This window comes from Corynebacterium simulans (assembly GCF_001586215.1).
GTDB classification, from domain to species: Bacteria; Actinomycetota; Actinomycetes; order Mycobacteriales; family Mycobacteriaceae; genus Corynebacterium; species Corynebacterium simulans.
On record NZ_CP014634.1, the window covers coordinates 632,011 to 689,681 of the forward strand.

Annotated in this window: 38 protein-coding genes, 1 tRNA gene, 3 rRNA genes, 1 other RNA gene and 8 pseudogenes (2 of these 51 only partly in view); 22 read left to right on the forward strand and 29 right to left on the reverse strand. The window is 56.7% G+C overall.

Annotation, left to right across the window (positions count from 1 at the left end; all coding sequences use genetic code 11):
* From rrf to WM42_RS02995, 9 genes are all read right to left on the reverse strand, one after another.
* A 5S ribosomal RNA gene (gene rrf, locus WM42_RS02955) occupies positions 1–91 on the reverse strand; it reaches 27 nt to the left of the window's first position.
* 107 nt (positions 92–198) lie between these two features.
* A 23S ribosomal RNA gene (locus WM42_RS02960) occupies positions 199–3,261 on the reverse strand.
* A 412-nt stretch (positions 3,262–3,673) separates the two neighbouring features.
* Positions 3,674–5,190 (reverse strand): 16S ribosomal RNA (locus WM42_RS02965).
* Together the 16S, 23S and 5S rRNA genes form the textbook arrangement of a ribosomal RNA operon.
* Positions 5,191–5,830: 640 nt before the next feature.
* Complete coding sequence (locus WM42_RS02970) at positions 5,831–6,586, reverse strand: iron ABC transporter ATP-binding protein (RefSeq protein WP_062035632.1); 756 nt, start codon at positions 6,584–6,586, stop codon at positions 5,831–5,833.
* Positions 6,583–7,626 (reverse strand): iron chelate uptake ABC transporter family permease subunit, encoded by a 1,044-nt coding sequence (locus WM42_RS02975; protein ID WP_062035633.1) that lies wholly within the window; start codon positions 7,624–7,626, stop codon positions 6,583–6,585. Before WM42_RS02975 ends, WM42_RS02970 begins: the two co-directional genes overlap by 4 nt.
* Positions 7,616–8,620 (reverse strand): ABC transporter permease, encoded by a 1,005-nt coding sequence (locus WM42_RS02980; RefSeq protein WP_062035634.1) that lies wholly within the window; start codon positions 8,618–8,620, stop codon positions 7,616–7,618. Before WM42_RS02980 ends, WM42_RS02975 begins: the two co-directional genes overlap by 11 nt.
* 69 nt (positions 8,621–8,689) lie before the next feature.
* Positions 8,690–9,703 (reverse strand): siderophore ABC transporter substrate-binding protein, encoded by a 1,014-nt coding sequence (locus WM42_RS02985; protein ID WP_062035635.1) that lies wholly within the window; start codon positions 9,701–9,703, stop codon positions 8,690–8,692.
* A gap of 183 nt (positions 9,704–9,886) precedes the next feature.
* Complete coding sequence (locus WM42_RS02990) at positions 9,887–11,272, reverse strand: M20 family metallopeptidase (protein WP_062035636.1); 1,386 nt, start codon at positions 11,270–11,272, stop codon at positions 9,887–9,889.
* Between the two features lies 1 nt (position 11,273).
* Entirely contained in the window at positions 11,274–12,923 is a 1,650-nt protein-coding gene (locus tag WM42_RS02995; protein ID WP_062035637.1) for an AbgT family transporter, read from the reverse strand.
* 215 nt (positions 12,924–13,138) lie between these two features.
* Between WM42_RS02995 and WM42_RS03000 the strand changes: the two genes are divergently transcribed.
* Complete coding sequence (locus tag WM42_RS03000) at positions 13,139–14,476, forward strand: M20/M25/M40 family metallo-hydrolase (protein ID WP_062035638.1); 1,338 nt, start codon at positions 13,139–13,141, stop codon at positions 14,474–14,476.
* Between the two features lie 227 nt (positions 14,477–14,703).
* Here WM42_RS03000 and ssrA read toward each other — a convergent pair.
* From ssrA to prfB, 6 genes are all read right to left on the reverse strand, one after another.
* Positions 14,704–15,082: a transfer-messenger RNA gene (gene ssrA, locus WM42_RS03005) on the reverse strand.
* 112 nt (positions 15,083–15,194) lie between these two features.
* A complete protein-coding gene (locus tag WM42_RS03010; protein ID WP_062035639.1) occupies positions 15,195–15,551 on the reverse strand; it encodes a DUF488 domain-containing protein in 357 nt (118 codons plus the stop codon).
* 28 nt (positions 15,552–15,579) lie between these two features.
* Positions 15,580–16,080, reverse strand: a complete 501-nt coding sequence (gene smpB / locus WM42_RS03015; RefSeq protein ID WP_061921111.1) for an SsrA-binding protein SmpB — start codon at positions 16,078–16,080, stop codon at positions 15,580–15,582.
* 24 nt (positions 16,081–16,104) lie between these two features.
* Positions 16,105–17,007 (reverse strand): permease-like cell division protein FtsX, encoded by a 903-nt coding sequence (gene ftsX, locus WM42_RS03020; protein ID WP_062035640.1) that lies wholly within the window; start codon positions 17,005–17,007, stop codon positions 16,105–16,107.
* A complete protein-coding gene (gene ftsE / locus WM42_RS03025; protein WP_062035641.1) occupies positions 17,008–17,697 on the reverse strand; it encodes a cell division ATP-binding protein FtsE in 690 nt (229 codons plus the stop codon).
* Between the two features lie 44 nt (positions 17,698–17,741).
* Positions 17,742–18,854, reverse strand: a complete 1,113-nt coding sequence (gene prfB, locus WM42_RS03030) for a peptide chain release factor 2 (RefSeq protein ID WP_062035642.1) — start codon at positions 18,852–18,854, stop codon at positions 17,742–17,744.
* 68 nt (positions 18,855–18,922) lie between these two features.
* Between prfB and WM42_RS03035 the strand changes: the two genes are divergently transcribed.
* Complete coding sequence (locus WM42_RS03035; RefSeq protein ID WP_062035643.1) at positions 18,923–19,750, forward strand: inositol monophosphatase family protein; 828 nt, start codon at positions 18,923–18,925, stop codon at positions 19,748–19,750.
* Positions 19,743–20,528 (forward strand): histidinol-phosphatase, encoded by a 786-nt coding sequence (gene hisN / locus WM42_RS03040; protein WP_062035644.1) that lies wholly within the window; start codon positions 19,743–19,745, stop codon positions 20,526–20,528. The genes WM42_RS03035 and hisN overlap by 8 nt, the downstream gene beginning before the upstream one ends.
* A gap of 73 nt (positions 20,529–20,601) precedes the next feature.
* Here hisN and WM42_RS03045 read toward each other — a convergent pair whose 3' ends face one another.
* Positions 20,602–21,801, reverse strand: coding sequence for a S1 family peptidase (locus WM42_RS03045; protein WP_062035645.1), 1,200 nt, complete (start codon positions 21,799–21,801; stop codon positions 20,602–20,604).
* Positions 21,802–22,273: 472 nt separating this feature from the next.
* Here WM42_RS03045 and WM42_RS12870 point away from each other — a divergent pair.
* A pseudogene (locus WM42_RS12870) lies at positions 22,274–22,510 on the forward strand (inositol monophosphatase family protein); the annotation flags it as partial.
* Positions 22,511–22,549: 39 nt separating this feature from the next.
* Here WM42_RS12870 and WM42_RS03050 read toward each other — a convergent pair.
* Positions 22,550–22,891: an ArsR/SmtB family transcription factor gene (locus WM42_RS03050; RefSeq protein ID WP_061921099.1), complete on the reverse strand. Its 342-nt coding sequence runs from the start codon at positions 22,889–22,891 to the stop codon at positions 22,550–22,552.
* A gap of 72 nt (positions 22,892–22,963) precedes the next feature.
* On the opposite strand from WM42_RS03050, the gene arsB reads away from it, so the two are divergent.
* The 4 genes and pseudogenes from arsB to WM42_RS03075 all read left to right on the forward strand — a co-directional run bounded on the left by arsB (position 22,964) and on the right by WM42_RS03075 (position 27,939).
* Complete coding sequence (gene arsB / locus WM42_RS03055; protein WP_062035646.1) at positions 22,964–24,031, forward strand: ACR3 family arsenite efflux transporter; 1,068 nt, start codon at positions 22,964–22,966, stop codon at positions 24,029–24,031.
* A gap of 552 nt (positions 24,032–24,583) precedes the next feature.
* The gene (locus WM42_RS03060; protein WP_061921094.1) at positions 24,584–25,540 is read left to right on the forward strand and encodes a DUF418 domain-containing protein; all 957 of its coding nucleotides are present in this window, start codon (positions 24,584–24,586) and stop codon (positions 25,538–25,540) included.
* Positions 25,541–25,542: 2 nt separating this feature from the next.
* Positions 25,543–26,601 carry a trypsin-like serine protease gene (locus tag WM42_RS03065; protein ID WP_061921092.1) on the forward strand — a complete coding sequence of 353 codons (1,059 nt, stop codon included), beginning with the start codon at positions 25,543–25,545 and terminating at the stop codon, positions 26,599–26,601.
* Between the two features lie 111 nt (positions 26,602–26,712).
* Positions 26,713–27,939 (forward strand): annotated as a pseudogene (locus WM42_RS03075) (IS3 family transposase).
* Between the two features lie 278 nt (positions 27,940–28,217).
* On the opposite strand, the gene WM42_RS03080 reads toward WM42_RS03075, so the two are convergent.
* Positions 28,218–29,783, reverse strand: a complete 1,566-nt coding sequence (locus WM42_RS03080) for a SulP family inorganic anion transporter (protein ID WP_061925833.1) — start codon at positions 29,781–29,783, stop codon at positions 28,218–28,220.
* Positions 29,784–29,952: 169 nt separating this feature from the next.
* Between WM42_RS03080 and WM42_RS03085 the strand changes: the two genes are divergently transcribed.
* Both WM42_RS03085 and WM42_RS03090 read left to right on the forward strand, forming a co-directional pair.
* Positions 29,953–30,357 (forward strand): MerR family transcriptional regulator, encoded by a 405-nt coding sequence (locus tag WM42_RS03085; RefSeq protein WP_061925830.1) that lies wholly within the window; start codon positions 29,953–29,955, stop codon positions 30,355–30,357.
* A gap of 399 nt (positions 30,358–30,756) precedes the next feature.
* A pseudogene (locus tag WM42_RS03090) lies at positions 30,757–31,895 on the forward strand (IS1249 family transposase); the annotation flags it as partial.
* A gap of 38 nt (positions 31,896–31,933) precedes the next feature.
* Here the strand turns inward: WM42_RS03090 and WM42_RS03095 are convergent.
* A protein-coding gene (locus WM42_RS03095; RefSeq protein WP_432416268.1) for an IS3 family transposase occupies positions 31,934–33,126 on the reverse strand; the annotation gives its coding sequence in 2 pieces (ribosomal slippage) (positions 31,934–32,844 and positions 32,844–33,126; 1,194 coding nt in all).
* A 338-nt stretch (positions 33,127–33,464) separates the two neighbouring features.
* On the opposite strand from WM42_RS03095, the gene WM42_RS03105 reads away from it, so the two are divergent.
* Complete coding sequence (locus WM42_RS03105) at positions 33,465–34,355, forward strand: cation diffusion facilitator family transporter (RefSeq protein WP_005328806.1); 891 nt, start codon at positions 33,465–33,467, stop codon at positions 34,353–34,355.
* Positions 34,356–34,385: 30 nt separating this feature from the next.
* On the opposite strand, the pseudogene WM42_RS13825 reads toward WM42_RS03105, so the two are convergent.
* A pseudogene (locus tag WM42_RS13825) lies at positions 34,386–35,112 on the reverse strand (IS1634 family transposase); the annotation flags it as partial.
* 36 nt (positions 35,113–35,148) lie between these two features.
* Complete coding sequence (locus WM42_RS03120; protein WP_062035649.1) at positions 35,149–36,492, reverse strand: IS256 family transposase; 1,344 nt, start codon at positions 36,490–36,492, stop codon at positions 35,149–35,151.
* A 72-nt stretch (positions 36,493–36,564) separates the two neighbouring features.
* On the opposite strand from WM42_RS03120, the pseudogene WM42_RS13150 reads away from it, so the two are divergent.
* The 7 genes and pseudogenes from WM42_RS13150 to WM42_RS13160 all read left to right on the forward strand — a co-directional run.
* Positions 36,565–36,732 (forward strand): annotated as a pseudogene (locus WM42_RS13150) (IS1/IS1595 family N-terminal zinc-binding domain-containing protein); the annotation flags it as partial.
* A gap of 73 nt (positions 36,733–36,805) precedes the next feature.
* A protein-coding gene (locus WM42_RS03130) for an IS3 family transposase (protein WP_432416267.1) occupies positions 36,806–37,998 on the forward strand; the annotation gives its coding sequence in 2 pieces (ribosomal slippage) (positions 36,806–37,088 and positions 37,088–37,998; 1,194 coding nt in all).
* Between the two features lie 37 nt (positions 37,999–38,035).
* Positions 38,036–38,541, forward strand: a pseudogene (locus WM42_RS03135) (transposase); the annotation flags it as partial.
* 61 nt (positions 38,542–38,602) lie between these two features.
* A protein-coding gene (locus tag WM42_RS03145; protein ID WP_115021451.1) for an IS3 family transposase occupies positions 38,603–39,819 on the forward strand; the annotation gives its coding sequence in 2 pieces (ribosomal slippage) (positions 38,603–38,864 and positions 38,864–39,819; 1,218 coding nt in all).
* Positions 39,820–39,865: 46 nt separating this feature from the next.
* A pseudogene (locus tag WM42_RS13155) lies at positions 39,866–40,204 on the forward strand (IS1249 family transposase); the annotation flags it as partial.
* Positions 40,205–40,272: 68 nt separating this feature from the next.
* A protein-coding gene (locus WM42_RS03155; RefSeq protein WP_145915032.1) for an IS3 family transposase occupies positions 40,273–41,465 on the forward strand; the annotation gives its coding sequence in 2 pieces (ribosomal slippage) (positions 40,273–40,552 and positions 40,552–41,465; 1,194 coding nt in all).
* Positions 41,466–41,504: 39 nt separating this feature from the next.
* Positions 41,505–41,693: pseudogene (locus WM42_RS13160) on the forward strand (IS1249 family transposase); the annotation flags it as partial.
* Between the two features lie 162 nt (positions 41,694–41,855).
* Here WM42_RS13160 and WM42_RS03160 read toward each other — a convergent pair.
* Positions 41,856–41,932 (reverse strand) — tRNA-Met (locus WM42_RS03160).
* A 160-nt stretch (positions 41,933–42,092) separates the two neighbouring features.
* Positions 42,093–45,059 (reverse strand): UPF0182 family protein, encoded by a 2,967-nt coding sequence (locus WM42_RS03165; RefSeq protein ID WP_061921061.1) that lies wholly within the window; start codon positions 45,057–45,059, stop codon positions 42,093–42,095.
* Between the two features lie 121 nt (positions 45,060–45,180).
* Here WM42_RS03165 and WM42_RS03170 point away from each other — a divergent pair, with 121 nt between their 5' ends.
* Both WM42_RS03170 and WM42_RS03175 read left to right on the forward strand, forming a co-directional pair.
* Positions 45,181–45,732, forward strand: a complete 552-nt coding sequence (locus WM42_RS03170) for a PPA1309 family protein (RefSeq protein WP_061921059.1) — start codon at positions 45,181–45,183, stop codon at positions 45,730–45,732.
* Between the two features lie 90 nt (positions 45,733–45,822).
* Positions 45,823–46,506, forward strand: coding sequence for a beta-N-acetylglucosaminidase (locus tag WM42_RS03175; protein WP_235591011.1), 684 nt, complete (start codon positions 45,823–45,825; stop codon positions 46,504–46,506).
* On the opposite strand, the gene WM42_RS03180 is transcribed toward WM42_RS03175, so the two are convergent.
* Positions 46,503–47,567, reverse strand: a complete 1,065-nt coding sequence (locus WM42_RS03180) for a YlbL family protein (RefSeq protein WP_061921055.1) — start codon at positions 47,565–47,567, stop codon at positions 46,503–46,505. The genes WM42_RS03175 and WM42_RS03180 overlap by 4 nt on opposite strands.
* Positions 47,568–47,660: 93 nt before the next feature.
* Between WM42_RS03180 and WM42_RS03185 the strand changes: the two genes are divergently transcribed.
* On the forward strand, positions 47,661–49,037 hold the full coding sequence (locus WM42_RS03185) for a zinc-dependent metalloprotease (RefSeq protein WP_062035653.1): 1,377 nt from the start codon (positions 47,661–47,663) through the stop codon (positions 49,035–49,037).
* 45 nt (positions 49,038–49,082) lie between these two features.
* On the opposite strand, the gene WM42_RS03190 is transcribed toward WM42_RS03185, so the two are convergent.
* Positions 49,083–49,592, reverse strand: a complete 510-nt coding sequence (locus WM42_RS03190; protein ID WP_062035654.1) for a M48 metallopeptidase family protein — start codon at positions 49,590–49,592, stop codon at positions 49,083–49,085.
* Between the two features lie 60 nt (positions 49,593–49,652).
* Here WM42_RS03190 and WM42_RS03195 point away from each other — a divergent pair, with 60 nt between their 5' ends.
* Positions 49,653–50,516, forward strand: a complete 864-nt coding sequence (locus WM42_RS03195) for a hypothetical protein (protein ID WP_062035655.1) — start codon at positions 49,653–49,655, stop codon at positions 50,514–50,516.
* Positions 50,517–50,591: 75 nt separating this feature from the next.
* On the opposite strand, the gene WM42_RS03200 is transcribed toward WM42_RS03195, so the two are convergent.
* From WM42_RS03200 to WM42_RS03215, 4 genes are all read right to left on the reverse strand, one after another.
* A complete protein-coding gene (locus WM42_RS03200) occupies positions 50,592–52,646 on the reverse strand; it encodes an ATP-dependent DNA helicase UvrD2 (RefSeq protein WP_062035656.1) in 2,055 nt (684 codons plus the stop codon).
* A complete protein-coding gene (locus WM42_RS03205; protein ID WP_061921045.1) occupies positions 52,639–53,358 on the reverse strand; it encodes an NAD(+) diphosphatase in 720 nt (239 codons plus the stop codon). Before WM42_RS03205 ends, WM42_RS03200 begins: the two co-directional genes overlap by 8 nt.
* Positions 53,358–54,419, reverse strand: a complete 1,062-nt coding sequence (locus WM42_RS03210; RefSeq protein ID WP_235591302.1) for a potassium channel family protein — start codon at positions 54,417–54,419, stop codon at positions 53,358–53,360. The genes WM42_RS03205 and WM42_RS03210 overlap by 1 nt, the downstream gene beginning before the upstream one ends.
* Positions 54,420–54,575: 156 nt before the next feature.
* A protein-coding gene (locus tag WM42_RS03215) for an ATP-dependent helicase (protein WP_062035658.1) crosses the window boundary here: on the reverse strand, positions 54,576–57,671 show its 3' portion. Its footprint extends 114 nt past the window's final position; the window shows 3,096 of its 3,210 coding nt (coding positions 115–3,210); the start codon falls outside the window, past its right edge; the stop codon is at positions 54,576–54,578.

The following is a 57,671-nucleotide window of genomic DNA, read 5'->3' on the forward strand; positions in this document are numbered from 1 at the left end:
CCTCCCGGTTGCAGTACCATCAGCGCGGGCAGGCTTAGCTTCCGGGTTCGGAATGGGTCCGGGCGTTTCCCTGCCGCTATTAACCACCGACAAACTTTCGGGGCTGTGTTGCCCTTTTAAGTGTTGTGTCAGATACTGCATAGTGGACGCGTGCATGACGTAATCATCTTTTTTGTTTGTTTGTGTGTTGCACGTTGTGTGTGTTTGTTTTGGTCTATTAGTACCAGTAGACTTCACATCTTGCGATGCTTCCATGTCTGGCCTATCAACCCCATAGTCTTTAGGGGACCTCGAATGAAACCTCATCTTAAAACAGGCTTCCCGCTTAGATGCTTTCAGCGGTTATCCCTTCCGTACGTAGCCAACCAGCGATGCCCCTGGCGGAACAACTGGCACACTAGAGGTACGTCCGTCCCGGTCCTCTCGTACTAGGGACAGCCTTCTTCAAGTTTCAACGCGCGCGGCGGATAGAGACCGAACTGTCTCACGACGTTCTGAACCCAGCTCGCGTGCCGCTTTAATGGGCGAACAGCCCAACCCTTGGGACCTACTCCAGCCCCAGGATGCGACGAGCCGACATCGAGGTGCCAAACCATCCCGTCGATATGGACTCTTGGGGAAGATCAGCCTGTTATCCCCGGGGTACCTTTTATCCGTTGAGCGACACCACATCCACAAGTAGGTGCCGGATCACTAGTCCCGACTTTCGTCCCTGTTCGAGCTGTCACTCTCACAGTCAAGCTCCCTTGTGCACTTACACTCACCACCTGATTGCCAACCAGGCTGAGGGAACCTTTGGGCGCCTCCGTTACATTTTGGGAGGCAACCGCCCCAGTTAAACTACCCACCAGGCACTGTCCCCAACCCAGATCATGGGCCAAGGTTAAGGTATCCAATCCGATCAGAGTGGTATTTCAACAACGACTCCACCACCACTGGCGTGATAGCTTCACAGTCTCCCACCTATCCTACACAAACCGAACCGAACACCAATACCAAGCTATAGTGAAGGTCCCGGGGTCTTTTCGTCCTGCCGCGCGTAACGAGCATCTTTACTCGTAGTGCAATTTCACCGGGCCTGTGGTTGAGACAGCAGGGGAGTCGTTACGCCATTCGTGCAGGTCGGAACTTACCCGACAAGGAATTTCGCTACCTTAGGATGGTTATAGTTACCACCGCCGTTTACTGGGGCTTAAATTCTCAGCTTCGCCCATCAAAGATGGGCTAACCGGTCCTCTTAACCTTCCAGCACCGGGCAGGCGTCAGTCCATATACATCAACTTAACGTCTTCGCATGGACCTGTGTTTTTGATAAACAGTCGCTCCCCTCTATTCTCTGCGACCCCACAACGCTTATCACCGCAAGAGTGTTAACGCCATGTGGTCCCCCTTCTCCCGAAGTTACGGGGGCATTTTGCCGAGTTCCTTAACCACAGTTCACCCGAACGCCTTAGTATTTTCAACCTGACTACCTGTGTCGGTTTGGGGTACGGGCCGAGTATATACATCGCTAGAGGCTTTTCTCGACAGCACGGGATCACCAACTTCACCAATTAAGGCTACGCATCACGTCTCACCTAAAAGAATGCGGATTTACCTACACCCTAAGCTACACGCTTACACCAACAATCCAGTAAGTGGCATGGCTACCCCACTGTGTCACCCCATCGCTTGAACCACACATCAGGCCCCACGACGCACACCAACCAACAACACAAAGTGTCATCAAAAGGTGCTTGTGGTGGTTAGTATCAGTGCTTTATCAGGGGCGCATATACTCGGGTACCAGAATATCAACTGGTTATCCATCGACTACGCCTGTCGGCCTCGCCTTAGGTCCCGACTCACCCTGGGAAGACGAACTTGACCCAGGAACCCTTAGTCATCCGGCGGGAAGGATTCTCACCTTCCAATTCGTTACTCATGCCTGCATTCTCACTCGCACACACTCCACGCCTCCTTACGGTAACGCTTCAACACGTGCACGACGCTCCCCTACCCAATAAAATATTATTGCCGCGGCTTCGGCGGTGTGCTTGAGCCCCACTACATTGTCGGCGCAGAACCACTCGACCAGTGAGCTATTACGCACTCTTTCAAGGATGGCTGCTTCTAAGCCAACCTCCTGGCTGTCTTCGCGATCCCACATCCTTTTCCACTTAGCACACCCTTAGGGGCCTTAACCGGCGATCTGGGCTGTTTCCCTCTCGACTATGAAGCTTATCCCCCACAGTCTCACTGCCGCACAACACATTAATGGCATTCGGAGTTTGGCTGACATTGCTAAGATTGTAGTCCCGCTCAACCAACCAGTAGCTCTACCTCCACCAAGCTAATGCGACGCTGCACCTAAATGCATTTCGGGGAGAACCAGCTATCACGGAGTTTGATTGGCCTTTCACCCCTACCCACAGCTCATCCCCGCAGTTTTCAACCTACGTGGGTTCGCGCCTCCACAGCATCTTACTGCTGCTTCACACTGGCCATGGGTAGATCACCCCGCTTCGGGTCCAGGACATGCCACTTGCCACCCCATTGGGATTCGGTTTCCCTACGGCTACCCCACACGGGTTAACCTCGCGACATGCCGCTGACTCGCAGGCTCATTCTTCAAAAGGCACGCCATCACACACAAAAGGTGCTCTGACGGATTGTAAGCACATGGTTTCAGGAACTATTTCACTCCCCTCCCGGGGTACTTTTCACCATTCCCTCACGGTACTATCCACTATCGGTCACACTGAGTATTTAGGCTTACCGGGTGGTCCCGGCAGATTCACAGCAGATTCCACGAGCCCGCTGCTACTCGGGCAACTTGACAACCCCATCATCAATGTCTTCAGCTACAGGACTATCACCCTCTACGGCAGGCGTTTCCACACCACTTCACCTAACATCAACAACAAGACGCAACGATGGTAGTCGCTGCACATCAAGGCCCACAACACCGCACACACAACCCCTACCAAGTATCACATGCACACGGTTTAGCCTCATCCACGTTCGTTCGCCACTACTAGCAGAATCATTATTATTTTCTTCTCCTACGGGTACTGAGATGTTTCACTTCCCCGCGTTGCCCCCACAACAGCTATGAATTCACTGAAGGGTAACACTCCATAACAAGTGCCAGGTTTCCCCATTCGGACATCCTCGGATCAACGCTTAATTGACAACTCCCCGAGGCTTAACGCAGCCTTTCACGTCCTTCATCGGCTCAGCATGCCAAGGCATCCACCATGCGCCCTAAATAACGAACACACAACCAACACAACAACAAGAAACAAAGCAAACAGCCCATTCCTTAACTATCGTGCTGGCGTGAACTACACAAAACACAAAAGAATAAAGAAATTACACACCCAAACAACACTGCCTTAAAAAGCACCATCATTTGGGGATGCTCGCGTCCACTATACAGTTCTCACACAACACCCCAACCACCAACAACAAACCATGATTGCGTCAGCAACTAGGCAACACCAGGACAATAATGCCCCAGACACCCAACAATGCACCACGTACCTAAAAACTATTCCCACACTGTGTAATAAACGATTAACTGCTCTTGTTTAAGGTGTGTCTCCACCCGATTAAAAAATACCGTTGGCAGCACAACACATGTGCACTCAACCAACACACCCACAACTGTGGGCAAAATAATGCTCCTTAGAAAGGAGGTGATCCAGCCGCACCTTCCGGTACGGCTACCTTGTTACGACTTCGTCCCAATCGCCGATCCCACCTTCGACAGCTCCCTAACGAGTTTGAGCCACTGGCTTCGGGTGTTACCAACTTTCATGACGTGACGGGCGGTGTGTACAAGGCCCGGGAACGTATTCACCGCAGCGTTGCTGATCTGCGATTACTAGCGACTCCGACTTCATGGGGTCGAGTTGCAGACCCCAATCCGAACTAAGGCCGGCTTTCAGCGATTCGCTCCACCTCACAGTGTCGCTGCGCGTTGTACCGACCATTGTAGCATGTGTGAAGCCCTGGACATAAGGGGCATGATGATTTGACGTCGTCCCCACCTTCCTCCGAGTTGACCCCGGCAGTCTCTCATGAGTCCCCAACCAAATGCTGGCAACATAAGACAAGGGTTGCGCTCGTTGCGGGACTTAACCCAACATCTCACGACACGAGCTGACGACAACCATGCACCACCTGTATAACGACCACAAAGGGAAACTACATCTCTGCAGCGATCCGCTATATGTCAAGCCCAGGTAAGGTTCTTCGCGTTGCATCGAATTAATCCACATGCTCCGCCGCTTGTGCGGGCCCCCGTCAATTCCTTTGAGTTTTAGCCTTGCGGCCGTACTCCCCAGGCGGGGCGCTTAATGCGTTAGCTACGGCACAGAAGACGTGGAAGCCCCCTACACCTAGCGCCCACCGTTTACGGCATGGACTACCAGGGTATCTAATCCTGTTCGCTACCCATGCTTTCGCTCCTCAGCGTCAGTTACTGCCCAGAGACCTGCCTTCGCCATCGGTGTTCCTCCTGATATCTGCGCATTTCACCGCTACACCAGGAATTCCAGTCTCCCCTACAGCACTCAAGTCAGCCCGTATCGCCTGCACGCCCGGAGTTAAGCCCCGGAATTTCACAGACGACGCGACAAACCACCTACGAGCTCTTTACGCCCAGTAATTCCGGACAACGCTCGCACCCTACGTATTACCGCGGCTGCTGGCACGTAGTTAGCCGGTGCTTCTTATACAGGTACCGTCACAAAAGCTTCGTCCCTGTCGAAAGGAGTTTACAACCCGAAGGCCTTCATCCCCCACGCGGCGTCGCTGCATCAGGCTTCCGCCCATTGTGCAATATTCCCCACTGCTGCCTCCCGTAGGAGTCTGGGCCGTATCTCAGTCCCAATGTGGCCGTCCACCCTCTCAGGCCGGCTACCCGTCGACGCCTTGGTAGGCCATTACCCCACCAACAAGCTGATAGGCCGCGAGCTCATCTTGCACCGAAAAAACTTTCCACAACTGACACTAAACAGCTGTCCTATCCGGTATTAGACCCAGTTTCCCAAGCTTATCCCGAAGTGCAAGGCAGATCACCCACGTGTTACTCACCCGTTCGCCACTCGAGTACCCCAGCAAGCTGAGGCCTTTCCGTTCGACTTGCATGTGTTAAGCACGCCGCCAGCGTTCGTCCTGAGCCAGGATCAAACTCTCCACAAAAAAATTTCAGCACAAAGCCAAAAAATCAGGCCGTGAAAAGCCCAAACCTAACAAACAGACAAACCAACCAAGAACCAACAACGTCAATTCTCAATAAGGCTGGCAAATCCAAAAAATTACTATACAAAGAAAAATCACAACCACCCCCAACCCGACGGGGCAAAAATAAAGGGGGCAGTCAAACCACAAAAATGCAGCCAACATGACTTAAAAATGCATACCAAACAAACTTAATTATTTACAATCGCGCCCACAAGGCCCGATCCGGCACACACCACACCAGCCAAACATCCAGAATGACCAGCACAATCACAATCAACCACACAATGCAGAAAAAAGTACATTGGCACACTATTGAGTTCTCAGACATCATCACGACAACGACAACCAGAAGCCTTCCATCCAGCTCCTCGCTCTCGAAGCGACTCGGAATAACTTACTCACTTCTTTGATTAGTGTCAAATCCGTGAAGAAGAATTCATCCGAACCACAACTTGTTAACCTTGCGGCCACCTCGTTGCGACTTGAAATAATTTAGCGCGCACTAGTGTTAGTACACAAATCGCCAGGTAAATCCACCATTTCGGAGACAAACCTGGCGTATTAGGCAACGTCCAGAGGGGGCGACGTCGTCAAGCAGTTAGTGATAGCACGCCAACAGACCGTCGGGGCCGTCGATAACCGTGATGGGCGTATTGAAGATTGGGGTCAGCACCTCGTCGCGCATGACCTCCTCCGGATTACCGAAGGCCACCACTTCCCCATTCTTCACCGCACAGATGTGATCGGCGTAGCGAGCAGCGAAGTTGATGTCATGCAAGACGATGATGATCGTGCGCCCAAAGTTCTGCGCGGCCTCCTTGAGGTGCTTCATCATTTCCACGGAGTGCGCGATATCAAGGTTGTTGAGAGGCTCGTCCAGCAAAACGTAATCAGTCTCCTGACACAGGACCATCGCCACATACGCGCGCTGACGCTGGCCGCCCGAGAGCTGATCCAGGTAGCGGTCCTCCAAATCGCTGAGGTGAAGGAAGTCAATGTACTTGGAGATGATCTCCTCGTCCTCAGCCGTCAGGCGGCCATGCGAGTACGGGAAGCGGCCAAACCCCACGAGCTGACGCACCGTCAGCTTCGTGATGAAGTGGTTCTCCTGCCGTAGGATGGACAAAATCTTGGCCAAGTCCTGGGACTTGGTAGAGGTGATGTCCAATCCAGCGACCTCAATGGTGCCTTCGTCGATATCGAGCAAACGCCCCACCATCGTCAGCAGCGTGGACTTGCCGGCACCGTTGGGCCCCACAAGCGCGGTGATACCGCCGGCCGGAATGTCGAGGGACACTGGGCCAATGTTCGTCTCGTGGGAATAGGTCTTCGCAACGTTATTGAGTGTGATCACAGTCTGCCCTTTCGCAAAATGACGATGAGGAATACCGAGCCGCCGACGAGCTCAATGATGATGGATACAACGCCCTGCGCGTAGAAGACGTGCTGCATCAGGAAGTACGCACCCGTGAGCACAGCAAAGGCGGTGGCGATGGCCATGGGGAACAAGTATCGGTGGTCGTAGGTTTCCGCGAACTGGTAGGCCAAGGTTGCCACCAAGAATCCGAGGAAGGTCATGGGACCTACGAGCGAGGTGGTGGTGGCCATGAGAACTGATACCAGGATCAGAGTAAAGATTGCGTTGAACTTGTGATTCACGCCGAGGTTGGTGGCTGCCTCGTGACCAAGCGAGAGCACGTTGAGGCGGCGGGAATTAAAGAAAAGCAACGCCGTCGCCGCAATCACCAGTGGAATTGCGATGGGATAATACTCAGTCTCAGCATTGTTGACCGAGCCAAACAGTCGCGCCGTCAGCACGTCAAACTCGCTGGGTGTCAGCATGCGCTGCATCAGAGTGGACAGCGATCCAAGTCCGCCACCAATGACCACGCCGACCAATAGCATCGCATGCATGTTGTTGCTGCGGTTTGTCAGCAGCCACGAGTACAGGATGAGCGAGAGCACAATCATCACTGCCATCTGGAACAGGAAGGTGCCCATGTTGCGGGCTTCCGTGAGGCCCGTGGCACCTAGGAAAAAGATGGTCGCAGCATTAATCGCCGCGTAGAGCGATTCAAAGCCCATGATGGACGGGGTCAGGATGCGGTTATTGGTGACCGTATGAAAGGCCACGGTCGCAACGGCTTGACACACAGCCACGATAGCCATGGCGGTCACGGCGTCGGCACGGCGTTGCGCGATGAGCCACCACTTACGCGTTCCGAAGTCCATGGGGTTGTCATACGCCAGCAGGCCAAACGCGAAGAGTGCGCCCGCCACGATGAGCGCCACCAAGATGAGCCAGTACTTGCGCGCTGCTTTGGCCGACTGGAAGGAGCCCACATAGCGCTGCTTGGCGACGTCGCCTGTGCGCTGCTCTGTCTTAACGCTCACGGGTGGACCTCACAATCAGGAATACGAAGACCGCCGCGCCGACCACGCCCAGGATGACGGATACGGGCAGCTCAAACGGCGAAATGACGGTTCGGCCGAGGAGGTCACACAATGTCACCGTGGCAATACCGAGCAGGCATACCCAAGGAAGGTTTGAACGCAGGTCATCGCCGCGGAACATGCTCACCACATTGGGAACGATAAGCCCCAAGAAAGGCAGGGAGCCCACGACCACGGTGACCACGCCAGTGGCCACAGCGATGAGCCCGGTGCCGATGAGGATCATTCGGTTGTAATTCAGGCCCACGTTGGTGGCGATTTCTTCGCCCAAGCCTGCGACCGTGAGTTTGTCCGCGTAGAAGAACACCGCGAGCAGCACCAACAACACGATCCACAGCACCTCGTACTGGCCCTCGTACACGGAGGTGAACGAGCCCATGAACCAGATCCCCAGCTGCTGCAGTTTGTCGGTGGTCAGAGCCACGAAAGAGGACACCGCGCTGACGACGGCACCCAGCATGATGCCGATGATCGGCACGATGAGCGAGGAGCGCAACGTGACTCGGCGCAAGAAAGCGAAAAAGACCATCGTGCCGATGAAAGAGAACACAACAGAAATGACCATGCGGCCAAGCACCGACGAGTGCGGGAGCACGATCATCGAAAAGAGAAGGCCGAGGCCTGCCCATTCCGTGGTACCCGTTGTCGTGGGTTCAACGAAGCGATTCTGGGTGAGCAGCTGCATCACCAAACCACTCATCGCCATCGCCGCGCCCGCGAGCACCAGGGCGATGGTGCGCGGAATGCGCGTGGTCATAAACATGTCGCGGCCGTCGTCGTGATCAAGGATCGAATACTCCCCCACCATGAGCGAAAGGAAGAGCAACGCCGCTACAGCCACGACGCCGAGCAACAGCTTCCAAGTAAAAAGCTTGCCGCGGGAACGGCGCGCGGGTGGTGCTTCTTGAACCGCGGTTTTCTCTGCTGAAGTCAAAATTTATCTCTTTCACACCAAAAACCGGAAAGCCTTTCGGCGTTCCGGTTTCGGTTCTATTTGTGCAGGTTAGGACTGCTTCTCAAAGGCGTCAGCCAGAGCGTTGAGGATCTCAGTGTAGGTAATGATGCTCTCGTTGACGTAGGTATCAGCCGGGGCAACGTAGACGTTGCCTTCCTTGACTGCGGTCACGTTCTTCAGCGCAGCATTCTCGTTAACGAGTTTGTCGCCTGGAACGTGTTCTTCGCCTTCCTTGCTGACGGCTGCGTCGCGGTCCATGACGAGGATCCAGTCCGGGTTGGACTCAGCGATTGCCTCGACGGAGATGTCGTCGCCCTCGTGGTCATCGGTTCCTTCCGGAACCTCAAGAGCCGGGGTCATACCGATGAGGTCGAAAACCGGGCCATAGGTGCGGCCGATCTTCGGCGCGATGTAGCCGATCTCGCCACCGGAAGTGTTTACTGCCATGACCTTCTTGGAAGGATCATAAGCTTCCTTGGCGCGCTTTGCGGCTGCGTCGAAGTCCTCGATGAGCTTGGCTGCGTCCTCTTCGTGTCCGAAGGTCTGGCCCAGTGCCTCGGTGTGGCGCTTGAGTTCTTCGAAGAAGTCCTTGTCATCGCGCGGCTCAAAGTCGAGCACTGGGACATCTTCCACCAGCTTTTCGATGTCTTCCTGGTGTTGCTCGAAGCGCTGTCCATTCCAGACCACATCCGGTTCCGCAGCGACGAGAGATTCCAGATCCGGCTCGCGGTGGGAACCGAGGTCAGCTGCGACGGTGTCCTTGTTGTAGACATCGCGCACGGTGGAAGGAACCAGCTTCAGCGGTGCGGCGGCAATCTTGACATCCCAGTCAGCAAGAATCTCGAAAGCGCGGTTGTCCGTAACGGCCGGGGCAGAAACCGGGGCAGCAATCTTCTTCTCACCGAAGTTGTCCTCGAGAGTGATCTCCGTGGTCTCGGAGGAGGACGCTGCGGAGGTGTCAGAAGAACCGGAGGTGGACTCTTCTGCAGAAGAGCAAGCGGTCAGAGCCATCGACAGGGCTGCGACGGACGCGACGAGAGAACGACGAATCTTGGCGGTCATGATGTCCTTTTCGAAAGGTTTTCAAATACTCGCCTAACCTAACTGATGTAAGCCTTACCTTTCAAGCAGCTTTTGTTAGGTAAGCCTACAAATGCAATAAAATATAGGTTGAACTGCGCAAAGAGGCGGTTACCCCCACCCCTTGCACAGTGCAAGAAAACCTACTCGGCTCCTACTCGGCGCTTAGTCCGCGGCCGATTCTGCCAAGAGATCCGCCACCGAAACAGCGCCCTGTTCGGCAAACTCCGCATTCGCTGCCGCGCGCATTTTCGTGTCCGCCAAGTAGTCAATCGCTACTTGGGCCAAGCCTGCTGCGGAGTCCACTGCGGCGTCGACAGCCGCATCCGTTGCGGCCCAGCGAGCGAAGTCCTCGGTATGCAGGGCAACGTCGGACGGAGAGACCTTGACCATCGGGTGAATGCCCGGCACAAGGTGCGAGACGTTACCGAAGTCCGTGGACGCGGCAAGGGTCTCCGGCACGGTTCCCGTGGGAAGCGCCGTCCTTCCGCGCAGCGTTTGCGTGCGTGTCCACCGCTCCACCAGCGCCTCGTTGTTGCGCACCGGCAGCGTCATCGGGTGCTCGTCCCATTCGACATCGACCTGGACGCCGGCCATTAGCGCAGCCCCCTCAACGATTTCGTTAACGCGTTGGGACAAATCCATGAGGGTCTGGTTACCCAAGGAACGCACATAGATGTGCATCGAGGCTTCACGCGGAATCACCGAAGGTCGCGCTCCCCCGCCCATGATGGCGTGGACACGATCGCTCGGAGGCATCTGCTGACGCATCAGGCCAATGCCCTGGTAGGCCAAGGATGCTGCGTCGAGGGCGTTGCGCCCCATGAAAGGTTGCGAACTCGCGTGCGCCGCCACGCCGCGAAAGTACACGTTGACGCTGCGGCGCCCGACCCACGCGTGCGAGCCAATGTCATAGCCAAAGCCGTGGATCATCATCGCTGCATCCACGGAGTCAAGGCTGCCGCCACGGATCATGTACTCCTTGCCCGAATGCCCCTCCTCGGCCGGGGTGCCCTGCAGCAGCAAGCGCCCCTCGACGCCGCCGTTCTTACACAGCGCCTCGACCGCGGACAGGAATCCGCCCACGCCCGCGGCAGCGATGACGTTGTGACCACAGCCGTGCCCGATACCGGGCAGCGCGTCATACTCGGCCATGATTGCCACGGTGGGATGAGATGACGCATCGAAGTTCGGGCTCCTCCACTCCGCCTCGAAAGCGGTTTCCACCCCGTAAACACCGCGTCGGACGGGGAAACCGCGTTGCTCCACGACGTCGGCAAGCATGCCCATCGAGCGGTGCTCCTCGAAGGCCGTCTCTGGGTGAGCATGCAAATCCTGCACGATGTGGGCGGCAAGCTCGCGGTTGGCGTCAGCGCTTTCCGACGCCGCCTTCCACAGCACGTCCTGCCCCGCATAAGCCTCAGCCAGGGATGCTTGTGCTCCCGCGTTGGCTGCTTGGGCGGCCGCCACGCGCTGCGCAATGAGCTGCTCCGTGGCCTCCAAATATGCCGTTGATGGATTGTTTCTTGCGTGATTGTCGCTATCGCACACGTTATCCCTCGATGAAAATGTTGTTGCCCGGACCCAGCGGTAGGTCTGCGTAGAACCAGATGGCCAGCAGGATTGCCCACGCGGTGAAGAACGGAACCACGTATGGCATCAGGCGCGACATCAGGGTGCCCAGGCCTGCCTTCGGCTCGTAGCGCTGCAGGAATCCTAGCATCACGATCATGTACGGGTTCAGCGGAGTGATGATTTGAGTTGCAGAGTCACCCACACGGAAAGCGCTCTGAATGAAGGCCGGCTCGTAGCCCAGCAGTGCGAACATCGGAACGAACACTGCCGCCATCAGGGTCCACATCGAAGAACCGGAGATGATGAGCAGGTTCAGGCACGAGGCCAGGACGATGAACGCGAAGACCGCGCCGAAGCCGGTGAGACCGATGGATTCCAGGAATGCCGCGCCCTTGACCGCGGTAAAAGTACCGATGCCGGTCCACGCAAACAGCGCCACGAACTGGCCCAAGATGAAGGCCAGGATGAGGAAGCTCAACATGTCTTTCAGCGAGCCAATCATCATGTCGACGACGTCCTTGATGCCGTTGACGGTGCCCACGGCCTTGCCGTAGACCACACCGAGCACGAGGAAGTACAGGAAGACGATGAAAACGATGGAGCTCATCAGCGGAGACTTCGGCAGGAAGCCGCCGGTCTCGTTACGCCACGGGGATTCTGGCAGAAGAATGGCGAACAACAGTGCCGCGGTAACGATGACGGTGGCAACTACAGACCACACCAGGCCTTTGCTTTCAGTCGGGGAAAGCTCTGCGGAGAGCTCCTCGCCGTTTTCGTCGCGGTCGCCGCGGTGTGCGGCCTCTTCCGGATCGATGTCCTCTTCGGTAGGCACTTCCTGTTTCCACATGCGCGGCTCGATGACGCGGTCAGTGATGTAACCGGCCAAGACACCGAGAACGATGGAAGATGCCACGTTGAAGAAGTAGTTGGACATTGCGTTCACGTCAGAGAACTCCATGCCCGGCAGGGTCTCCATAACCGCGGTGGTAATACCTGCGAACAGCGCATCCAAGGAGGTTGGGACCAGTGCGGTGGAGTAGCCAGCGCCAACGGCAGCGAAGCCACCGATGAGGCCTGCGACAGGGTGGCGACCGGCTGCCTTGAACACCATCGCCGCCAGTGGCGGAACGATAACGAAGGCAGCGTCAGCCATGACCGATGCGGTCACGCCAATGACGCCGACTGCGTAAGGCAAAACCCATGGCTTCGCAGAGCCGAAGAGCTTGCGAATGAGGGCGGAGAGCATTCCGGAGCGCTCGGCCACGCCGACTGCCAGCATGATGGGCAGCACCGTAACCAACGGCGGGAAGTTGATGTAATTCTCGCCCATCGTGGTGGTAAACCACGACATGCCCTCGCCGGTGAACAAGCCCTTGACGGGCTGGATTTCATCAGATCCAGGCACCTGCACCTTGATGTCCATCCACGCCATGATGGAAGAAGCAACGCCGGTAATGAGGAACAGGATCAGGAAGATAGTGAACGGCTCTGGCAGCTTGTTGCCTACGTACTCGACGCCGTTAAGAAACTTGTCGAGCCAACCGTTACTGGCTGGTTGAGTCTTCGCATCCTTTGCAGGACTTGCGCTCCCCTGCGGCTCACTCGTGGTCTCTTTTGTGATGGCCATGGTGGTTCTCCTCGTGTTTTAAGGGGATTGGTCTTTTATTTGTGGTCATCTTGCCCATTTTCCAAGGGGTTATCCCCACAACACTTTCTGGACAATGTAGCTTACATTACACATAACAGTGATGCACATCTCAAGTTTTTATTTATCGGTTAGTATATTGAAATCTTGGAACGTGGGACACTCAACGACAAAACCAGAAAGGCGGCTTCCTCAGAATGGGTTTATTCAACGACACTCTTGAACTCTTGCAGGGATTAATTCGCAATCGTTGCATCAACGACGGCACCCCCGGAAGTGGCCACGAGTACCGCAACGCGAACCTGTTGGAAGAGTTCTTCGAGGGCTCGGGAGCGCAGGTGGAGCGCTTCGAGCCAGAACCCGGCCGCGTGTCGATCGCGTTTACAGTACCCGGCAGCAACCCCACAGCGGAACCGCTGACGATGCTCGGCCACATTGACGTAGTCCCCGTTGACGAGGACAAATGGACTCACGATCCCTTCGGTGCCGAGGTGGTAGACGGCGTTTTGTACGGCCGCGGGGTATTCGACATGCTCTTCATCACGGCGTCGCAAGCCGCAGCCACGCGCGAAACAGCCCGGCGCGCGCAGGCAGGCAACCCGCCAAAGGGAACAGTGACCTTCGTGGGACTCGCCGACGAAGAATCCGGCGGGAGGTTGGGCGCGCGCTGGATTTCTGAGAACCGACCCGACGCATTCTCTTGGAAGAACTGCCTCTCCGAGACTGGCGGCTCGCATCTGCCGGTGCGTGATGGCAGCGATGCTCTGGTTATCAACGTCGGTGAGAAAGGCATTTTCCAGCGTCGCCTCCATGCCACGGGGGATACGGGGCACGGCTCCCTTCCCTATGGAAAGTCTTCATCCATCCTCACACTGGCGGAGGCCGCCCGGCGCGTGGGCGCGTTGGCAATGCCGCCCGCCTATGACCACGTGTGGTCCTGGTTCGTGGAGGCGTTCCACTTCGATCCGGATACCACCGCCGCGCTTGTCGACGGATCCGCAGGGGACGCTACTTACGAGACTTTCGGTGAGCTAGCGGCGTTCGCACACTCATTTAGTCACACCAACATCGCTTTCACGGGGATTCATGGCGGTAGCGCCATCAACGTCATTCCCTCGAAGACTTATCTCAACCTCGACGTCCGGGCGCATCCGACGGATACCGCGGATTCTGTCGACGCCGCCCTCATTGCGGCGCTGGGGGACATGGCGGATGAGATAAGGATCGAGCATCTCAACAATGAGACCCCCTCGGCATCGCCTGCAGAAGGTCCGCTCTGGGATGCGATGGCTGCGACATTTGGCGAGTTCTTCCCAGAGGCATCAGTTGTGCCCGTCTATGCCTCGGGCGGCTCAGATCTGCGATTCGCCCGCCGCATGGGTGGTGTGGGCTATGGTTTCGCCCTGCATGCTCGCGCACGGGACTTAGCTAGCGCCAACAACGAGCTACATTCACATGACGAATGCCTCCACCTGGAAGACCTAGATCTTACGGTGAAGGCATACGATGCACTGGTTCAGCGCTTTTGTGGTTAAGAAACAGTGCGCCAGCGCCTGAATTTTCGGGCGGCGACAGTCGAACCTGCGCTGAGATTGGCCACAAGGTTTACCCCGGCGATCCGGAATACAGTCCCGACCGCGATAGCAACGGTGATGACGTAGGATGCGAGTCCCAGCCGGGCTAGACGTACCTATGATCCGGGTTAAGTAGCAAATACAGAACGAAGAAAGCCCCAGCTAAACATCGTTTAGCTAGGGCTTTGCGGTGGAGCCGCCGGGAATTGAACCCGGGTCCTTCGTCACCTCGCCAGGGCTTCTCCGTGCGCAGTTTGCACAGGATCTCTACTCGGCCCTCCGGCACGGGCAAACACGTTCCGGATGATGGGCCCAGTTGCTCTAGAAGTCCCCTTCTGGCCGAACAACAAACCAGAAAGGCAAGTTCCTTAGTCGATGCCAGGAACCAGGTCAGGAACTAAACCTGGGCTGACAGACACGCGTCGCTGAAATTAGGCAGCGAGGGCGTAGTCACGCTGAGAGTTCTTCTCTGCGTTTATTGGTTGCTGCGACGCTTACGGTGGTCTCCAGCCTGCACCGGCACGCTTCCCCTGGCTCAATGTACGAAGTCGAAACCAAGTCGACCCCATTAACCTACAGAGCGGGTATGTGCAATTCTCTGCGGTTTGATCAACGCTACTCCAACACCGGCTTAAGGCTCAAGTCCCCCGGCATAAACCTTATGTGGTTCATCGCTGCCCTATTGCGCATCCAGCCATTCTTTGAGAACCGTAGCGTGGTTTACCTCGCGGTCCTTGGCGGCGAAGATAAGCGTTACTGCGCCCTTTTCCGCGAGGCGGCGCAGGTTTTCCATATCTTCGGCGTCGTTCGCGTCAAGCTCAGACTTATAGCGCTTGGAGAACTCACCGAATGAATCCGCGTCGTGGTTCCACCACTTGCGCAGCTCAGGGCTGGGAGCTACGTCTTTGAGCCAATAGTCCGGCGCCAAGTCATCCTTGCTTATCCCGCGCGGCCAGAGCCTGTCCACGAGCACCGACTTGCCGGTTACTTTTGCATCGCCCTTGACGACGTCGTGTGCCTTTGCAGTATGAATCATGGCACCCAGGCTACGTCGTGGCGGCGCTTTAAGCGTTGATTCCCTTGATGCGGCGCCCCAGTTCGCGGGTGATTTCGCGGTCTTGATCGCGGCGCTTGATGGCCTCCCGCTTGTCGTAGTCCTGCTTACCCTGGGCAAGGCCCAACTCGCACTTGGCGCGGCCATCTTTCAGATAGACCTTGAGCGGCACCAGAGTCTTGTTGCCATCGCGCACCTGCCCCATGAGCTTGTCAATCTCACGGCGGTGCAGCAGCAGCTTGCGGGTGCGCTTTGGCGAGTGGTTTGTCCAGGTTCCCTGCGAGTACTCAGGGATGTGGAGGTTGCGGATATAAACCTCGCCGTCGTCGATGGTTGCGAACGCATCGACGAGCGAGATTTTGCCCTCGCGCATTGACTTGATTTCGGTTCCCACCAGGACCATGCCGCATTCGAGGGTATCGAGAATCTTGTAATCGTGACGGGCACGGCGATTGGTGGCTAGGGTCGTGTTGTTATCGACCGCTGCTTTCTTCTTTGCCTTCTTCGCCATAATTTCTACAACTATACGCGGTGCTTACTTGCGCACATAAGCGCGCAGGGTAATCTGCGCCGTCAGTGCAGCAAAAATCAGAGCGAATACACCCACGATAGGCAGAGCAACCCAAATGTCCGAGCTCTTAATCGGTGCCAGAAGCTGCGATTCGTAGAGATTCTTCAGCGAGGGGTCAACCACCGCGGACTTGCCTGCGGAGATGCCCACGCCAGCGAGCACGACGCCGATCAGCGTTCCAAGGAGTGCTTCCAACACGAACGGAGCCTGGGTCATCCAGCGGGATGCGCCCACCATGCGCATAATCGAGGTCTCACGGGAACGGTTGAAAGCAGCAATCTGAACCATGTTCGCGATCAGGAAAATAGCTGCGATTGCCATCACGGCCGCGAGCACAAAGGTGGCATTGCGGATGGCGTCCAAGTTATGGGCGGCACCGCGGACTTCTTCTTGCTGGTCAATGATTTCGCTGACTGCCGGGTTGTCTTTGATGGCGTCGATTGGCGCGGTATCCGTGGGATCGACCAAGCGGACGTGGAAGGCCGCTGGCAGCGCGTCGGGAGAGGTCTCCTCCACCATCACAGGATCGGTCTCCTGGAAAAGCTCGACGAAGCGGTCGTAGGACGCCTGACGGTCACGATAATTCACCGATTCCACGTCATCGTCGCTTTCCAGCTGCTTCTTCAAGTCAGCGCATTCCGAGGAACTACATTCCGGATCGTTTGCTGAGATGTCCTCATTGAGCTGAACCATGACTTCCACGCGCTCCAAGTAGATCTCCTTGGTGTCGTTGGTCATGTTGGTCACCAGCACGCCGGCGACAACCAGCGCTACGGAAATGGCGGTCGTGATAACCATCGCCACCGTCATGGTCAGGTTGCGGCCGAGCCCCTTAAAAGCCTCGCGTAAAACTAGTCCTAGTTGCATTTACAGAGCCTCTCCGTACAGTGCGTGGTCTTCGTCGCGAACGAGCTTGCCGTTGTGCAGCTCGAGAACGCGCTGGCGGGCATCATTGACGGCACGCGCATTGTGCGTAGACATGATGACTGTAGTGCCGCGGCGGTTGATCTGGGATAGCAATCCCAAAATCTCCGAGGCAGTACCCGGGTCCAGGTTGCCCGTCGGCTCATCTGCAAGGACCAACTTGGGGCGGTTAACAAAGGCACGTGCCACGGCAACGCGCTGCTGCTCACCACCGGAAAGCTCATGCGGCATGCGGTGCTGTTTGGAACCCAACCCCACCATCTCCAGAACTTCCGGTACCGCTTTGTCGATCTTGGACTTCTTCTTTCCAATGACCTCGAGCGCGAAGGCCACGTTTTGGTAGACGTTCAGCTTCGGCAGCAGGCGGAAGTCTTGGAAGACGTAGCCGATGGACTGGCGCAGCTTATTGATCTGGCGGCCTTTCAGCGCATTGACGTGGAAATCGCCGAAGTGAATGTCGCCGGAGGAAACATTCGTCTCACGCACCATCAGCTGTAGGAATGTCGACTTACCAGAGCCGGAGGGCCCGATCAGGAAGACGAATTCGCCGTCATCGATCTGAAACGAGACGTCGTCAAGCGCGGGCCTTGTCGACGTCTTATAAACCTTGGACACATTTTCAAAGGTGATCACTCAAGCCACATTAGCAACATGAGTTAACAACGGAAAGTGTAAAACTAACTTTCCTGCTCTGCCTTCTGCGCCTCAGCCATACGCCAGCGGATTCCGGCCTCCAAGAATCCATCCAGGTCACCGTCGAGCACTTTCGATGGATCGCCCACCTCATAGTTGGTGCGCAAGTCCTTGACCATCTGATACGGATGCAGGACATACGAGCGCATTTGGTTTCCCCACGAGGCATTGCCGCCTGCGCCGAGCGCATCCATCTCCGCCTGTTCTTCCTGACGCTTGCGCTCCAAAAGCTTGGCCTGCAGCACGCGCATCGCCGAGGCTTTGTTCTGGATCTGGGATTTTTCGTTCTGGCAGGTCACCACGATGCCGGTCGGAATGTGCGTCAGACGCACCGCGGAATCCGTAGTATTAACTGATTGGCCGCCAGGGCCCGAAGAGCGATAGACATCGACGCGCACGTCCGCATCCGGAATATCGATATGGTCGGTCTGCTCCACCACCGGCAGCACCTCCACCTCAGCGAAGGAGGTCTGGCGCCGGCCCTGATTATCGAACGGCGAGATGCGGACCAAACGGTGGGCGCCCTGTTCTACAGAAAGCTGGCCGTACATGTACTCGCCGTGCACCACGAAGGTGGCCGACTTGATGCCCGCCTCCTCTGCATAAGAAATGTCGTAGACATCCACCTTATGGCCATTCTTTTCCGCCCAGCGCACGTACATACGCATGAGCATCTCGGCCCAGTCCGCCGCATCCACGCCACCCGCACCGGAACGGATATTAATAACGGCCTCGCGCGGGTCATACTCTCCAGAGAGCATCGTGGTCACTTCCAGCGCCTCGATGAGGCTGCCCAGTTCGTCTAGCTCGTCGTCGGCAAGCGAGGTGTCCCCCTCTTCCTCCGCCAACTCGTACATAACCGGCATATCGTCCACGCGCGAACGCAGCGATTCCAGCTTGCGAATCTTGGCCTGCGCGGCCGAAAGCGCGGAAGTCACCTGCTGCGCGTGGGCCGGATCATCCCACAAAGAGGGGTCACCAGCCTGAGCTTCGAGCTCACGAACCTGCTCAGCTAAAGCTGCAGGATCCATGACCTTTTCAATGGTCGTAAGGGTGGAATCCAATTCGGCAAGACGGGCTGATTGTTCGGGACGCATAGCCCTCAAGTCTACCTGCGCGGCACACACAATTAGCCATCGGCCGCATTTAGCGGGACAATAGCTCCATGACTCAACAGCCGAGCTTGAATGAGATGATCGACGCGATCACCAAGACCTTTCTGGTAGCTCACGTAGACGATACCGACGCACACCTTGCGCAGGCACTCGTTTACAACGCAGGCCGCCTGGCATGGCGCATGCGTGAGCAGGGCATTGACGTCGATCAGAAGACCTCCATTTCTGATGTCGTCACCGATGCAGACCGCGCCACCGAGCGCTTCGTTGCCGGCGTGCTCGAGGTGGTGCGCCCTGAGGACGGCATCCTCGGCGAGGAGGGCGCTACCCGCCCTTCCACCTCGGGACGCAACTGGGTCATCGACCCGGTAGACGGTACCTATAACTTCGCATCTGGCTCGGATTACTGGTGCTCGGCGCTCGCGCTTACCGACGCCGAGGGCGTCATCATGGGCGCAGTACACCGCCCCGCCATGGGCTACACCTGGTTCGGCGGCCGTGACTTTCCCGCTTCCCGTGATGGAAAGGACGTCGCCAAGCTGCAGGATAAGCCGGCAAATAAAACCAGCATGGCAACCTACCTGCACCCTACATCGATTCAGGACCCGGAAATCCGCGCGGCTTGGCAGCGTGTGTCCGAGCACTTTGCTACAGTTCGCATGCTCGGCGCCGGTTCCGTGGACCTCTCCAGCGTTGCTGACGGCACCTGGGGTGCTTGGATGCAGCACAGCGTCGCGGACTGGGATTGGTTCCCGGGCAAAGCGCTGGTGGAGGCCGCAGGTGGCGCCGCCCGCAAGGTAGAAGCAGGCGGTGTGGAATGGTGCATCGCTGGTAATAAACAGGTTGTCGATCAAATGGAGGCATGGCTCCGTGGGTAAGTTCAAAGAAGACTTAGGCCTCGCGCTCGAGCTGGCAGGTCACGCGGATGTCATCACGATGCACCGCTTTGAGGCTTCCGATCTTTCGGTCAAGGACAAGCCGGATATGTCCCCGGTTTCTGACGCTGACTTGGCCTGCGAGAAGCAGATTCGTGAGGCTCTCAAGCGCTCCCGTCCGCGCGACGAAGTCTTAGGTGAGGAATTCGGTGGCACCCCCACCTTCAAGGGCCGCCAGTGGGTCATCGATCCAATCGATGGCACCAAGAACTTCGTGCGCGGCGTGCCGGTATGGGCCACGCTGATTGCTCTTTTGGAAGACGGTGAGCCTGTGGTTTCGGTGATTTCCGCGCCTGCTTTGCGACGTCGCTGGTACGCCGCCAAGGGCGGCGGCGCCTACCGCGTATTCGGCGGCGAGCCAAAGCGTCTACACGTCTCGCAGATTGACCAGCTCGAAAACGCCTCTCTGGCCATGGGCTCGTTGGCAGGCTGGGCTAAGCGCGGTTTGCGTGATTGCTTCGTGGAACTCTCCGAAAAGACCTGGCGTCTGCGCGGCTATGGCGACTTCTGGAACTACTGCTTGGTGGCAGAAGGCGCAGTCGACATTGCGGCAGAGCCTGAGGTCTCCCTCTGGGATCTTGCAGCGCCGTCTCTGCTGGTAACCGAGGCGGGTGGTAAGTTCACCGGCCTCAACGGTGAGGCCGGCCCGCACCACGGCTCTTCGGTGGCTAGCAACGGCCTGCTGCACACGGCAGCGCTGGAAGCGCTGAAACTGCACTAGACAAAACAATCACTAAAACGGCTACATGCCCCGCGCTTCAAACGCGGGGCATGTAGCCGTTTTGTGGGAGAGACTAGTTCTGCGGGAGCGTAAAGCCTGCTCCTACCCCACCGCGGCGGTTCATGTCCGCAAGGATTGCGTCCATGTTCATCGCTACGGTCGGATCGTGCAGAGCGCCCTGCAGCGGGGTGCGACAATCAGGCAGACCCGGGATAAGACCGCGGGAGATTGCACCGATGATGCGACCCTTGTACATAACCGGTGCGCCGGAATCACCTTCCATGGCGCAGACCTGGTTGATCTGGACTTCCTTGGCCTGCTGGTAGGTCATGCCACAGGTAGTGCCGGTTGCGACGCCAGTCTTGCAGGTGACAGCGCCCGGCTTGACATTGCCGCCAACCTCCGTGGCATGCACGCCATTGTAGTTGCGGGTTACCTCAGCCTTGGAGCCGAACTCGATGACCGAGTAGTCCAGGTAATCGTTCCTGGAGGCAATGGTGCCGGTTGGGCCAACCTGCCAGGAATCGGCGGAAGAAACTGGGTCACCGACGTTGCCGCAGTGTCCCGCGGTGATGCCTACCTTGCGGCCGGCTGCGTCGGTGCCTGCTGCGGTCAAGGTGCACATGGTGTCCTGACGAACATACAGCGGCGTACCTGGGCCGTACAAGGACTTTCCACGCGTCAACGCCGCATTGGATTCTTCAGGTACGCGCGGTGCGTCGAAGTAGGAACCAGGTACGCGATGCAACACGTAGTCATCGAAGGGCTTAGCGGCTGCCGCCTTGGAGAAAGCATCGTTCTTCCAGACGTAGTTCGGATCCGTGCCCTGTGGCTTAAAAGCTGGCTGCGTTGCCTGCTCAATCATGCCGACCGGGTTCGGGTTGGTCAGCGGTTGCGCGTACTGCTGGCTATCCGCATTCGCTTGTTCGATGACCGGCTGCACTGCGTTCTGGGCCTGGGACACTGCATCGTTGACGGCCGAATTCAGCGCTTTATTCTGTGCCTGAATTTGGTTCTGAACCTGGCCCTGCACTTGTGCCTGGGTCTGCGCAGCAGGCTGCTGCGTCTGCAGCATGTCACTTAAACCAGATTGCGCGCCGAAGCGAGCAAACTCATCGTTGACATGATTAACCACGGCATGCGCGGCGGCAGCTGGGTCGAATGGCTCGGCAGCAGGCAGCTCTTGGGCGCCTGCTGTGGGGCTCGCAAAGAAAAACGCACCTGCGAAAGCCGAGCCCACGATGACTTTCTTTAGGTGCGGAATGTGAAGCATGAACAAATCCCTCTATCTATCTTGCTATTGGTCTAGCAAGGCTCATCATTTCACGCGGATAGGTATTACGAAGCCCTAGTTTGCATCTGTTTCCAACCCGTTATCGTTTACACAGTTTCCGGGTGTACCCAAAACCTTTGGTTTACCTAAAAATGGCCGCTGTACTAGGTTTTCTTTGTAAAACGTCAAAGGGGCCTGGCCCCAACCCAACCGGGCTGGATATAAGGTGTCTACCTAACAGGGGCCAGGCCCCATGGGCCTGGCCCCCGGATAGTGGACATGTCGGGGGTTAGCTATGTTGCTTTGGTCAGTGTCGCTGAAGTCTCGGTTTCAAAGACATCAGGGGCTACAAGATTGCACCACGAGTGTCGCCGGTGTGTGTTGTAGCGCATGCACCATCGAAAGACTTCCTGCCGGCAGGCGATCGGATTGCCAAAGACTTTCCTATCACGTAAGACTTCCCGCTTGAGCATGGCGTCTACGCGGCTACGGTGACTTTCTCTCCTACTGCCTAGTAGCCGAGGACGCGGTCGATGTCGCCGCTGAGCCGGAAGTTTCTCTGTGGGACCTGGCTCCGCTTGCAGCCCTGGTAGAGGAAGCTGGCGGCCGCTTCATTTCTCTAGCGGGTATCGCCGGGCCGCACGGCGGGGATGCGGTTGCGACGAATGGGTTGCTTCACGACGCCGTCGTCAAGCGTTTGAACGGGTAAACAGAGTTTTCCGACCTATCGCAATTTGCGACCAGCGGCTCACCATCTCCTGTCCGCGTGACCGATATCCAGGATACGTCGCAGCTCAGCAAATACCTCAGGGCGTACCTCATGGGTTACTACCCGTCCACTCTTAGACCTAGTAAGCAGCCCGGCATCCGCCATGGTCTTTAAATGATGCGATACCGTCGGCTGACTAAGCCCAGAAACACAGGCCAGCTCCCCCACGGTCATCGGACTACAGCCAGCGGCAGCGAGCTGAGACAAAATTTGCAGGCGCGCCGGTTGCGCCAGCGCTTTGAAGAGCGTTGCCGCAGCCTGCGCTTCCGCCGCGTCGAGAGGCCGACCGCCAAGTGCGCAGCATGCTGAGATTTCGTCCATACCTGTTGAGACTACACGGTCTCCACTCTGGACATATTGACATTCATCGATATATCGATTACACCGGAAACCATGGCACAGACTACAAAGTCACTCAGCTTCCTAGATCGCTTCTTGCCGCTTTGGATTGCAGCTGCAATGGCAATTGGCCTCATCCTGGGCAAAATTGCACCGTCACTTGTGAACTGGCTGGCAGAGGCAAAAATTTTGACAATTTCCGTACCAATCGCCATCGGCTTGCTGGTCATGATGTACCCACCGCTCGCAAAAGTCCGATACGACAAAACGGGCAAAATTTTGACATCAAGGAAGCTGATGGGCATTACAGTCTTCCTCAATTGGATTCTCGGCCCCGCACTAATGTTCATCCTTGCCTGGATATTCCTCAGCGATAGTCCAGAACTGCGCACTGGCGTGATTATCGTCGGTCTCGCCCGCTGCATTGCAATGGTTTTGGTCTGGAACGACCTATCTTGCGGCGATACTGAAGTCGCCGCCGTATTGGTGGCCGTAAACTCGCTATTTCAAATTCTAATGTTCGGCGTTCTAGGGTGGTTCTACCTGCAGATTCTGCCCTCCTGGTTGGGACTGGAAACCACTTCCGTCACCTTTTCTTTTTGGGCCATCGCACTATCCGTAGTGGTATTCCTCGGCATTCCGCTTCTGACTGGCGCGGCATCACGCATAATTGGTGAACGCACCCGTGGTCGCGACTGGTATGAAAATGAGTACTTGCCCAAAATCTCACCATTGGCGCTTGCCGGCCTTCTATACACAATCGTGTTGCTCTTTGCACTTCAGTCACAGCAGATTGTTGAGAATCCCTGGACCGTTGCGAAAGTGGCGCTGCCACTAGTGATCTACTTCCTCGCCATGTTCGCGATCGCTCTCACTTCGGCCAAGACCGCGAGCATGAACTACGCAACCTCCGCATCGATTGCCTTTACGGCTGCCGGAAATAACTTCGAGTTGGCAATTGCAGTTGCGATTGGCACCTTCGGCCCATTGTCCCAGCAAGCACTTGCGGGAACGATTGGACCACTGATTGAAGTTCCCGTACTCGTTGCACTTGTCTACGTCACCCGCTGGCTCGGGCCGCGCCTTTTCTCCAATGATCTTTCCGTACCGGACAAACTATAGAAAAGGAGTCTGAAGTGAAGAAAATCCCAAAACTACTACCAATGCGCTTGCAGCCAAATCAGTTGCAGAAATCGGCGCCTCTATAGACGATGCATCACCAAAGCCCATTGACCCCACGATTCTCCAGACTGCAGATCGTGTTGTCTTCATCGGCGATGATGCTCCAGCACAGGGCATAGCCGGCGACCGCTGCCCACCAGGTGGGAAGCAGGTTCAGGGTTGGGCCAGCCACGCGTTACCTACCGACACGAGAGCAATGGGAATGGCAATGATTTAACAGATACGCGAGGAAGACGCCTGGCACCTCGGACTAAGTGAAACTCGTCAGCATTGATCTCAGGCCACTAGGTTACGCGCGCCCTGGGCTCTTTGAACACGTTAGCTTCACAGGGAATGTACAGACGAAACACTCTGTTTTTACTCAAAATCACCTAATGTATTGCCAGATTCGGTTGCTACAACTAGAAAGTCGTTTTGATTAAGACGCTTATAGGGAGAGCTTTTTACCGAAGAGCACCTCCCGATAAGTTGTAGTACAAGGAGAAAACTGAGGTGAATAAACCTTCACGAATTGTGGGGCTTGATATAGCGCGCTCACTCGCCATCATCGGCATGATCATTGTCCATATGGCCTCACTGCTTTGGAGCACAAAGGTTGTGCTCTCCGGCCTGCCTTCATCATTGTTCGCCATTATTGCCGGCGCCACCATGATGATTATCGGCCGAAATTACAGCAGCACCACCTTCTTGCGCCTCATCACTCGCGGCGCTCTGATTATTCTCATCGGCCTGGCCTTGTTGCCGGTCGGTGGAGAAATTCAAGTAGTCCTCATCGTCATGGGTCTGGTAATGATGTTGGTTTCCTGGATGCCAGCACTCGGAACCTGGTGGCGAGTCGGCTTCTTCATCGCCGCAACTATCGGCGCAACAATAAAGTACGCGCCCATGACGCTGCCACAGATTTATCCGCTACTGGCGTGGATTGCATACTTCATCGGCGGCATGCTGCTTTACGACGTCTACCTACGCGGTCGTCTGCAAGACACTTCTGCCTCCAAGACTAGCGCTAATGCCCGGTTGAGTTGGATTATTACCGCTGTCAGCGTTGTCATCACAGCCGTCGGCATGTACTTCCGATTTGATCCCGAGATTGCTGGCTGGCTCCGATTTACCGGACATACCGGTGTCTTCGGCGAAATCATTCTCTCCGTCGCCATTGCCGCTGTTGTGCTGCATTTGTGTCTTTTCGTAGGCGACCGCTTCCCGACCGCGGTTTATCCATTCGCGGCCATGGGAACAATGTCGCTGACCATTTACGTCCTGCACGTTCTCACCGCGGCTTATTGGCAGCAGAATGTTGCATTGCATTCCACGCTGTCTGCAGCAGGTTTCATCGTATTCTTCCTCGTCATCGCAAGTCTCTGGAAGAAGTTTGTGGGTCAGGGCCCTGCCGAAAAACTCGTTGCCACCGCAATCAAGGCCATTGTTCCTTCTGGGAAAGGGAAATAACCGTGAAGAAAACATCTTTTTCCATCGCAGCAATTGTTAGCAGCACCCTGCTTCTAACTGCGACTCCAGCTCTTGCATTGGAAAACGGCGAACCCGCACCTGCAAATGCTGAAAGCAGTTCTGTGGCCGCGCTAAAGATCGGCAAAGTCGGCAATTTCGGTGACTGCACCGGAACGCTAGTTGCCGAGCAGTGGGTGCTCACAGCACGCCACTGCCTAGAGTCTGTGAACAACGAAGGAACCCAGGCCCGCATCGGCGGGAAAGTCTACGATGCCGATTCTTGGGCGCTGTCTCCAATGTCTGATGCAGGATTGCTTCACCTGACTCAAAAAGTCACTGACGCAACCCCGGCGAAGGTCTCCCGCGATATTCCAACACCTGGACAGGTGGGAACTCTCTACGGCTGGAGCAGCAGCTCGTCGATGGCCCGATCCGGACAGCTTCCGATGTCCAAGATGGTCGTCAATGAGCTGCTGGGCGGAGGCCCCGATGAAGGAACTCCAAGTGAGGCTGCGCCTGGTGAAGCTACTCCAGGTGAGGCTACTCCAGGCGGTGCCATGGAATCAATGGAAATGCAGCCAGGATCCGTCATGCCAGGTACAGCAATGCCAGATGCAGCTAAGCCAGATGCTTCCAAAACCGAGTCGATCCCTGCTGGAACCGAAAGCATCCCAGCCGACGCTGCCATGATGCCGATGATTGAAAGCGCCATCCTGGACGTACATTCCGTATCTGGCGCAGGTATGCAGGGCGGCGACTCCGGCGGACCATTCTTCGTCGATGGAAAGCTCGCCGGGCTTGCTACCGCCGGAACTTCCAATGGAGATCCTGATCTGCCCTCCCCCAGCGCGGCAATCACCACCCTCGCAGGCACTGCCGACTGGATTGACGGTGTCACCTCTGGTCGCGACAAAGAAAGCGTCCTAACCGCAGAGAACACTCCTGCTCCGCCAAAGACCATTCAGACCAGCGCCGATCACATGTGGGGTTACCTCGCCATCGCGTGCGTTGGCCTGGTTATCGCAGCAGCCTGGTCGCGCATTAGGAATGGCCGACAGTAGAACCGTCTAACCACAACCACAAGCCGCCTCCCCAGCAAGTACTGGGTAGGCGGCTTTTATCGTGAAGCGTCCTGGGTTTAGTTCCTACCTCAGCTAAGGAAGGATTGAACTATGCCTAGAAAGTATTCCGTCGAGTTCAAGGACAAGGCGGTCCATCAGATCATCGAAATGGTCCGCCTGGAATCTTGCTCACTGCAACGCGCCTACACGGAGGTCGGTGAGCTGCTTGGAGTATCTCACCACACGTTGCGGGCTTGGTACCGTGACAGCGCTTCAGTACGCGATAATTCTGACGCTTCAGGCGGCGAAACAATGGAAGAAGAGCTCAAGCGTTTGCGCCGCGAAAACCGTGAGCTGAAGCGAGCAAACGGGATTCTTAAGACTGCTTCGGCTTTTTTCGCAGCGGAACCAGGCCGACCCACGACCAAATGATCTCTTACATCGACGCGTATAAGGATCAGTTTGGGGCCCGGGGCCATCTGCCGAGTCCTCAAACAAGCAGATCGTGGATTCATCACTTCACGCGGCTACCGCAAAGCCACTACACGTGTTCCCAGTGCAAGGGCCTTAAGCGATAGCCTTCTCATCCCAGAGATACAGCGTGTGCATGCGGAGAATTTCTCGGTTTACGGTATCCGCAAAATGTGGCACGCGATGAACCGTGAAGGTTTTCATATTGGTCGCGATAAGACTGCACGTCTGATGAAGCTAGCAGGTGTTTGCGGCCGCAGACGTGGACGAACCCCCGTGACAACGATCAGCCCGAAGGCACCGGATCATCGCCCGGACCTAGTGCAGCGAGACTTTCGTGCACAAGCACCAGGCCGGCTGTGGGTTGCCGACATTACTTACGTTCGTACCCTGTCAGGATTCGCCTACACCGCGTTTGTCGTGGATGTCTACAGTCGAAAGATTGTTGGTGTTGCTACACGCTCGACGATGCGTACCGATGCGCTGCCCATGGAGGCTTTGGAGCATGCGTTAACGACTGCAGGGCGAATTCATGGAAACCAGCTGATTCATCATAGTGATCGGGGCAGCCAGTACGTGTCACTGAAGTATTCCACCGCTCTCGCGGAATCCGGAATCCGGCCGAGTGTGGGAACAGTCGGCGATTCTTATGACAATGCTCTAGCTGAGACCGTCAATGGTCTCTACAAGGCGGAACTGATTCATGCTCAAGGTCCGTGGACGTCGGTCGGAGAAGTCGAATTGGCCACCTTGCGGTGGGTGTATTGGTGGAACACCAAGCGGCTTCATGAAGCTTTGGACTACGCCACCCCACAGGAAGTAGAAACCGAGTACTATCTCACCCAGCCCATCAACACAGGGTCGTAAAAGAAGCGGAACTAAACCCAGGACGCTTCAGTCCCAGGCTGCGCCGGGTATTGCTCACTTGGTCGAGGAATACCGTCGCAATCACCCGAGGAAAGAAACGAACCACTAACTAGAACACGTGCACCGTAAAAAGTAAAAAGCCCCACAACACAGCGTAGCGGTTAACCGCTACGCTTCTTTTATGCTCTTCCTATGCCCCAACTGTGCAACAGCACCAATAAACTGGCGCCCCGGTTATAAGTTGGGGCGCCAAGTCGATGTGCTCGAGTCGGGGGATGTTAGTGGCCGGTGTCAAGCCGGCCAGACAGTCGGTTCAGCCGGTCCTGACTGGGACCGTCGAGCCCGATAATGGACACGGTTTTGCCTCTGTCCTGGAACTTCTGCGTAATCGCGTCAAAGGTCGCGACCGTGGAGGCATCCCAGATCTCCGCCTCAGTGAGATCAATAGTGATATGACGGGCAGAATCGGTGTAATCAAAGCGATAAACCAGGTCATTGCTTGATGCCCAAAACAACTGGCCATGCACCCGGTAGGTACGAGTATCAATCTCGCCATCGCCATCGCCGTCGCCGTCGATCTCGGAGGCCTTTTCAATGGAAACGATATGTGCCACCCGACGGGCGAACATGATCATCGCGGTGACCACACCCAGCACGACACCAATGGCCAGGTTGCTGGTGGCTAGGGTGGCAATAATCGTCACGGCCATAACAATGGTCTCAGAGACCGGCATGAGTTTAAGGGTGCGTGGATGCACCGAGTGCCAGTCGATGGTGCCGACCGAGACCATGATCATGATTGCCACCAACGCAGCCATCGGGATCATGCCAACGATGTCGCCCAGTGCCAGGACCAGGACCAGCAGGAACACACCGGCTAACAGGGTGGATAGGCGGGTACGTGCCCCGGATTCGCGGACGTTGATCATGGTTTGACCGATCATCGCGCAGCCACCCATGCCGCCGAAGAAACCGGAGGCAATATTAGCCACCCCCTGTCCCCAGGATTCACGAGTTTTATCGGAATGAGTGTCGGTGATGTCATCGACGAGCTTGGCGGTCATTAACGATTCCATGAGACCGACCACGGCCATGGCCAGGGCATAAGGCGCGATGATCTGCAGGGTCTCCAACGTCCACGGCACGTTCGGAATAAACAGGGACGGTAAGGTCTCCGGCATCTTGCCCATGTCCGAGACCGTCGGGACAGTCAAACCGGCGGCAATGACCAAACCGGTGAGCACGATAATCGTGACCAGCGGGGCAGGGATCACACTGGTGAGCTTGGGGAAGAAAATCATGATCACCACACCCAAGCCGACGAGTGGGTAGACCATCCAGGGCACATCAATGAGGTGTTCGAGTTGGGCGGTGAAAATCATAATGCCCAGTGCATTGACGAAACCCAGCATCACCGATCGGGGGATAAAACGCTGAAGTTTCGCCACACCGAGGGCGCCGAGCACGATTTGTAGGACACCGCCCAACAAGACGGTGGCGATGAAATAATCCATCCCGTAACCACGCGCCACAGGAGCAATGACTAGGGCAATAGCCCCGGTGGCGCCGGTTATCATTGCCGGGCGGCCACCGGTAAAGGCGATCGCAATGGCCATGACTACCGAGGAAAACAGACCCATGGCTGGGTCAACACCGGCAAGGATGGAAAAGGCAATGGCCTCAGGGATCAGCGCCAGGGATACCGCCAGTCCGGCCAGAATCTCTATACGGATACGGGCGGGGGAAGAAAATGCGTAACGGAAGGATGCGATGATCCCGGTAGGGGCATCAGCGCCGTCTGGACTCAGGAGGGGGCGGGGGGCCGCCGTGCTAGTTTCAGTCATAGATGTCCAATCTTTGAGGGGATAGGTAACTGGGCGAACGCCCGAAAGGAATCCAACCCTCTAGTAACTTTAGGTTTGGTGATGGTGGTCATGGTAGCGGGAGTTTTACTCAACCGCCAACCCAGGCACAGGAACCCGTGGACAACATCACCGTGAAGGAGAACAGGCAATGCAAAACAGTAATTTCAAGATCGGCGAGGTCGTTGACCAGACGGGGTTGTCGATTCCCACCTTGCGTTATTATGACAACGTCGGCCTGATTACCCCATCGGGGCGTAGCCCTGGTGGGTTCAGGCTTTATAGTGAGGCTGATGTACGTCGTGTTTTGCTGGTGCGACGGATGAAACCGCTGGGGTTTACTCTGGATCAGATGCGGGAATTCCTGGAAGCTGCGGAGATTCTTCATAGTTCAGATGGCGGGCAGGACAGTGATCCCGCACAGCAGGCACGGAGTAATGCCAAGGCCACCCTTGCCGACATTCGTGAGGAGACGCGCACCCGCTACGAAAAGCTACGCAAGCAAATTGCCTACGCTGAGGAATTCCTCGATCTGGTCAACACCCTGGCACACTAAAGTGCCCCCATCCTTCGCAGGGAGAAAAAGACCATCCGATTGAATGCGCTCTGTCGAGTCGCGTTCCAGATGAAGTGGACGAACGCCCGCGGCCTCTCCGGAGTGGATGGCGATAGTGCAGAGGACTTCTGAAATCCGTGCAGACGACTCCTCAAAACGACACAGTCATCCAAGGTCACAAAATCGAAAATTGTCACTTAACCCCATCACTTCCAAACCGGCTTAAGTGACAAAAAAGGGTTAAGTAGCAAAAAGTGTGTCTGAGTTACAGCGCTCTTGCTGCTCAGGCTGGGTAAATCGGGCGGATATAAGGTCTTTATGCTTATATCCGCCCGTTTCGTGTTCAATCCATCGGAATGGCACCCGCATGTGCTAACCGGGGGTTGGTGTGCTTTCCGGGTGAGTAAAAACAGGCCACGATGCCCGGTATGTGCTGGGCAAATGAAGAAAAACGGAACCACATCCAAAGGCACAACCAGGTGGCGGTGCAAAGACCCGAACTGCGGCAGCTCCACGACACGAACTCGCACCGATCTCACGCAGGCCTGCGACTTCAAAGCCTTCATCTCCTATGTCACCTCCACAGCGACGTTGTCTGAACTCGCCGGGCAACAAAGGGTGAGTCGTTGGACACTTGATCGCCGATTCGAACCGTTTTGGCTCATCGACGTCCCCAACGACGGTGCCCCGCAGCGCGTCTACGATCAGATCTTCATCGACGGCACCTACACCGCGGCTGGCTGCCTACTTGTGGCAGCCAGCCGCGACCACGTCATTGCATGGCACTGGACCAAACACGAAACAGCCCACGCATACACGCAGCTACTTCGCAAAATCGCCGAACCACTCTGCGTCGTCCTCGACGGCGGACAAGGCGCACTCACCGCGATTAAAGCCTGCTGGCCAAACGCGATGATTCAGCGTTGTCTCGTCCATGCACAACGCGTCATCCGCCGCTACACCACTCACGGCCGCGCACCGACGCCGGCAAAACCATCTACGCACTGGCGCTGAAACTAACCCGTGTCACCACACTCGAACAGGCACGGGAGTGGACGCTACGTCTGCACGACTTCGGTCAGGTATTCAAAACATTCCTCAACGAGAAAACACCCGTGCCAAAAGAACGCCGAACACTCAATAACCAGTGGGAATGGACTCATCTGCGAATACGCAAAGCCTACAACTCACTGCTGCACCTATCGCGCAACAATTGGTTGTTTACTTACCTTAAGCCACCACCGAATGCGCTTGATCCTAAACGCTGGGCTTCAACGACAAACAGTCTTGAAGGCGGCATAAACGCCCAGCTCAAACGCATCGCCGATGCGCACCGAGGCAGGTCAGGGGAACGCCAACGAAAAATGCTCGAGTGGTACCTCCACACCAAAAAGCAACTGCCTGACGATCCGCTAAATATCGCCAGGCAGTGCAATTATGGCCAAGATCAACTCGCCAAAGTCAACTATCTTGCCGAAGAAGACCACAACAAAGCCGACCAAGAAACAGGCCGACCAGCCTTCTACGACAACGCTATCGGGCCTGACCCCCGGAAAGTAGACACGTCGGGGGTTAGCTATGCTGCTTGGGTCAGTGTAGCTGATGTGAGTGCTTCGAAGTCATTGGGGGCTAGAAGGTTGCACCAGGAGTGCCGTCTGCGGGTGTTGTAGCGCATGCACCATCGAAAGACTTCCTGCCGGCAGATAATGGGATTATCAAAGACTTTCCGATCACGTAGCACTTCACGTTTTAAGGTGGCGTTAAATGATTCTGCCAGGGCATTATCGGCACTAGTTCCCACCGCGCCCATGGATTGGCGTACACCAAGTTGGGCGCAGTGGTCCCTAAACGCCTGTGAGGTGTACACACTTCCATGATCAGAATGGAAAATAGCCCCGTCAAGGCTTCCGCGGACTGTGCTGGCATGGGACAAAGCCTCGATGACCAGTGAGACACGCATGTGGTCTGCGAGTGCATAACCTGCAAGTTTTCGTGAATAGGTGTCAATGACCGTGGCCAGGTACATGTTCTTACCGCCCTTACACGGCAGGTAGGTGATGTCGCCTACATAAACACGGTTCGGCTCGTCAGCGGTGAATGTACGGCCTACTAAATCTGGCATGACACGGTGACCAGGCTTGCGCCGGGTGGTGATGCATCGACGCCGTTTGCTAAAGCCTTTTAGCCCCATGGATTTCATGATGCGCGCAACCTTCTTATGGTTGATCGGGCCGAAGTCCGTATCGTCGTTGAGGCTTGCAGCGATGCGTTTAGCACCATAAAGCCCGTTCTCATCATCAAAGATGGCCTTGATTCTTGCACCAATAAGGGCATCGGAACATATCTTTAACCTGCGATTTTCGTGGGTGTTGACCCATTTATAAAACGAGGAGCGATTGAGCTTTAACACATGGCACATCCGCTTGACCGAGTACTCGGTTCGGTAGTCATAGACAAACTGGAAGCGGATCACCAGCGTGTCTCTTCGGCAAAATACTTCGCGGCCTTGCGCAGAATATCGCGTTCTTCGCGCAGCTTCGCGTTCTCTTTTTCTAGCTGGCGGATCCGCTCAGAATCAGTCGTCACCTGAGCTTTATCACGCATGTTTTTCGTGCGGGCACGTTTGCCGGTGCCGTATTGCTGAAGCCAGGAGAAAAGCGAGGAACGATTGACTCCAAGCTCTGCTGAAGCCGCGTGAAGTGAAAGGTCCTCATTGTTTTCATAGAGGGCCACAGCATCACGTTTGAACTGTTCGGAATACCTAGGCATGGTGGTAGATTACCTTTCTTCCCAACCCAACCGGGCTGGATATCAGGTGTCTACCAAACAGGGGTCAGGTCCATCCCAACCGAGTACGAACACTCGATAGGAATCAGAAAAGACCCCATGAAGTAACTAACCGTGTACCCGCCCCGCAACACGCCGAACGGACACACATTCTGCTACTTAACCCTACTTTTTGGTTGTTCATGTTTCAGCTTCTCTACACATTCAAAGGACAACTGCACAATGACCTAAATCAGGCCGACTTGGCCTCAGTGGCTGCGCTTACCGCCATCCATTTTCATTTAATTGTCAATAAGCGTCGACGGGGATAGGCTGAGTGCATGGCACACGAGCACCACGACCACGATCACTCCAGCACGCCGCTGCGCGCACTCTTGATTGCGCTAGGCATTACCGGCACCGTCTTCTTCGCGGAGCTGATCGGCGGCTGGTTGGCGGGTTCGATGGCGCTGATGGCGGATGCGATGCACATGCTTTCCGACGCTGCGGGGTTGATCATCGCGGTGTTAGCGGTGTTGGTTGGGCGCCGACAAGCATCGGCTCAGGCCACGTACGGCTACCGACGAGTGGAGGTGCTTGCTGCACTGGCGAACGCAGTGATGGTGCTGGCGATCTCGGTGTGGATTGTCGTCGAGGCGGTGCGCCGCCTGCAGAGCCCGGCCGAAGTGCAGGGAAAAACGATGCTGATCATCGCGGTGATCGGCCTGGTGGCGAATGCGCTATCGGCGTGGGTTCTGCACCGGCACCGCAAATCCTCGATCAACGTGGAGGGCGCGTTCTTGCACGTGTTAGTGGATATGCTCGGCTCGGTCGCAGTAATCGTGGCCGGCATCGTGGTACTGACCACGGGGTTTGTGGCGGCGGACGTGATCGCCTCCCTAGCGATCGCGGCGATGGTGCTGCCGCGCGCCTGGCAGCTCATGCGGCTTTCGGCGAGCGTGCTGCTCGAGCAAGTCCCGGCGGACTTCGACGCCAGTGCGATCGAGCCCGCGCTGCGGCAGGTCGAGGGCGTTGCTGACATCCACGACCTGCACCTGTGGAGCCTGGACGGCGTGAACGTGCTCACGACCGTGCATATCGTGCGCGACGGCACCGTCGGCACCGGCCCGCTGTTGGATGCCGCCCAGCAGGCCCTGCGCGAACACGGTATCGAGCACTCCACCATCCAGATTGAGCACCCAGAGCACGAATCCCACGAGACGGTGTGCTGATTCCCTTCTAACCTGACTTAGGCCAATTTTGTGCGGAAGTTCGCGGCCGGTGATTACTTGGATGGTGGCAGTGAGGTCGGGCGGGAATGGTACGGCGGCGTGAATGGTTTCGCCGCCAACGACGAGTTGAAAGCTGCGGTATTTCTTGAGTGTTCTCACGAGGCGTTTGATGAAGTGACCACTGCGGGTCTCCATCAGGTGGGTCACGGCTAGTGCTGCCATCACAATATTGAGATGTGCTGTGATCGAGTTTTGTTTCCTCGCATAGATTGGGCGTGCTTTCAGGTCTGATTTCGACATCCGATACGACATTTTCAATGTGGAATAGCCTGCGGTAATGCCTGATAACCTCCTGGGCGGGAAGAGCGGTCAGGTCGGTTTCATAGCCTTTAATTCCGGCTAGGGCTCGGTGTTTGCAGCGAGAGCGTAGTTGACCTTCTTGTTCGGGGTGGAAAGATCGAAATAGCGGTTGCGCTTAATGGCGATTTCGCCGTCAACAGCGCGTTTGGCTTTTGCGACTTGCTCTTTGATTCCGCGCAGGCCGCGTCTGGCCCGATCATAGGAGTACTGGAAGTGGGTCACCGTATTCGGGGTTGTGTGTTTGCGCGCATCGCTTGCCGAGGCTTGTGTCCAGATCTGGCCGTGGGCGTAGGCTTCACCAGGGATTTCCCGCCGCCAGGTTTCAATCACCTCAGGCACGGTGGGGTTTCACCGACAAAATGTAGTGCAGACCTGCATCTATCAATGCTTGCTTGTTCGGAGGGTGTCAAGTTGTTTGTGTGTGGGGCTAGGTTTATAGGTATTTGTCGAAGCGGTCGGGGTAGGCAACGGCCATTTGGTTGATGGCTTGTTTCCAGCCGGAAACTCGGGCTCCTTCCATGAGTCTGCCGGCTGTCGCTGAGACTCGTTTGCCTTGCTTTGCCCTCTTTGCGGCTCGTTTGTCTTCGATGTTGCAGGTCATCAACCACAGCGTCTTTATCGCTGATTCATCGTTGGTGAACTGCACCCTGTTGCGGGTAGCTTTACGCAGTTCATTGTTAAACGACTCAATGGAGTTCGTCGTATAGATTACCTTTCTGGCTGCTGGTGGGAACTGGAGAAACGGTACGAAACGCGCCCACGCATCACGCCAGACCTTGACTGAGCGGGGATATTTCTCACCCAGCTCGGAGGCTTCAAATTCGTCTAAAGCAACCTGTGCTGTGGGCTCGTCCGTGGCAGTGTAAATCTTTTTCAACGCGGCTGATACGCCCCGGCGATCCCCGTAGGCTACCCACCGGTTAGCGGCGCGAATCAGGTGCACGATACAGGTTTGCACCATAGAGTTCGGCCAGGTTGCCTCAACTGCCTCTGGCAGGCCTTTCAGCCCGTCACAGCAGACGATAAAGACGTCCTTGACCCCACGGTTAGAAAGGTTGGCGCATACCTGCGCCCAGAATGAAGCGCCTTCTTCCTTGGCAATCCACAATCCTAAAATGTGCTTAATACCGTTGAGATCCACGCCGATTGCCATGTACGCAGATTTGTTGACTACTCGGCCGTCGTCGCGGACTTTAATGCGCAACGCGTCCAGGAAAACCACGGGGTAGAACTCGTCTAGCTGGCGGTTTTGCCAGACCATGACCTCATCGAGCACGGCGTCAGTAACCGCAGAAATCGTCTCATGGGAAATATCGACACGCATCGACGTTGCCATATGGTGCTGGATGTCCCTAATTGTCATCCCACCGGCGTACAAGCTGACGATCATGTCATCGACATCAGTCAAGCGCCTAGAACCTTTAGGGACCATAGTCGGCAAGAATGTTCCAGCCCGATCCCGAGGGACATCAACGGTGACTGGCCCGTAGTTAGAATCCACGGTCTTTGGATACGACCCGTTGCGGTAATTGTCTGTTCTAGCTGCAGCTTTAGCGCTCCTGTCGCCAGACTCGTAGCCCAGGTGGGCATCCATTTCAGCGTTGAGTCCCCTGGTAATCGAGGCTTGTAACATGCCGCGAACTAGGTCGTTGGCATCCGTTGTGGACGTGCCTAGGTCATCAATCAGTTTCGCGATGTCAGGGTTAGCAAGCAGCTTCTTTTCAATCGCATCAATCTTGGCCTTATTAGCCGGATCTCGTCTCGCCACAGTAGTCATTCTGGTCCATCTCCTTATGCGGGTTAGGTACCCACACACAAACCATCAGACACTCTCTGGTGTGCTTTCCGGGTGAGTAAAAACAGGCCACGATGCCCGGTATGTGCTGGGCAAATGAAGAAAAACGGAACCACATCCAAAGGCACAACCAGGTGGCGGTGCAAAGACCCGAACTGCGGCAGCTCCACGACACGAACTCGCACCGATCTCACGCAGGCCTGCGACTTCAAAGCCTTCATCTGGACCTGACCCCTGTTTGGTAGACACCTGATATCCAGCCCGGTTGGGTTGGGAAGAAAGGTAATCTACCACCATGCCTAGGTATTCCGAACAGTTCAAACGTGATGCTGTGGCCCTCTATGAAAACAATGAGGACCTTTCACTTCACGCGGCTTCAGCAGAGCTTGGAGTCAATCGTTCCTCGCTTTTCTCCTGGCTTCAGCAATACGGCACCGGCAAACGTGCCCGCACGAAGGCCATGCGCGACAACGCCAAGGAGACGACTGATTCCGAGCGAATCCGCCAGCTAGAAAAAGAGAACGCGAAGCTGCGCGAAGAACGCGATATTCTGCGCAAGGCCGCGAAGTATTTTGCCGAAGAGACTCACTGGTGATCCGCTTCCAGTTTGTCTATGACTACCGAACCGAGTACTCGGTCAAGCGGATGTGCCATGTGTTAAAGCTCAATCGCTCCTCGTTTTATAAATGGGTCAACACCCACGAAAATCGCAGGTTAAAGATATGTTCCGATGCCCTTATTGGTGCAAGAATCAAGGCCATCTTTGATGATGAGAACGGGCTTTATGGTGCTAAACGCATCGCTGCAAGCCTCAACGACGATACGGACTTCGGCCCGATCAACCATAAGAAGGTTGCGCGCATCATGAAATCCATGGGGCTAAAAGGCTTTAGCAAACGGCGTCGATGCATCACCACCCGGCGCAAGCCTGGTCACCGTGTCATGCCAGATTTAGTAGGCCGTACATTCACCGCTGACGAGCCGAACCGTGTTTATGTAGGCGACATCACCTACCTGCCGTGTAAGGGCGGTAAGAACATGTACCTGGCCACGGTCATTGACACCTATTCACGAAAACTTGCAGGTTATGCACTCGCAGACCACATGCGTGTCTCACTGGTCATCGAGGCTTTGTCCCATGCCAGCACAGTCCGCGGAAGCCTTGACGGGGCTATTTTCCATTCTGATCATGGAAGTGTGTACACCTCACAGGCGTTTAGGGACCACTGCGCCCAACTTGGTGTACGCCAATCCATGGGCGCGGTGGGAACTAGTGCCGATAATGCCCTGGCAGAATCATTTAACGCCACCTTAAAACGTGAAGTGCTACGTGATCGGAAAGTCTTTGATAATCCCATTATCTGCCGGCAGGAAGTCTTTCGATGGTGCATGCGCTACAACACCCGCAGACGGCACTCCTGGTGCAACCTTCTAGCCCCCAATGACTTCGAAGCACTCACATCAGCTACACTGACCCAAGCAGCATAGCTAACCCCCGACGTGTCTACTTTCCGGGGGTCAGGCCCTCTCCTATGTCACCTCCACAGCGACGTTGTCTGAACTCGCCGGGCAACAAAGGGTGAGTCGTTGGACACTTGATCGCCGATTCGAACCGTTTTGGCTCATCGACGTCCCCAACGACGGTGCCCCGCAGCGCGTCTACGATCAGATCTTCATCGACGGCACCTACACCGCGGCTGGCTGCCTACTTGTGGCAGCCAGCCGCGACCACGTCATTGCATGGCACTGGACCAAACACGAAACAGCCCACGCATACACGCAGCTACTTCGCAAAATCGCCGAACCACTCTGCGTCGTCCTCGACGGCGGACAAGGCGCACTCACCGCGATTAAAGCCTGCTGGCCAAACGCGATGATTCAGCGTTGTCTCGTCCATGCACAACGCGTCATCCGCCGCTACACCACTCACGGCCGCGCACCGACGCCGGCAAAACCATCTACGCACTGGCGCTGAAACTAACCCGTGTCACCACACTCGAACAGGCACGGGAGTGGACGCTACGTCTGCACGTGAGGTTACCCTCGTTTAGTGGACACCCTATTTGTACGGATCTTGTGTCCGTAAGAGAGGATGTTCATTGTGAGTCAACAGCGCAAGAAGTACACGCCGGAGTACCGGCGTGAAGCCGCGAACCTGGTAATCGAGTCAGAGCGACCGATCGCTCATGTGGCTAAGGAAATCGGTGTTTCCGCCGGGCTTTTGGGCCGGTGGGTCAAACTCGAACGTGAACGCCGAGGATCCTCCGATGGGATGAGCGAGGCTGACCTCCGAGCTGAGAATGCTCGTCTGCGCCGGGAGCTGGCAGAAGCCAAGATGGATAACGAGTTTTTGTCAAAAGCGACAGCCTTCTTCGCCGCGAAGCAACGCGAGCAGAAAAGTTCGAACTAATGCAGCAGGAGAAGGCGAACTACAGCATCAAGCGCATGGCACGACTATTAAAAGTATCTCGGTCTGGATACTACAAATGGGCCCATGCGCAGCAGAAACGACTATCCGGCGAAGATGATCGGGCAGCATTTTACGATGATGTTGACCGAAAGATTCATCAGATTTGGAAAGACTCCGATGAGGTTTATGGTGCTCCGCGGATCACCGCAGAGCTTGCCGAGCGCTACCAGATCACCTTGAATCGCAAGACTGTGGCTAAACGGATGCGCATGATGGGCATTGAAGGGATTTCACCGCGTGCCTTTGTCCCGGTGACAACGATTCAAGCCAAGCGTAAGTCAACTCTTCCTGACCTGGTCAAGCGCATGTTTGATACTGGTCAGCTCAACCGAGTGTGGATGTCAGATATTACCTACCTGCGCACCGGTGAGGGCTGGTTGTACTTGTGCGCGGTCCGCGATGGTCATTCCCGCAGGGTACTGGGCTGGGCTATGGATAGCGTTCAAGACACACACCTGGTTGAACGGGCCCTGCGGATGGCGCATACGCTACGCGGTGATGTTCCTGATGGGCTGGTGTTTCACGCTGACCGCGGAACGCAATTTACCAGTGAGAAGCTCTGGGAGGTCTGCCGCAACCTGGGCATTGCCCAGTCTGTGGGGCGTACTGGTGTGTGCTTCGATAACGCGATGGCTGAGTCGTTCTGGTCGACGCTAAAGACTGAATTCTATGACCGGCAGCGCTGGGCGACCCGTGATGCTGCACGCAAGGCCGTTGCCTACTGGATTGAAGTCGTCTACAACCGCCGACGCCGGCACTCTGCACTCGGGATGGTCAGCCCCGTCGACTTCGAAAACCACATTGGTCTAACCACCAGTAGAAAAGAAATAGCTGCCTAACCACTAGGTAGCTCCACTACGTGTCCACGATTTGCGGGCAACCCCACACGACTTCGGTCAGGTATTCAAAACATTCCTCAACGAGAAAACACCCGTGCCAAAAGAACGCCGAACACTCAATAACCAGTGGGAATGGACTCATCTGCGAATACGCAAAGCCTACAACTCACTGCTGCACCTATCGCGCAACAATTGGTTGTTTACTTACCTTAAGCCACCACCGAATGCGCTTGATCCTAAACGCTGGGCTTCAACGACAAACAGTCTTGAAGGCGGCATAAACGCCCAGCTCAAACGCATCGCCGATGCGCACCGAGGCAGGTCAGGGGAACGCCAACGAAAAATGCTCGAGTGGTACCTCCACACCAAAAAGCAACTGCCGGACCTGACCCCCATGTGGTGGACACCTGATATCCAGCCCAGTCGAGCTGGGAAGAAAGGTAATCTACCACCATGTCCAGGTACTCCGAACAGTTCAAACGCGATGCCGTAGCCCTCTATGAGAACAACGAGGATCTCTCGCTGAACTCAGCATCAGCTGAGCTCGGTATCAACCGTGCCTCGCTACATTCTTGGGTCAAAAAGTACGGCACTGGCAAACGTGCCCGCACGAAGGCCGTGCACGATCAAGCCCAAGCGGCGAATGATTCTGCGCGAATCCGTCAGCTGGAAAAAGAAGTCTCTAAGCTGCGCGAAGAACGCGACATCCTGCGTAAGGCCGCGAAATATTTTGCCGAAGAGACTCACTGGTGATCCGCTTCCAGTTTGTCGATGACCACCGAACCGAGTACTCGGTTAAGCGGATGTGCGATGTGTTAAAGCTGAATCGTTCCTCGTTTTACAAGTGGGTGAGCACCCGTAAAAAACGCAGGTTAAAGATGTATTCTGATGCCGTTATTGGTGCAAGAATCAAGACCATCTTCGATGATGAGCACGGGCTTTATGGTGCTAAACGCATCGCCGCAAGCCTCAAGGAGGACACGACGTATACCCCGATCAATCACAAGAAAGTTGCACGCATCATGAAATCCATGGGGTTAAAAGGCTTTAGCAAACGGCGTCGATGCATTACTACCAGGCGTAAGCCTGGTCACCGTGTCATGCCAGATCTAGTAGGCCGCAAGTTCACAGCTGGCGAGCCAAATCGTGTGTATGTCGGTGACATTACTTACCTGCCGTGTAGGGGAGGCAAAAACATGTACCTTGCCACAGTCATTGACACGTATTCACGTAAACTTGCAGGTTATGCACTCGCAGACCACATGCGGGTCTCACTAGTTATCGATGCTCTAGCCCACGCACACGGCGTGCGCGGCAGTCTTGATGGGACTATTTTCCATTCCGATCACGGCAGCGTGTACACCTCACAAGCCTTTAGGAACTACTGCTCGTCGTTAGGTGTGCGCCAGTCCATGGGCGCGGTTGGAACGAGTGCCGATAATGCCCTGGCAGAATCCTTTAACGCCACCTTAAAGCGGGAAGTACTGCGTGATCGGAAAGTCTTTAACAACCCAATTAGCTGTCGTCAAGAGGTCTTCCGGTGGTGCATGCGCTACAACACGCGCCGGCGGCACTCCTGGTGCAATCTCGTAGCTCCTGATGTCTTTGAAGCCGAGACTTCGGCTATACTGACCACAGCAGCATAGCCAGCCCCCGATGTGTCCACTTTCCGGGGGTCGGGCCCGCCTGACGATCCGCTAAATATCGCCAGGCAGTGCAATTATGGCCAAGATCAACTCGCCAAAGTCAACTATCTTGCCGAAGAAGACCACAACAAAGCCGACCAAGAAACAGGCCGACCAGCCTTCTACGACAACGCTATCCCAACCGAGTACGAACACTCGATAGGAATCAGAAAAGACCCCATGAAGTAACTAACCGTGTACCCGCCCCGCAACACGCCGAACGGACACACATTCTGCTACTTAACCCACAAAAAGCCATCGCTAAAGTCCCGATTTGAGTCCCAGGACGTGCGCCTTAAGAGAAATAACTAAAGCCCCTACCAGTGTTTCTCCTGGTAGGGGCTTGGAAGTTGGTAGCGGGGGCAGGATTCGAACCTACGACCTCTGGGTTATGAGCCCAGCGAGCTACCGAGCTGCTCCACCCCGCGTCGAGATGTACTTCTAAACATCTACGCTTTAACGAGACTGATTATTTTTCATAACCGCTCTCGTCGGCGACCTCTGTAACTATACAGACAGATAGCCACCCACCCAAATCCCCTGGGCAGGTGGCCATTCGCGTTTATCTAGGCAGTATTTTCTACTTGCCTACTTCGACTCGACCTTCTTGTAGGCCTCAACAGCCTGGTCGAGCTCGTCGAGAGCCTTGCCGTATTCCTCGAAGGAACCGTTGCGGGCTTTCTCTACGTTGTCGAGTGCTTTGTTGATGCCGTCAATGGCATCGGCCTCACTAGAGGCCGCCGGTGCCGAGGCAGGAGCCGAAGCCTTGCCCTCATCCTTGGACTTGGAGTCCTCACCGGAGTCCTTCTTCGCGTCAGCTGCACTGCCGTCGCCGTCGATCTCAGTGATGTCCTGCGCGGACTTAGGATCGATGCCCACCTGGTCGAGGGCCTCACCGATAGTCGGGGCATAACCCACGCGACCCTTGTAGGAAACGAGAACGCGTAGCAGCTTCGGGAACGCGGATTCCTGGTCCTTACGCTGCGAGTAAATAGGCTCCATGTAAAGAATCTCGCCGCCGCCTACCGGCAGTGCCAACAGGTTGCCGTAGTTCAGGTCATTCGAGCCTTCCCACAGCGTGCGGTCACGAGCGACCTGGTCGGAAGACATCATGGCGTCCTGCGCCTGCTTCGGGCCCTGGGTCTGAGTATTCGTCGGCAGCACGCGAACGGTGATCTGACCGTAGTTCTCTGGGTCCGAGGACACCGCCATATGCGCGGAGAGGAACTGACGATTCAAACCGCGATAAGAAGTAATCAGCTGGAAGCTTGGCTTCCCGGACTTCGGATCCGCCGCCATGACGTAGTAAGGAGGTTGGTTCAAACCACGTGCCTCGCCGGCGGTTGGGTCTTCTGGCACAGACCAGAAGGCATCGTTATTAAAGAACACGCCTGGGTCGGAAACGTGGTACTTCGCCAACAGATCGCGCTGCACCTTGAACATGTCTTCCGGGTAACGGAAGTGGCCGCGCAGCTCGTCAGAGATTTCCGCTTTCGGCTTGACGACGCCCGGGAATACGCCCTCCCAGGCCTTCAGAACTGGGTCCTGGTCATCAAACTCAAAGAGATCCACGGAGCCGTCATAAGCGTCGACAGTAGCCTTCACAGAGTTGCGGATATAACCCACCTGCTCGTTGATAAGCCGCTGGCTGGTGCCGTTCGGGTTCTGCGTATCCTGCGTGGAATCTGTCAGCGAGGTGCGCTGTGAATAAGGCAGAGACTCAAGCGTTGTATAACCATCCACAATCCACTTGATGCGGCCGTCAATGACGGCTGGGTAGGTGGCAGAATCGGTGGTCAGCCACGGCGCTACCTTTTCCACGCGCTTGCGCGGGTCGCGGTCGTAGAGAATCTTAGATTCGGAGCCCACGCGGTCAGACAGCAGCAGGTTCATCTCCTGGTACTTCAGCGCATACGCGGTGCGGTCCACAATATTGCCGATCTCAACGCCGCCCTTACCGTCATAGGTGTAAGTGGTGGAATCGGTATCGTACTCAACTGGCTTATCACCGGTCTCACCCACTACGGCGTAGTCACGCCCATCGCGTGCGCCGGCAATGACCGGACCATAGTAGGTGCGCGGCTGGTCCACCTTGATTCCCAGGGACTTCTCGGCGTCCTTGGTCTCGCCTTCACCCTCGTGCTGCTTGCCCTGCTGGGTTTGCAGATCGGAGACGGTAAAGATTGGGAATCCGCCGCGGGCAGAGCCGGCGTCGCGCGCAACCTCGTCGACGGTGTTTGCCTGGGCCGCAACAAAGCCGTTTCCGTGGGTATAAACCGTGTGGCGGTTGATCCAGTTCTGCTGGTTTTCCTGCAGCTCATTCGGATCCAGCTCACGTGCGGCAACCACGAAGTCGCGCAGTTCACCGTCCACGGTGTAACGGTCCATCGCCAAGGTCTCTGGGAAACCGTAGAAGTTCTTCAGCTGCTGCATCTGGGTAAAGGTTGGCGCCAAGATATCCGGATCCAACAAGCGCAGGTTCGAAATCGTGGAGGAATCCGAAGCCACCTTAGAATCGGCTACTTCCTCTGCTCCCCAGTTCTCCTCATAGGTAACCTGCTCATCCGTGAGCCCGTAGGAATAGCGGGTGGATTCAATATTGCGAGCGATGTATTCCGCTTCCTTTGCTTGGCGGTTCGGGTTGACGGAAAAGCGCTCCATCAAAAGCGGCCAAGCCTGACCGATGATGACGGAGGAAAGCAGCATCAGCACCACTGCCAGTGCAGGGATGCGCAGATCCTTGATTACCACCGCAGCGAAAATCGCCACTGCTACGACGACGCCGACGACCATCAGAATGATCTTGGCCGGCAGGTAAGCATTGATGTCGGTGTAGGAGCCACCGGTAAACAGCGAGTGCTGGTTGTACAGAAGCTGATAACGATCCAACCAGTAGCCTGCTACCTGCAGCAGCATCCATAGGCCACCGGTTACCGCTAGCTGCACGCGAGCCGGGCGAGAAATGGAACCGCGCACACCGGAGGCACGGTTGCCGATGCGAATGCCGCCCAAAATGTAATGGCTAAACAGCGCCAGCAAGAAACACACCAGAAGCAGCATCGAAAACGCCGAAACGATGATGTTCCACACCGGCAGCTGGAAGGCATAGAATCCCAAGTCCTTGTGGAACTGCGGATCATCAACGCCGAAATCCTGGCCGTTTAAAAAGAGCATGAACTGGCGCCACGAAGCCTGCCCCATCAGGCCTGCCACCACACCGACTAGCAGCGGGATAACCTTTAGGAACACGCCCATGGTCTTTTCGATGGAACGACGGTACTGGTAAACCGGCGAATTCAGATCGTTAAAATCTAAGCTCTCGGGGCGGCCACGCCATGCAACGCGGCCCGCGGCATAAACCACGCCTGCCGATACCACTGCGAAGATGACAAAAAGCACGATTCGCGCTACCAAGGTGGTGGTAAAGACACCACGGTATTCAATTGCGCCGAACCACTTCCAATCTGTATAAAAGCCCACTAACAATGGGCCGATGAACAGTAAGGCGGCAATGATAGCGACCGTCCAGGACAAGCCCCTGGGAGGTCGCTTCATTGGGGCAGCGGGTCGGGAGATACCAGAGGCCAACGCCAGCTCCAATCAAAATCGTGCGAATATAAGCGGTATAGTCTTCCAGCTTAGGGAAGCAATACACAGTTAACGAATAAGGAGTCTCATGAGTTCCCCCGAGCTTTCTCAGCCAGCATTAAACAAAGCCATGCGTGAAGCAGTGGAATTTGTCCACGCTGAGGGCTGGGAGGCACCCCCTACCCTTTTCGCTCTGGTGCCGACTTCTTTGGTCGCGGACCAGCTGGCAGAGCTCAATGAGGAAGACGCTTCCCCGCTGACCCTTATCGTGCAGGACAATATCCCGGAAAACATCGAACCCGGCTCCGAGCAGCTAGCCGATTATGTCTCCCGCGTGGTCTGGCCACACGAGATCGCCGGCGTCATCTTGGCCCAAGAGATTAAATTCCGCGACACCTCTGCTGAGGCTGGCCAGAGCGCAGACTCTAGCCCGCGTCCTGCACGCCTTTTCTCCGGTGTGCTGCGTGAGGAAGGCGTCGAACTGACCCTGCTGCAGGTGCGCCCAACCGAGGAAGAACTGGAAGCAGCCGGCCCGTTTGCACAAGACGATATCCAGCTGCGCGGCGGCCCAGACGTGGCACCGGGTGTCATCGCCGCATTGCGCTACGGGCTCGAACAAGATCCCGATGAACTCGACTAAACTGAGGCACTAAGTGTCTTAGACCCAAATTTCTCTACACCTGAAGTCTCAATGCTTTCTTTTGAACTCACAGCTTTGAAGGAGTACCTCGTGCGAAATTCCTTGTCCGCCCGCACCGCCTGCGTAGCAGCTGGACTGTTTGCTGCAAGTTGCTCCCTCGCGGCATGTGGGGACGGCCAGGAGGCTAGCCAGCCCGCACCGGCTGCTCCTGTAGCTACCAGCCAGAAGGCTGAAACCCCGGCCCCGAAGACGTCGGCAAGCACCGCTACTACCACTTCTTCTGAGCAATCCTCGGCCGAGGCCACCACCTCCGAGGAAACAGAATCTGGCGCGAGCGAGCCGGCAAGCGAGTCCGCCTCCGCTTCTGCGACTGCTGCCAATGGCGAAAAGAAGGGCAACGGAAAGCTCTCCAAGCAGGTAGAAGAAGCCTACGAGACCTTCGAAACCCTTGTTCCGGTGGAGATCTTCCAGCAGTTCGACCGCTGTGATCCCAACGGTGTCGCAGATTCTTATAACTGCTCCGGCTCGGAAATCGGCCAGTTCCAGTTCTTCAAGAACAAGTCCAAGGCCGCCCAAACCACGCAGGTGCTCACCGAGCTGCGCAGCTCCCGCGTGGTCAAGGATGAAGGCGACCGCGTCGTCGGCTGGTCCATGCTGGGCAACACCGCCATCTTGACGGTGGTGGATAACAAGGACGGTCTCGTGATGCAGCAGATGATCTCAACCGACCAAGACGATCCCGAAGAGCGTCTTAAAGAGCTCGGTCTTATCTAATTGCAGGTCTGAACCTGCTTGCCGTGGGCGAAGTCATCCATCGCCTTAATGGCATCGTCCAGGGTCTCCACCTTGGCAACAACCATGTCGCCGGTGTCGCGGCTCGTGGCCTCCGCGCAGTTGTCTGCGGGTGCTAGGAAGAGCTCGGCGCCGGCTTCTTTCGAAGCGGCGACCTTGTGCACGATTCCGCCGATGGGACCCACCGTGCCGTCTTCGCTGATGGTGCCGGTACCGGCAACGAACTTGCCGCCGTTGAGCTCGCCATCAGAAAGCTTGTCGATTACCGCGAGGGTAAACATCATGCCCGCGGACGGCCCGCCGATGTCCTGCAGGTTGTAATCAACCTGGATATCTTCCTTAGGCTTCGAGGTCATCGAAATGCCCATCAGCGCCACCGAATCATCGTGTGGATGCGCCGCCAGCGTGACCTTTTCTTGCAGCTTCTTGCCACCGCGTTCAATGCCGAGTTCAACCTCATCGCCGGGCTTCTTCGCGCGGACCATGTCCTGCACCTGCCCCGGCTGCGTTACCTTCTCACCATCAACGGAGGTAATAACGTCATCTGCACGCACGACCCCCGCGGCAGGTGCATCCTCTAGAACCTGCGCCACCACGATCTTCACTGGCACGTCGAGATAATTCATCGCAGCGACCGTCGCAGCCGACTCCGACTGTGTGAAGGCCTGCTCGTTCGACTCGTTTACCTCTTCATCCGTCTGCCCCTGCGGGATGACGGTATCGATTGGTACCAGAGTGTCATCAGTCATGATCCAGCGCCCCAAGGCTTGCGTCAGCGTCATGTTGGTGCGCACAGACACGGTGGTCATATTGAGCTGACCGGAAGTCTCATAGGTCTTTGGCGCTTTCACGTCCACGACCTCAGTGCCATCAACCTCGCTGAGCGTATCCACGGTTGGGCCAGGCCCCTCGGCCGCATAAGGCACGGTTAAAGCAATATCCGTGCCAGGGATGCGATCGATGCTCAAGGCACCACCCAGCACGATGACCGGGATAGCGCCCCAAACGAGCGTGCGGAGGCGTCGATTTTCTGGTGAATTCACGAGGAATTAGCCTACAACGTTTTCATCCTTGTTCGCTGACAGCGTTGCGCGAGCGATGGAAACAGCCCACCGCCAGCCGGTACATTGGAGCGCATGAGCAACGGATTCGGTTTTTCTTTTCCCAACAATGATGACGGTGACGACGATAACTCGCGCCGCGACCAGAACCCGTTTGGCGCCTTCGGCTTCGGCGGCAGCGCCGCGGGCGGTGGTCTAGGAGACCTTCTTAATCAGTTCGGCCAGATGCTTTCTGGCATGGGCTCCTCAATGAACTCTCCTGAGGGCTCCGGCCCGGTCAACTATGAGATGGCCCAGCGCATCGCGCACCAGCAGATTTCCAACGACAAGGAAATCAGCAGTGCCGATAGCAATGCGGTAGCAGAAGCCGTACGCCTAGCGGAGCTTTGGCTTGACGACGCCACCGAATTGCCCACCGCTTCCGGCAGCGTCAAAGCGTGGAACTCCAGCGAGTGGCTCGAAGCAACGATGCCAATGTGGAAGCGCTTGGTTACCCCAGTTGCCGAGCACATGAACAATGCGCAGCTGGAGTCAATGCCGGAAGAAGCCCGCGAGATGATGGGTCCGATGGCAAACATGATGAATCAGATGTCCGGTATGAACTTTGGCATGCAGTTGGGCCGCGCACTTGGTGACCTTGCCACCCAGGCACTTACCGGCTCCGACTTTGGTATTCCGGTCTCCCCTGCCGGTAGCACCGCGCTTTTGCCACACAACATCCAAAAGATCGCGCGCGATCTCAATGTGCCGGGCCAGGAAATTCTGGTCTATATTGGCGCCCGCGAGGCCGCCCGCCAGCGCCTGTTCAAGCACGTTCCGTGGCTGGTTGAGCGCTTGGTTTCCTCCGTCGAGGAGTACGCAATTGGCCTTGTCATCGACACTTCCCACATCGAGGAAGCAACCCGCGAGCTCAACCTCGAATCCGGTGACCCACAAGCCATCCAGGATGCGATGAGCAAGCTGCAGGGCATGGATCTGACCCCGCGCATCACCTCCCGCAATGCCGGTGCTGTCTCCCGCCTGGAAACCTTGCTCGCGCTCGTTGAGGGCTGGGTTGATCAGGTAGTAAACGATGCACTGGGAGATCGCATCCCGTCCACCTCCACCATGAACGAGGCGTGGGCGCATCGCCGTGCCACCGGCGGATCCGCAGAAAAGGCCATTTCCAAGGTCGTCGGCATCGAGTTATCTGCGCCGAAGGTCGACGCTGCTGCCGAGCTGTGGCGTCGTGCGACGGTCGCCGTGGGCGTTGACAAGCGCGACAAGGCTTGGGACCACCCAGACTTCCTTCCTACGGCAGAGCACCTCGATAACCCGGCCGCCTTCATCGACAGCTTGCTCGACGATGCCACCGATTCCGGTTTCGAGGAAGAATTCGCAAAGCTTGAAGAAATGCTGCGCGAGCAGGATGAAAACGGCGATTCCAATAACTCCGGTGAAGACAAGGAATAGCGCCTAGGGCCACTGCCTATCTACCCCGTTGCCATTAGAGGCCTATCAGCCAAAGCGCTGGTAGGCCTCTAAGTATCCCTTGGCCCGCTCCGCTTTCGGCGCGCGGTCAGCCCACTGCCAAAATTCCGGCCCGTGCCCGGGGATGAAGGTATGAGTCAGCTCATGGATGACGACAGAATCAAGGACATACTCTGGTACGTCCTTGAGGCGATCGGTGATGCGAATGTCGCCGGTAGAGGTAGTGCAGCTGCCCCACCGTGTGTTTTGATTGCCCACCCAACGAATTGAGCCGATCTTCGCTCGCCCGTCGAGGAAGTTTTTGTTGAGCTGGACGGCACGCTCGTGCAGATCAGCATCAGAGCGCCGCGTCGAGGTGTGCTTGCGCGCTACCTTCGCCTGCATGTCGGCCACGGCTTTGGCCTCCTCTTTCGCCGACATCCAGGAAGGAATCCGGACTTCTAAGACGCCGTCGACAAGCCGTGCTTGCACCGTCCGCTTGCGCTTTGCAGAACGGATAACGCGCACGGCGACACCTGAGTTCTCATTACTCGACATGACAGGTCATTGTACTTGTGCTGGAATGGGAGCAACGAGCGTGGCTTTAGGGGGAAAAGCATGCCAGTTGCATCGCAAGAGCAATCAACGACTGCCTACATGTTGGCGCCGGGGGTAAGCATTCTGGAGCGCGAGCCCGGCGTCATTCAGTTCGGCATGGACGCCACTCGCGTGGGGGTGGTCGAGGTGGAAAGCGAAATTATCGCTTCCCTGTCTCGCCTCCACCAGCCCATTACGCGCGATAGTATTCAGCGGCTCCTCACCCGCGCCGGCATGGAGGAAACCGCTGCGAGCTCGCTGATTGAGGATCTCATTTGTTACAACATTTTGTGGCCGGAGCCTGCGCGAAGCTGCGTGGTTGTGCTGGGCAAAAGCCCGCTTGCCGAGGCCATACGGGCAGCCGCCAGCCAGGATGGATTCGTGCTGCGTAACCAGCTAGAACAAGAAAATACCTACTCGTATATCAAGGCTGTCAGCCCGCATTTTCCGGTGGTAGCGGTGGATTTCCTTGATAAGCCGGTGGAACTGGCTGAAACACTGCGCAAGTGCAAGGGCGACTTTTTACCTGTGTCGATGTTTGATGCCCGTGGTGTAATTGGCCCTCTGCGAACCGCCGGCCGCGGGCCGTGTCCCATGTGCTCGCATCTGCACCGAATCGACGGCGATGAGCAGTGGCACAACGTCGTCACCCAGCTGGATACGGCAGATGCTAAGGCCGACGAGGTCATTATCAAAGCAGTTGCCATGCAAACCATGATCTTTTTAAGACGGCTTGCAGGCCGCCCCAGCCCACCTGGTGCAAAAAGTAGCCGCGTCATGCAAGGCGAGTTACTGGAAGTAGACCCTTACGGCCACAACCAATACCGCCTAGTCCTCGAGCATCCGAAGTGCCCCTACTGTTTTGAAAAGTCCCAGCGGCGCTAAGCGCTAGCATCGTGGCGCTTCCCTGCGGCATCTGACTAAAAATGCAGGTCTGAGTTTGCTGCCCTGAATACTTGCTCAGCTGCGCAGCGTGGAGATGATCTGCAGAACTTCCGCACCATAGCGCTCAAGCTTGGAGGGGCCGACGCCGGAGATTTCGAGCAGCTCGCCTTCGTCAGCCGGGAGAGCCTCAGAGATTGCTTGCAGAGTGGCATCGGAGAAGATGACGTAGGCCGGAACTTTGGCATCGCGGGCGGTGTTCGCACGCCAAGCGCGCAAAGCGGAGAACACTTCTTCGTCGCCCTCGTAATCGCAGTACTCGTGGCGTCCCAAGACCTTTTCAGCCGGGCTGCTCAACGGCGCTGCACATACCCGGCACTTGCGCTCGCGATAGCGCCTACCGCTACCAGCGCTTTCTTCGATTCCCGGCACCAAGCCGTCAAGGAAGCGGGTGCGTTCACGGGAGGCCCGAGAACCAGTGGTTTTTGCCAAAGCCCAAGACAAAGCGAGGTGCTCGCGGGCGCGGGTGATTCCGACGTAGAACAGGCGGCGTTCTTCTTCCACCTGCTCGTCACCTGCCTTGATGGCGTAGTTGATAGGTAGCAGCTTCTCCGTCAGGCCCACCAAGAACACGGCGTCCCACTCCAAGCCCTTGGCCGCGTGGATGGTCGCCAGCGTGACGCCTTCCATCGTGGGGTTCTGCTTATTTTCAGAACGGCGATGCAGCTCTCCCAGCACTCCGCTCAAATCAATGCCTTCATGGTCTTGGACAATTTGCTCGATGAGATCTACGAGGGCATTCAGCGACTGCCAACGCTCACGTGCCTTGGCACCCTGCGGCTCGCTAGGCGTAAGCCCCAATTCAACGAAAGCAGCACGAGCGATGGCGACGGGATCCGCTGGCAAGTCTTCACGGCGGGTAGCCGCAATGAGCACGCGGACTGCTTCCAGGATTTCCGGGCGGCGAAAGAAGCCCTCGCCACCGCGGACTTGGTAGACAATGCCGGCGTCGGCAAGCGCCTGCTCAAACTGCTCGGACTGGGCGTTGATGCGGTAGAGCACCGCGATCTCAGAGGCTTTAACGCCCTTGTTGAGCAGAGTCAGGATTTGGCCCGCGACTTCCTTTGCCTCGATCTCTTCGGATTCAAAAGCCTTGAACGTCGGCTCTGGGCCGGGCTCGCGCATACCCTGCAGCTCCAAGCGTGTACCGGCAGCGCGGCCAGATGCCTTCGCGATGACGCGGTTGGCCAAGTCCGTTACCTGCGGGGTGGAACGGTAGTCACGCTGCAGCTTCACGATTGTGGCGTTGGGGTAGGTGCGCGAAAAGTTCAGCAGATAGTCCGGCGAGGCACCGTTGAAGGAGTAAATCGTCTGGTTAGCATCGCCGACCACAGTGAGGTCATCGCGCTCCCCCAGCCACGCATCTAGAACCCGCTGCTGCAGCGGGGTAACGTCCTGGTACTCATCCACCACGAAGGTGCGGTACTGCTCACGGAAGACCTCTGCCACGGAAGGGACATTCTCAATGGCGCCAGCGATGTGCATGAGCAGGTCATCAAAGTCCAAGAACATGCGGTCCGGAGTGGACTTGAGCTGCTCATAGCGGCGGAATACCTCCGCGACCTTGGCAGGTTCAGCAGGCGCTTCGCGGTCTGTCGTGGCGATTACCTCCGGATAGGAATCTGGCCCAACCAGCGAGGACTTAGCCCACTCGATCTCGCTGAGATAATCCCTGATGGAGTCCTTCGAATTATCGAGATTCAGCGAGCGCACCGCACGGGCAACGAGGGAGAACTTGTTATCGACGAGCTCCCACGGCAAATCACCTGCCACCTGCGGCCAAAAATAGCGCAGCTGACGCCGCGCCGCCGCGTGGAAAGTCAGCGCCTGGACACCGCCGACTCCCATGTGGTTGAGGCGGTCACGCATCTCGCCCGCAGCACGGGTAGTAAAGGTAACCGCCAGGATGCGCTGCGGGCTAGCGAAACCTTGGTCCACCATGTTGGCGATGCGATAAGTAACCGTACGGGTCTTACCGGTGCCCGCGCTCGCCAGGATGCACACCGGCCCACGCGGGGCGGTGGCTGCTGCAAGCTGGTCCTCGTCCAATAGGGACAAATCCGGCCTATTCACCGTGGTACCACTCCATAATCATCGTGTGTGCAATCGAGCCCTTGCGGGCAATGTTTAAATCCGGCAGCTCAGCGCGTGAAACCCAGCGGATTTCTTCGAGCTCGCCATCAGTATCGCAAACAGCCTGGACATCATCCGTGACCGCACTAAAGCCCATCATCAACGAGCCACTAGGCGGCCAAGGCTGCGAGCCCCAATAGCGCACTTCGTGCACGCGCCTGCCGGTCTCCTCCAACGCTTCCCGCGCGAAAGCTTCTTCCAGGCTCTCCCCCGGTTCGACGTAGCCCGCGATGAGCGAGAAAAAGCTATTGCGCACGCGGTTGCGAGCCAGAAGGATCTTATCCGTGCCTGCCAAGTAGATAATGCCGATGACTGCGGGGTTGATCCGCGGAAAGACCATGCGGCGTGGGTCTTGGAGCGAGCGCCCGACGACGCCCGGTTCTGGGAAGTACAGTTCATCACCCGTACGCGCATCAAAACGCGTCTCCCGGCGATTGCGAACTAAATGGATGGCCTTGAGGATGTCAGGGTTTTCTGCGAAGAAGGCAGCGTCACGGAGCGTTCCCAGCTTCGTAGCGGATTGATCGGGGATAGAAAACGCCTGAACGGCCCCTACCTCAACGAGGATGGGGCCGCTGGGCTCCGCGACCAAGACCGGCGCACCCGTGTCATCGACCGGCACTCGGTTGCTCTCGGTGACAGGAAGAAACACTAGTCTTCTTCGTCCTCTTCTTCAGTTGCCTGCTCCATCTCGTGCTTGATGTAAAGGAGGCGATCACCGGGCTTGAGGGAGTAAGCATCCGCGGTATCCACGCGGTGCAGTTCGTTGTTACGCAGCACTGCCAGCACGATGTCTGCGAGGTGACGTGGGTTGGAGCCCACCTCGAACTCGCGGACCGCACGTTCGGAGACGGAAAAGCCCTCGTTTGGGGAGAGGAGATCCTCCATCATTTCCACTACCGTCGGCGTTACGGTGGCAAGGCCCAGCAGGCGTCCGGCAGTCTCCGCGGAGGTAACCACGGAATCGGCACCCGATTGGCGCAGCAGGTGGCGGTTCTCAGACTCACGCACCGAAGCGACAATCTTTGCCTTCGGGTTCAGCTCGCGCACCGAGAGAGTACACAGAACGGCGGTATCGTCCGTGGACGGAGTCACGACAACAGACGCCGCATTCTCGACGCCCGCGATGCGCAGGACATCTTGCTTAGTGCCGGAACCGAAGATGGTGACCAGGCCGTGGTGTTCAGCGTTCGCGAGCGAGGCACGGTTGGTGTCGATGACCACGATCTGGGAGGCCGGGACGTCGTCAGCCAGCAAAGCAGCGACGGCGCCCGCGCCCTTGGTGCCGTAACCAATAACAACAGTGTGGTTGCGCAATTGCTTTCTCCAATTCTGGATTTCGAATGTACGACGTGCTTTATCTGTAAGCACTGACAGCGTCGCGCCGACCAACAAAACAAGGAAGATCAGGCGGGCTGGCGTAACTATGAGCAGGTTGACGAAGCGGGCTTGCGGGGTCACCGGGACGATATCGCCATAGCCCACTGTGGTGAGAGAGACTGCGGCGTAGTAGGAAGCATCGAGAAACGACAGGTTCTCGCTGTAGCCATCACCATCGAAGTAGACCACGACGGTGACGAAGACAAGCAGCGCGAATGCCCACAGGACGCGGCTGCCCAGCTGCTTCCACGGGCTGTCATTGTCAGCACGCGGGACCGTGATCACATCAATGAGCGCGTGATCAGGCTGCGACGTCAGCTCAATCTGCGGCATGAAGCGCGCCTTAAAGCGACGGCTTATGCGTTGCGCACGTTGTTTCGGCACTGGACTTTGGTCTTCCTCTAACTTTGATTTTTGTGGCTTTAGCGGCACGCGTTAACGCGAGCATAGCCAAAATGGGACCCGCGTTTTACGAACCGGCTAAATACCTTAACCCGCAGAGGCAGAAACTGACGATTCAAGAAGCTCCACCAGCCGCTTTCCGGTGGGCAAATCCCGCGGTTCAAAGAGATAGCCGTCATGGACATAGAAGAATGCCGCGCGTACGTCTTCGGTGCTATGCACGCGCCGCCATGCCTCAGCATAGACCGCAAGCTGGATCTCTGCCGCGCGCATATCCGCGCCTTTAGGCGGGCGGCCAGTTTTCCAGTCCACGATAAACCAGGTGCCGTCTGCTTCGCGGAAGACTGCGTCCATGCGTCCGCGTACTACCGAATCACCGATGGTGATTTCAAAAGGCGCCTCAACATATTCCGGGGTGCGCTGCGCCCATTCGCTGGAAAGGAACGCCTCCTTCAATGCTTCCAAGTCCTGCTCAGGCTGTTCATCGGAGCCGGGCAGTTCATCCTCCGACAACAGAGCCGGCGAACCAAACCTATCTTCCAGCCAAGCGTGGAAAGCGGTACCGCGTTTGGCGTATGCATTCGGCTTAAAAGGAATGGGACGTCGTTGGCGCCGCGCAAACTGAATGGGGTCTGAACTGAGCGAGACCATGTCGGAAGCCGTCAGCTCGGTGGGAAGCTCTACGTCCACGACGGGTGCTTGCAATGCCGCGTATTCCTCGATCAAAGCACCGGCTTCTTGTTCCCAAAGCTCAAAGGTTTCTCCTGCGCGCAACTCCGGAAGTTTGTCCATGGCCTCCAGCACAGTCTCCGCTGCCTGCACAGCATGCGGGCTAGCTTCCAGCGCTGGGAAAGTGCCCTCGAGCGTTACCTCGTGCGCGGCAGCCTCCTCGGGGCTAGCGGGCACGTCCCAATGCTGGACCAAGTCAGGATGCTTTACGCGCAGCAGTTCTAGGTATTCGTAGGGCCCCTTCTTCGACTTATTTTGGACCTTGTTGGTTCCAGAACCCGTAATCGTCAGCGTGGACTCGGTGCGGGTCATCGCAACGTAGAAAAGGCGCGCGCTTTCCTCGCGCTGGTTCTGGCGCACGCTTTCCTTATAGGCCTCACATGCCTTGCCGAATTCCGAACGCTTTGTAGCATCAGGGTCCAGCTCGATGACGTCTTCGTCACCGGGGACCTTCTCCACGAAGGTGAGGAAGGTTTCGGCTTGGCCCTTGTAGCTCGTGGAGTCAGCGTGGAGCACACAGACGTGCTTCCACTCCAGGCCTTTGGATTTGTGCACGGTCATGATTTGCACGCGCCCGGCTACAGCGGGAACTTCGCCGGGAGTAAGGCCGTCTTCGCGTTCGCGTGCCATCGAGAGATAGTCCAGCAATGCGGAAAGGGAATCGCCGTGGAAATCGGCGACGACGTCGGCAAAAGCGTCCAGGTGCGTGGTGCCGCCCAACGTGCCGCTGGCTAGGACCTCGGTGCGGATATTAAAGAGTGCTTCGATGTCGGCGAAGAGATCCGATAAAGACTTAGACAGCGAGTAGGTACGCAGGTGGCGCAGTTTCGAAGAAAGCTCCTCCATGCGCACCAGCCCCGGCGCGCTATAGCGTTCGCGCTCGCCAAGGTCTGCCAAAGCATCGGCCAGGCCCAAGATTTGTCCAGTGCCTTCTTCAGTCAGCTCCGCTAGTTGGGCGGCGAGATGCTCGACTGGGTCGCCGCCCTCCCAACGCAACCGTCCTGATGCCGCTGCATCGCCGCCAGCAAGGTTGCGTTGACGTGCCAACAGCTGCTGCAGATCCTTTACGCCCAGCCCGCACATGGGCCCGGTGAGCACGCGCAGTGCGGCGTTGGTGTCCTGCGGGCGGACGAGGATGGTGGCAACGGCAATGAGATCTTGAATCTCCGGCTGCCAGAGCAAGCCGCCTAGGCCGACGATTTCATTCGGCACGCCTGCGTCATCTAAGGCTTGTGCGATAAGGGGTGATTGCTTATTCGTTCGTACAAGCACCGCCGCGCTGAAATCGTTTGGGTCCTCGTATCGCTCATAAAGGCTCTTGAGATGCTGGGCGATGTGTTCATGCTCCTCGCGCTCAGAGGCAAAATACCCCAGCTCGATATCGCCTTCCGGCGCGCCATCGCGCGGCTGCAGCTCATCAACAGGCCGTGGGCCAGCGGACTCGGAAAAGAGCTTGGCCGCGACGTCGTTTGCCAGTTCCAAAGCCCGCTGTGGGTTGCGCCAGGATGTGGTCAGCTGGTCCTTCGGTGCAGGTGAGCCATCTTCCTGGGGGAAATCCTCTACGAAGGCCGCAAGATTTTCTGCCGTGGCGCCACGCCAACCGTAGATAGATTGCATTGGATCGCCCACGGCCGTTACGGATACGCCTGGGCGCACGCCGCCGAACAGGGAACGAAGAAGCACGCGCTGTGCATGGGAGGTGTCCTGGTACTCATCGAGCATCACCACGTTGAAACGCTGGCTTTGCTGCTCGCCTACTGCGGGATGGCTCTGGGCCAGCTTGGCGGCGATTGCCATTTGCTCGCCAAAGGTGATGACGCCACGGGCCGCTTGTTCTTCCTTCAGGGCCTCAACGAGTGGAAGATACTCCACACGCAGCTGCTGGCGGTCTAGGTACCGTTGCACATCCTTGTTGAATTCCGGGCCGTTTTTACGGGTCTTCTCTAGGTCATAAGCGGTGGCAGTGAAGATCCGGGCATGCTCCCGGATATCGGCCGGATCCATCAACGCGTTATCGATGGATTGTGCAAGCTTGAGCAGGGTCTCAGTAACCGTGGCCACCGACTGGGACGCAGATAACTTGCCGCCGTAATTGAGCACGACATCGTGCGCGATGGCGAAGCGTTCTGCGTCTGTAATAATCCGCGCGCTTGGCTCAACCGGCATGAGCAGACCATATTCCCGTACCAAATCACCCGCGTAAGAGTCATACGTGGCGACCTTCGGCGCAATGTTTTCCAGCGCTTCCGCCGCTGCAGAATCCGGCGCGACGATGCGGGAATCTCGCAGCTTCATCAATTGCTTGCGGATGCGCTGCTCAAGCTGCTGAGCTGCCTTGCGGGTAAAAGTTAGACCCAAGACGTTTTCTGGGCGCACCATGCCATTGGCCACGAGGTAGACCACACGCGAGGCCATGGTTTCCGTCTTGCCAGCTCCCGCGCCGGCGACGACCAG

Bases quoted from the DNA above. Each gene is read 5' to 3' on its own strand.
- ftsX (WP_062035640.1), bottom strand. From the start codon at position 17,007: ATGCAACTAGGACTAGTTTTACGCGAGGCTTTTAAGGGGCTCGGCCGC.
- WM42_RS03085 (WP_061925830.1), top strand. From the start codon at position 29,953: ATGCAAAACAGTAATTTCAAGATCGGCGAGGTCGTTGACCAGACGGGG.
- WM42_RS03195 (WP_062035655.1), top strand. From the start codon at position 49,653: ATGCCAGTTGCATCGCAAGAGCAATCAACGACTGCCTACATGTTGGCG.
- WM42_RS02985 (WP_062035635.1), bottom strand. From the start codon at position 9,703: ATGACCGCCAAGATTCGTCGTTCTCTCGTCGCGTCCGTCGCAGCCCTG.
- WM42_RS03000 (WP_062035638.1), top strand. From the start codon at position 13,139: ATGGGTTTATTCAACGACACTCTTGAACTCTTGCAGGGATTAATTCGC.
- WM42_RS03035 (WP_062035643.1), top strand. From the start codon at position 18,923: ATGACTCAACAGCCGAGCTTGAATGAGATGATCGACGCGATCACCAAG.
- WM42_RS03010 (WP_062035639.1), bottom strand. From the start codon at position 15,551: ATGATTCATACTGCAAAGGCACACGACGTCGTCAAGGGCGATGCAAAA.
- WM42_RS03050 (WP_061921099.1), bottom strand. From the start codon at position 22,891: ATGGACGAAATCTCAGCATGCTGCGCACTTGGCGGTCGGCCTCTCGAC.
- WM42_RS03190 (WP_062035654.1), bottom strand. From the start codon at position 49,592: ATGTCGAGTAATGAGAACTCAGGTGTCGCCGTGCGCGTTATCCGTTCT.
- WM42_RS03165 (WP_061921061.1), bottom strand. From the start codon at position 45,059: ATGAAGCGACCTCCCAGGGGCTTGTCCTGGACGGTCGCTATCATTGCC.
- prfB (WP_062035642.1), bottom strand. From the start codon at position 18,854: ATGCGTCCCGAACAATCAGCCCGTCTTGCCGAATTGGATTCCACCCTT.
- smpB (WP_061921111.1), bottom strand. From the start codon at position 16,080: ATGGCGAAGAAGGCAAAGAAGAAAGCAGCGGTCGATAACAACACGACC.
- WM42_RS03185 (WP_062035653.1), top strand. From the start codon at position 47,661: ATGAGCAACGGATTCGGTTTTTCTTTTCCCAACAATGATGACGGTGAC.
- WM42_RS03105 (WP_005328806.1), top strand. From the start codon at position 33,465: ATGGCACACGAGCACCACGACCACGATCACTCCAGCACGCCGCTGCGC.
- WM42_RS03170 (WP_061921059.1), top strand. From the start codon at position 45,181: ATGAGTTCCCCCGAGCTTTCTCAGCCAGCATTAAACAAAGCCATGCGT.
- WM42_RS03120 (WP_062035649.1), bottom strand. From the start codon at position 36,492: ATGACTACTGTGGCGAGACGAGATCCGGCTAATAAGGCCAAGATTGAT.
- WM42_RS03210 (WP_235591302.1), bottom strand. From the start codon at position 54,419: ATGCCGCAGATTGAGCTGACGTCGCAGCCTGATCACGCGCTCATTGAT.
- WM42_RS03045 (WP_062035645.1), bottom strand. From the start codon at position 21,801: ATGCTTCACATTCCGCACCTAAAGAAAGTCATCGTGGGCTCGGCTTTC.
- WM42_RS03080 (WP_061925833.1), bottom strand. From the start codon at position 29,783: ATGACTGAAACTAGCACGGCGGCCCCCCGCCCCCTCCTGAGTCCAGAC.
- WM42_RS02995 (WP_062035637.1), bottom strand. From the start codon at position 12,923: ATGGCCATCACAAAAGAGACCACGAGTGAGCCGCAGGGGAGCGCAAGT.
- arsB (WP_062035646.1), top strand. From the start codon at position 22,964: ATGGCACAGACTACAAAGTCACTCAGCTTCCTAGATCGCTTCTTGCCG.